Source organism: Rhodopirellula sp. UBA1907, assembly GCF_002337565.1.
Taxonomy (GTDB): domain Bacteria; phylum Planctomycetota; class Planctomycetia; order Pirellulales; family Pirellulaceae; genus Rhodopirellula; species Rhodopirellula europaea.
This window is the reverse complement of record NZ_DDGH01000071.1, coordinates 5,690-48,174: the sequence shown is the minus strand read 5'-3', so window position 1 is coordinate 48,174 and position 42,485 is coordinate 5,690. Positions and strand designations below refer to the sequence as shown.

32 protein-coding genes are annotated in these 42,485 nt (G+C 56.3%); 16 read left to right on the top strand and 16 right to left on the bottom strand.

The genetic code is table 11. From position 1 onward, the window contains the following. Nucleotides 1-609, bottom strand: a 609-nt coding sequence (gene ribB / locus B2R17_RS15265; protein ID WP_286764663.1) for a 3,4-dihydroxy-2-butanone-4-phosphate synthase, incomplete at its 3' end; no start/stop codon positions are given. A gap of 200 nt (nt 610-809) precedes the next feature. Here ribB and B2R17_RS15260 point away from each other — a divergent pair. After that, nucleotides 810-1,853, top strand: coding sequence for an alpha/beta hydrolase (locus B2R17_RS15260; protein ID WP_286764662.1), 1,044 nt, complete (start codon nt 810-812; stop codon nt 1,851-1,853). A gap of 41 nt (nt 1,854-1,894) precedes the next feature. Here B2R17_RS15260 and B2R17_RS15255 read toward each other — a convergent pair whose 3' ends face one another. After that, nucleotides 1,895-2,779 (bottom strand): DMT family transporter, encoded by an 885-nt coding sequence (locus tag B2R17_RS15255; RefSeq protein ID WP_286764661.1) that lies wholly within the window; start codon nt 2,777-2,779, stop codon nt 1,895-1,897. Nucleotides 2,780-3,091: 312 nt separating this feature from the next. Between B2R17_RS15255 and B2R17_RS15250 the strand changes: the two genes are divergently transcribed. Next, nucleotides 3,092-4,567, top strand: coding sequence for a serine/threonine-protein kinase (locus B2R17_RS15250; RefSeq protein WP_286764660.1), 1,476 nt, complete (start codon nt 3,092-3,094; stop codon nt 4,565-4,567). Here B2R17_RS15250 and B2R17_RS15245 read toward each other — a convergent pair. Beyond that, nucleotides 4,557-6,413: a hypothetical protein gene (locus B2R17_RS15245; protein ID WP_286764659.1), complete on the bottom strand. Its 1,857-nt coding sequence runs from the start codon at nt 6,411-6,413 to the stop codon at nt 4,557-4,559. The two genes, B2R17_RS15250 and B2R17_RS15245, sit on opposite strands and share 11 nt — an antisense overlap. Before the next feature lie 330 nt (nt 6,414-6,743). On the opposite strand from B2R17_RS15245, the gene B2R17_RS15240 reads away from it, so the two are divergent. Continuing rightward, the gene (locus tag B2R17_RS15240; RefSeq protein WP_286764658.1) at nt 6,744-7,751 is read left to right on the top strand and encodes a DUF1573 domain-containing protein; all 1,008 of its coding nucleotides are present in this window, start codon (nt 6,744-6,746) and stop codon (nt 7,749-7,751) included. Between the two features lie 130 nt (nt 7,752-7,881). On the opposite strand, the gene B2R17_RS15235 is transcribed toward B2R17_RS15240, so the two are convergent. The 7 genes from B2R17_RS15235 to B2R17_RS15205 form a co-directional block, all read right to left on the bottom strand. Next, nucleotides 7,882-10,032: an FAD-dependent oxidoreductase gene (locus tag B2R17_RS15235; protein ID WP_286764657.1), complete on the bottom strand. Its 2,151-nt coding sequence runs from the start codon at nt 10,030-10,032 to the stop codon at nt 7,882-7,884. 326 nt (nt 10,033-10,358) lie between these two features. After that, nucleotides 10,359-12,035: a flagellar hook-length control protein FliK gene (locus B2R17_RS15230; RefSeq protein ID WP_286764656.1), complete on the bottom strand. Its 1,677-nt coding sequence runs from the start codon at nt 12,033-12,035 to the stop codon at nt 10,359-10,361. A 54-nt stretch (nt 12,036-12,089) separates the two neighbouring features. After that, complete coding sequence (locus tag B2R17_RS15225; protein ID WP_286764655.1) at nt 12,090-12,740, bottom strand: hypothetical protein; 651 nt, start codon at nt 12,738-12,740, stop codon at nt 12,090-12,092. Beyond that, complete coding sequence (fliJ, locus tag B2R17_RS15220; protein ID WP_081611081.1) at nt 12,737-13,219, bottom strand: flagellar export protein FliJ; 483 nt, start codon at nt 13,217-13,219, stop codon at nt 12,737-12,739. Before fliJ ends, B2R17_RS15225 begins: the two co-directional genes overlap by 4 nt. A 41-nt stretch (nt 13,220-13,260) precedes the next feature. After that, complete coding sequence (locus tag B2R17_RS15215; protein ID WP_008660892.1) at nt 13,261-14,664, bottom strand: FliI/YscN family ATPase; 1,404 nt, start codon at nt 14,662-14,664, stop codon at nt 13,261-13,263. Next, nucleotides 14,661-15,533, bottom strand: a complete 873-nt coding sequence (locus B2R17_RS15210) for a FliH/SctL family protein (RefSeq protein WP_286764654.1) — start codon at nt 15,531-15,533, stop codon at nt 14,661-14,663. Before B2R17_RS15210 ends, B2R17_RS15215 begins: the two co-directional genes overlap by 4 nt. Before the next feature lies 1 nt (nt 15,534). Further along, entirely contained in the window at nt 15,535-16,818 is a 1,284-nt protein-coding gene (locus tag B2R17_RS15205; RefSeq protein ID WP_286764653.1) for a FliG C-terminal domain-containing protein, read from the bottom strand. 286 nt (nt 16,819-17,104) lie between these two features. Here B2R17_RS15205 and B2R17_RS15200 point away from each other — a divergent pair, with 286 nt between their 5' ends. Both B2R17_RS15200 and B2R17_RS15195 read left to right on the top strand, forming a co-directional pair. Beyond that, the gene (locus B2R17_RS15200) at nt 17,105-17,479 is read left to right on the top strand and encodes an STAS domain-containing protein (protein WP_007324404.1); all 375 of its coding nucleotides are present in this window, start codon (nt 17,105-17,107) and stop codon (nt 17,477-17,479) included. Continuing rightward, nucleotides 17,476-18,186 carry a sensor histidine kinase gene (locus B2R17_RS15195; protein ID WP_286764652.1) on the top strand — a complete coding sequence of 237 codons (711 nt, stop codon included), beginning with the start codon at nt 17,476-17,478 and terminating at the stop codon, nt 18,184-18,186. The genes B2R17_RS15200 and B2R17_RS15195 overlap by 4 nt, the downstream gene beginning before the upstream one ends. 52 nt (nt 18,187-18,238) lie before the next feature. Here B2R17_RS15195 and B2R17_RS15190 read toward each other — a convergent pair whose 3' ends face one another. The 4 genes from B2R17_RS15190 to B2R17_RS15175 form a co-directional block, all read right to left on the bottom strand. Continuing rightward, complete coding sequence (locus B2R17_RS15190; protein ID WP_286764651.1) at nt 18,239-19,291, bottom strand: 3-deoxy-7-phosphoheptulonate synthase; 1,053 nt, start codon at nt 19,289-19,291, stop codon at nt 18,239-18,241. A 157-nt stretch (nt 19,292-19,448) separates the two neighbouring features. Beyond that, nucleotides 19,449-20,450, bottom strand: a complete 1,002-nt coding sequence (locus tag B2R17_RS15185; RefSeq protein WP_286764650.1) for an antibiotic resistance protein VanZ — start codon at nt 20,448-20,450, stop codon at nt 19,449-19,451. 145 nt (nt 20,451-20,595) lie between these two features. Then, nucleotides 20,596-23,031: a flagellar hook-basal body complex protein gene (locus B2R17_RS15180; protein ID WP_286764649.1), complete on the bottom strand. Its 2,436-nt coding sequence runs from the start codon at nt 23,029-23,031 to the stop codon at nt 20,596-20,598. Nucleotides 23,032-23,111: 80 nt separating this feature from the next. Further along, on the bottom strand, nt 23,112-23,573 hold the full coding sequence (locus B2R17_RS15175; RefSeq protein WP_008660911.1) for a flagellar hook assembly protein FlgD: 462 nt from the start codon (nt 23,571-23,573) through the stop codon (nt 23,112-23,114). 223 nt (nt 23,574-23,796) lie between these two features. On the opposite strand from B2R17_RS15175, the gene B2R17_RS15170 reads away from it, so the two are divergent. The 10 genes from B2R17_RS15170 to B2R17_RS15125 all read left to right on the top strand — a co-directional run bounded on the left by B2R17_RS15170 (nt 23,797) and on the right by B2R17_RS15125 (nt 38,138). Next, nucleotides 23,797-25,044 carry a peptidase MA family metallohydrolase gene (locus B2R17_RS15170; RefSeq protein ID WP_286764648.1) on the top strand — a complete coding sequence of 416 codons (1,248 nt, stop codon included), beginning with the start codon at nt 23,797-23,799 and terminating at the stop codon, nt 25,042-25,044. Between the two features lie 132 nt (nt 25,045-25,176). Beyond that, entirely contained in the window at nt 25,177-27,255 is a 2,079-nt protein-coding gene (locus B2R17_RS15165) for an HlyD family efflux transporter periplasmic adaptor subunit (protein ID WP_339887261.1), read from the top strand. Further along, complete coding sequence (locus B2R17_RS15160) at nt 27,255-28,319, top strand: HlyD family secretion protein (RefSeq protein ID WP_414707335.1); 1,065 nt, start codon at nt 27,255-27,257, stop codon at nt 28,317-28,319. The genes B2R17_RS15165 and B2R17_RS15160 overlap by 1 nt, the downstream gene beginning before the upstream one ends. Nucleotides 28,320-28,339: 20 nt before the next feature. After that, nucleotides 28,340-30,448, top strand: a complete 2,109-nt coding sequence (locus B2R17_RS15155) for a peptidase M50 (RefSeq protein ID WP_286764646.1) — start codon at nt 28,340-28,342, stop codon at nt 30,446-30,448. Between the two features lie 96 nt (nt 30,449-30,544). Next, nucleotides 30,545-31,114 carry a peptide chain release factor-like protein gene (locus B2R17_RS15150; RefSeq protein ID WP_339887258.1) on the top strand — a complete coding sequence of 190 codons (570 nt, stop codon included), beginning with the start codon at nt 30,545-30,547 and terminating at the stop codon, nt 31,112-31,114. Nucleotides 31,115-31,121: 7 nt separating this feature from the next. Next, the gene (locus tag B2R17_RS15145) at nt 31,122-31,892 is read left to right on the top strand and encodes a rhomboid family intramembrane serine protease (RefSeq protein WP_007332907.1); all 771 of its coding nucleotides are present in this window, start codon (nt 31,122-31,124) and stop codon (nt 31,890-31,892) included. A gap of 131 nt (nt 31,893-32,023) precedes the next feature. Continuing rightward, nucleotides 32,024-32,935: a hypothetical protein gene (locus tag B2R17_RS15140; protein WP_286764644.1), complete on the top strand. Its 912-nt coding sequence runs from the start codon at nt 32,024-32,026 to the stop codon at nt 32,933-32,935. Nucleotides 32,936-33,077: 142 nt separating this feature from the next. Then, on the top strand, nt 33,078-34,238 hold the full coding sequence (locus B2R17_RS15135; protein WP_339887256.1) for a metallophosphoesterase family protein: 1,161 nt from the start codon (nt 33,078-33,080) through the stop codon (nt 34,236-34,238). Nucleotides 34,239-34,308: 70 nt separating this feature from the next. After that, nucleotides 34,309-35,604, top strand: coding sequence for a DUF1552 domain-containing protein (locus B2R17_RS15130; protein ID WP_286764642.1), 1,296 nt, complete (start codon nt 34,309-34,311; stop codon nt 35,602-35,604). Nucleotides 35,605-35,606: 2 nt separating this feature from the next. Further along, complete coding sequence (locus B2R17_RS15125) at nt 35,607-38,138, top strand: DUF1592 domain-containing protein (protein ID WP_339887235.1); 2,532 nt, start codon at nt 35,607-35,609, stop codon at nt 38,136-38,138. 24 nt (nt 38,139-38,162) lie between these two features. Here the strand turns inward: B2R17_RS15125 and B2R17_RS15120 are convergent, their stop codons facing one another. Next, entirely contained in the window at nt 38,163-39,917 is a 1,755-nt protein-coding gene (locus B2R17_RS15120) for a hypothetical protein (RefSeq protein ID WP_286764640.1), read from the bottom strand. Further along, entirely contained in the window at nt 39,914-40,597 is a 684-nt protein-coding gene (locus B2R17_RS15115; protein WP_286764639.1) for a hypothetical protein, read from the bottom strand. The genes B2R17_RS15120 and B2R17_RS15115 overlap by 4 nt, the downstream gene beginning before the upstream one ends. A 282-nt stretch (nt 40,598-40,879) precedes the next feature. Between B2R17_RS15115 and B2R17_RS15110 the strand changes: the two genes are divergently transcribed. Then, on the top strand, nt 40,880-42,355 hold the full coding sequence (locus B2R17_RS15110) for a TlpA disulfide reductase family protein (protein WP_286764638.1): 1,476 nt from the start codon (nt 40,880-40,882) through the stop codon (nt 42,353-42,355). Nucleotides 42,356-42,485: the final 130 nt, after the last annotated feature.

Here is a 42,485-nt window from a genome sequence, read left to right as displayed (position 1 = left end):
CACGCGTCGATGTGCGATCAAGTGTTCGATGCTGATGATCTTCAGATCGTGTTGTTTGGCCAGTCGAGCCAAGTCGTCGCGGGTGGCGCGGTCGCCGGTTTCGTTCAGCACCTCGCACAGAACACCAACGGGAGCCAGCCCGGCCATGCGAGAGAGGTCGATCGCGGCTTCGGTGTGTCCGGCGCGACGCAGCACGCCGCCTTCTTTGGCCAGCAACGGGTACACGTGACCGGGACGAACGAAGTCTTCTTGGGTGGCTTCTGAGTCGGTCAAACGACGGATGGTCTCGCTGCGTTCCGCCGCCGTGATTCCCGTTTTCGCAGTTGCGATGTCGATCGGCGTCATGAAAGCTGTCTGCAGCGGGGCGTTGTTTTGCGGCACGACTGGCGTCAATTCCAAGCGTTTGCAGACTTCCGGCAGGACCGAAACACACAACTGTCCACGCCCACCGAGGATGAAATTGATTAACTCCGGCGTGGCTTTTTCGCCCGCGCAAATGAAGTCACCTTCGTTTTCACGGTCTTCCGCGTCGATCACGATGATGACTTCGCCTCGCGCAATGGCTTCGACGGCTTCGGGAATCGTGTTCAACTCAATCGAGGATGACATATTGGGCAGATCAGGTCGGCGATGGGGGGAAGGTGGAAGCCACTGCGTCGAAATGGCAATGACTCGGCAATGGACCTAGCTCTATTATACGTGTTGTGCAAACCTCGCCTACGGACCCAAACATGACGCAGATGACTTCTTCGACCCGTCGCTCGACCTCATTGGTGCATATACAGGGGGCCGTCCCACGGAAGTGCTCGATGCGGAAATTTCTGCTGGCTCAAGTGGGTGGCTTGGTTGCCTGGGGATTGGTTCTGGTATCCACTCCGGCTTGGTCTGCGGATGGTGGAAATGCGGATCCCGTGGCTGAAGCCGCCACCGAAAAGAACACGACCGACCCGGTACCCGCCGTTCAAGCCAGCGACGCAGTGGAAGACCCGAGCCAGTCCGTCGAGGTGCGGCAATTTCTCGATCTCCGATACAGCGAGTCAGACGGCACCGCCGGATTGTTTGACTTGCACATTCCGGTATCTGACCTTCATACGATCACGACCAACGATGCCGGTGAAGTCATCGTGGAAGGTGAGCCTCGACCGGCGGTGTTGATGATTCACGGTGGCGGTTGGGCGATCGGTGACAAGTGGACTCTGCGAGCGTATTGCGATCGGCTGGCCCAGTTGGGCTTTATCGTGGTCAACATGAATTATCGATTGGCACCACAGCACCAATTCCCTCGACAGGTCGACGATGTTCGGCAGGTCCTGCTGCAATTGGTGGAGCATGCCGACGATTGGAAAATCGATTTGAGCCGCGTTGGCATGTTTGGCTACTCCGCGGGAGGCCACCTGTCGGCGTTGATTGGAGTGTTGGGAAACGAAGAACGCTCCACGCAAATGCTGGCCAGCGAGTGGCCACGCGACGACCCACGCTGGGAACTCTTGCCGCCCATCGCCGCGGTGTGTGCCGGTGGTCCTCCGTGTGACTTCCGAATCGTTCCCAATGACAACGCGGGGTTGAGTTACTTTTTGGGTGGCACACCGCGGGAAGTCCCCAACAACTACGTGGCAGCTTCGCCGACCGCGCACGTGTCACCGGGCGATCCGCCGACGCAGTTGATTCACGGCGAAAAGGATTTGTTGGTGCCGATTGAGAACAGCGAAAAATTCGCGGCCGCGTTGATGGAAGCTGGCGTCGCGGTCTCGCTGACTGTGGTCGAAAACCAAGGGCACATGATGACGTTGTTTCATCCGAAGACGAAACAACACATCAAAGACTTCTTCACCAAACAGCTTCTGCAGCGGTAGTTTGCCAATCGGCAAAGTTGCCTTATCCGAGTTGGTTGTGATCAGCCCAAGACGGCCAAGGCAACGGCCAGGGTCAGCAACGCCGCGCCGGACAAACGCATCAGTAGGAGTTTGCCGCTGAGGTTGGCTTCGTCACCGCCCCAAATTTTCGCGGCCGCATAAGCGAGCAGCACACCCCATAGCCCACGAAGCGAATAGACAACGTTGAGTCGCGCCGCATCGCCGAACAGCGAGACCGCGATGGTGATGCAGAACGCTTGGCTGGCCAGCAAAATGACGGCCGGAACCATCAGCTTCCAGTTGCCGTTGGAAACGACCGGTTTCCAACGAACCCAAGGCAAAGCCAGCAACGACAAACCCGCGACGATCACGAACACGGCAGGCAGGAACCGTGTTGATCCCCAATCGGGAGACCAGCGTTGGACCAAGATGTCAAACGTGGCGTAGCAGCACGCCGCCGAAAGAGCGAGCAGAATCGTCAGTCCGATTCGCCTTGGGTGATGTTGTCCCGTCCACTGGATCAGAGCGATGCCGGTCGCGGCCAGCAATGCCGCACCCCAAATCGCACTGGGGACTCCGTTGGCCGATGACAATGCAAGCAGACAGGTGACAAAGACGACCTTCACGCCGAACACCGGCGTTGCGATCGACACGTCCCCGACTTCCACGGCGGTGAACGTCAACAATAACCCCATCATGAACAGCACTGCCACGATGGCGGGTTGCCACCAATTCAGCCAATACGTCTCCGGTCCGTCGAACAACCACAGCAAGGACATCAAACCGGCGCTGCCCATGTTCATGCAGAACAACAACGCGACTTGTCCCACGCCATCGGGGCGGACGTCGGACCGGCTGACTCGTTTGACAAAAATCAGGCCGCACACGAAAAGAACGCTGGCCAACAAAGGAAGTAGGAGATGCATGGCTGAAACGATACCGCTCGTCGCCCCGACGCGATAGTTGAAGCGCGGGGCTGAGCTCTTGATTCGATTGCATGGATATGGCAGGTCACCATATCGCTGACCTTCAGTTTCAAGTGCGTCCTGTTTGGGCGAAATTTGCCGGCGTTCTTGTGCTGTCGAGATTCCCGACGAGAATTCAGGGGGGGATGGTATCCGCTCCTGTGATATTGGCCTAAGAATCGCACGGTGTTAATCATTGGCCGCGAAGCGAATTGCAGGTATTCCCTGACTTGCTGCGACTTCCTAATTTTTCGTTCTGCTCAAACACTTCGCATGGAAAAGAACACCGACCTGACCAGCGACGATCAACGCACCCGGGATGACACCGGTGCGGATTCGGAAGCGACCGTTGTGGTCGGGGAGTCATCGTTTTTGCTCAGTGCAATCGACGCACCCCAAATCTGGTCCGCTCGTCAGATTCAGGGGCATGTTGGCGGCTACGAATTGGTGCGAGAGATTGGCCGCGGCGGGTTTGGAATCGTTTACCTCGCGCATGATCAGAAACTCAAACGTGATGTGGCGATCAAAATTGCTCGTCCCGAAGTTGTCCGTGACAAGGTTGCGGTTCGGCGATTTCAGGAGGAAGCTCAATCTGCCGCCCGCTTGGATCATCCCGGCATCATTTCGATCTACGACTGCGGTGTACAAGACGATTTGCACTACTACGTGATGCCCTATCTGACCGGGCAACACTTGGGCGATTGGTTGGCTGGGCTATCTGCTCCGATGTCTGAATCGCAAGCGGCCGAGTTGATGATTCAGATTGCAAACGCCGTTCAGTATGGTCATGAGTCGGGGATCATCCATCGAGATCTCAAGCCGCAGAACATCCTGATGCAGCAAACCTCCAGCGGCGAATTGCGAAAGCCAGTGGTGTTAGATTTTGGGTTGTGTGCACACACGGATTCGACCGTCGCCACAACGACTCGAATCGCGGGCACGCCTCGCTACATTGCGCCTGAACAAGCCATGTTTGGCAATCGTCAAATCACACCGAAGAGCGATATCTATTCGCTCGGCGTGATGCTGTATCAGATGCTGACGGGGACCACGCCTTTAGCACCGGAAAGTTTTGCCGAAGCGGTCCTGATGCTGCATCACACTTCAATCGAAGGTCCGCAAAAACATCGACCGAATTTGTCCAATGCGATGCAGGCGATCTGTTTGAAGTGTCTGAGACGTGATCCGGATCTGCGTTATGAATCAGCCTCAGCTTTAGCCGCAGATTTACAACGTTTGATCGATGGTGAACCCATTGAGGCGAAGAGTCCCGGACTGATGGAACGTTTTGGTTACGAGCTGTACCATGGATCCCTGGCGAAGGTTTTTGGTTGGGCCGTCATCGGCATCAACTTCTTTATTTGGGCTTGGGCCGCGATCGGCGCGATCTTCGTTTGGCAGCGACATTTGGATGTCCCCGGTCTGGCGGAGTCGCTGCCGGAGTTCATCTTCTTTGTCGTGTTGGTGGTCATGCCTTTCCACCTGCTGGGTGCTCACGCCGGATACATGATGATTTGCAACACCAAAAACTATCGATGGTTGGCATTCATGAGCGCCATCTCGTTGGTTTGGTCCATAGTTCAGGCGACCAACTTGTTCAGCGACGGGACCACGCTGAGACTCTACGAGGGGAGAGTGGTGGCGACGACCCTCGTGTTTCTGGTGATTGCGCCCGCGTTCTTTGCTCAAAGCTGCATGCTCGCTGCGGGAGCCTGGACCGCTTGGCGTCGAAATCGAGCTAGCGTTTGATGGCAAACTCGATTTCGTTCTGGCCATACTTCTTGCCGTGAACGTCCTCCATCGTCAAACGCAACCGATAGCTTCCCGGTTCCAAAGACTCAGGCAAGTACATCTGGTAGGCAATGAAGTAGTCACGCAGTTTGTTCTTCGAAAGCTGTTTGTCGACGGGCAACGATTGGCTAGCGACTCTGCGTCCTGAATCATCAAGCAGATCGTAGCTGCCCTGCAACATGGTTTCGAAGCCTTCTTTGCCGGCATCGCTGATTCGCTTGGCCACAAAGTTCTCAATCTCGCAGTACAAGATGACTTGCTGACCGGGATCAAACTGCCGTTTCGGAAATGGTTTGACTTGGCCGTACGCTTCGATCTCGGTGCAGAATTCCAAGGCGCGAACATCAAGTGAATCGGTTGCCGCCGCGAGGAACTCGGTCGCTTGACGAATTTGCGGAAGTGCGGAGCTGAAGCGTCGCGATGAAACGGGGTGCCCATTCGGATCGATGATGGTCCAAAGGCCGAGCAATTGATGACGCAGGTACTCTTGTTCTTGCGTGGTCAAACCTTCCAGTTTGTCGACCGCACGATCTGGGTCACCGGACAGAACCATCAAGTGACGCTTGATGATTTGGCGGCGTTGTTTCTGAGCCTCTGATTCGTTTGGTTCGGCTTGTCCCAGTCGCTTCAGCAGAGCGTCATAAAGTTCGGAGTCGCTGAGCGATTCAATGTTTACCGCTGGAGCAACCGCGGACGATGCTGGCGTCTTGGGCAGTTCGGTTGCCGAGACTTGTTGGACTTTGACGACGTTGCCATTGTCGGTCGTTGTTTCAATGTGGTCCGACAGAGTGTGTGTGGCTTCCGGTGTGGCAGCGGTCTTGTCAGAGAAGTTCCACGATGCGGGTGCCTCGGACTGTGACGATGAGTGGTCGGAATCGTTCATGCTGAACGACTCTTCGTCGAAGACGTCTTCGAGAACTTGATCGGTGAAGTTGAACTCAGAGATTGGCTGAGCTGCCTGGGCTACGTTGTTGGTCGCAGATTCCAATGGTGATGGGGGTGCATCGGGTTCGTTTGCTGCGATTGTGTCGGTCGCTGGCTCGACGGAAGTCTTGGGATGGTACTCCGCCGCGATCCGTTGTGGTGTCAGGCCTCGGTCGACCACTTCGTCGGGAAGTGCTGGCAGCGAATCCAATGACGCTTTCAAAATGTCATCGATGCTGGCGGGTTGGTTGGTTGGTTTTGCCTTCTTGTAAGACATCGCCATCAGACGGCGGATCGCTTCACGCTGCACTTCAGGAGGGTGATTCTTCAGCGCGTCTTGGATCATGCTGACGTCGACGCCCGCATAAGTGTCCGGTGAGCTGGCTTCTTTCGCCGCGGGTTGGTTCTTCGGTTGAGCGGCTCCGTTCGCGTTTGCGATTGACGGTGAATCGCTGACGTAGCTGACCTGCCTAGTCGCAGCGCCGAGTTGATTTGACGACATGTCGTCTGAACCTGGTGCCGGGGCGGTCGCCTGCCTGGACTCAGGTTGCGCAGTGTTTGCATTGGACGCGGATGTCGATCCCGAATCTTTTCGTGTGATCGGAGTCTTCGCGGTTGCGAGTCGTTGCGGGACTTCTTCCAGGAGCGTCTCGGGTGTCGCGTCTTCGCCCGAGATGAAAATGTCCGATGGTCCCTGATTGGCGTGCCTTTCGAGACTGGACCTGCCGTTCAGCGGTGAGAACAATCGCGAACGATGGCATCCCAGGCTGGTGAGTCCGGCGGCCAACAAGGCAACAGCCAATCCCGAGCGTGTCAGCGACGATGGTCGCAAGGACCATTCGGTGAACGTGTGCGGGAGGAGGAGACGTGGCGAGGACATGACGAACCTGGCATCGGAGACGGGGGACAATCGACCGGCCAGACGCTACGAAATGAATGCCGTCGGGAACAACGTCAATTTGAATGAGCAATTCTTCAAGGATTCCTTGAAAATCCAGCGATTCCCTGAATTCTCCCCCCAATCGAGCTTGTCCATTTGAAGCATGTCGGTAGGATTCAGCGAAGATCGTTGATCGATTGTGGACGCACCCGACCCTCGCGTTGTTGCTAGCAAATGGTCAACGTCGGAGCCTATGCCGACGGATGGGCATGATGGATGAGCATTTCACGTGAACATGTTTCCTTGCTGCTCCCCTCAGGAGGGGATCGAATGAACAGTCGAGTGTTGTTGGTAACGTTTGTCTTTTTGGGTGCAGCCCTTGGTTCGTCTGCGAAAGCGGATTGGACTCAGACTGTATTTCCAGTGAAAAAGCACGACTTCGGGACCGTCGCGGTAGCGTCGAAGACGGAATTTCGATTCCCGGTCGTCAACACGTTCACGTCGGATCTTCACATCCGGTCTGTCCGCGAGAGCTGTGGTTGCACCACGGCGATCATTGAAACCGCGACGATTGCTCCCGGCCAATCGGGTTCCATCTTGGCTCGGTTCAACACCCCCACGTTTCGCGGCAAAAAAGGCGCGACGTTGACGGTCGTGATCGACAAACCTTTCTACAGCGAAATCCAATTGCGAGTGGATGGTTACATCCGCAGCGACATGGTGTTCCATCCCGGTGCAATTGAATTGGGAACGATCAACCAAGGCGAACCGAAATCGGGATCGACCAAGTTGTTCTACGCCGGCCGAAGCGATTGGCAGGTTGTTGACGTCCGATCGAACACACCTTGGTTGGTTCCATCCTTCAAACAAACCGAACGCGGTGCCGGCAAAGCCAACTACGAATTGTCTGTCCAAGTTCGCGAAGACGCTCCCGAAGGCTACTTCCAAGACGAGCTGATCGTTCAAACCAACGACCGCAGCATGCCGAACGTTCCTTTGCGTGTGATCGGCACCGTCGAATCGGCTCTGTCGATCGCCCCGCAATCCATCGCCGTCGGAACAATCAAACAGGGAGACAGTGTCTCGCAACGTTTGGCTATCCGAGGTCGCAAGCCATTCGCGATCGAGTCGATCGAATGCGAAGGTTGGAAAGTGGAATTCTCGGCCAGCGGAGATGAGCGAATGATCCACATGGTCGACCTGACATTGACCGCTGACTCCGCTCGAGGCAATCAACGAGTTCCCATGGTGATTCGCACTCGTGGCGAAAACGCCGTGACCGCGAAAGCCATCGTGACGGCGAACATCGCCGCAGAACAAGTCGCTCAGGCTCAGTAACAGCTTAAGCTCGAGAAATCTCGGGCCCGTCAGCTGCGAAGCAGAACACAAAAAGCCTGCGATCGAAAAGTCTCGATCGCAGGCTTTTCTTATGCGCTCGACAAACGTCTTGCCAAGAACCGTCCGCGAGTCATCTCTCCGTTATTGCACCGGTTTCAACGGGCAACAGTTGCACGGCGTCCAGGATTACGAACCCGGACGTGTCAGCATTCGTGATACGGATGATGGTCTCGGTCTCGGCCGATAGAGCAACGGTGCCGATGGAGCGGAAGTGTTTTCCGGATGGCATCGGGATGGTCTGGTCCACGTGGAAGGACACTTGTTCTTCACCGCTGGAGATCGTGAGAGGAACGTTATTTGATCGGCTCTCGTGAGCCGAGTATGCCATCAACACTTGATACCGTCCTGACTTGGGGACTCTGAAGTCAAAGGTGGCGGTCGTGTTCCCCTCGCCCTTCGCTCGAGAGTCTTTCTCGCCGCAATAGAGATAGCCCGTTCCGATGTGAGGTTTGAAGTTTGTCGAGCGCGACCAGTGGCCGGTTCGTTTCGCTTGCGAATCATCGAGCACGATTCCCGGCAACGAATTTTTGTCGATTGACTCGCTCTGAGTCGCGGGTTCTGGCACTTCTGGAAGTTGCAAAACCTGACCTTGTTCGATGAGACGCTTGCGAAGCTTTTTGTAAGCCAGATCCTGGACAGGCAAATCCGCATCCGCCGCTAGCGCCGCGGCGACACCGGCGCCTTGGCCGATTGCCATCCAAGCTCCTTCGATTCGCAATGATGAGATCCCGACGTGCGTGCAAGATAGCGCGACCGGCACCAACAGGTTGTCGCACTGTTCCTTACGCGGCAGGATCGATCGGTAGGGAACATGATAGGCGTAGCCTTGTTTGGGATTCGTTCTACGGACGGGAAAGATTGTCCCTTCATTGACCACGCCACCGCCCGGAAGTGCAATCCGTTGGCAATCGTGCGAGTCGATTGGAAACGACGAGATCGCGATCGGATCCTCTTTCTCAGGAGTTTCGAGGATGTCCTTTTGGCTAATGACATATTGCCCCTTCATTCTGCGAGATTCGCGGACGTAGAGGGCCGGTGAGAAGTGGTCGTGACTGGCGAATTCGTCTTTGCATAGTCCGAGCTTCGCGTATCGTTCCCGCATCGACTTTGGTACGGCAGGGTCGGTGGTCAGAAAGTGATAGAACTCAAGCGTGTACTGTTTATGTGCTTCCCAGATCTCTTTTCGTCCAGCTTCATCGGCGGCGTGCCAGTCGTTTCCACCGCCAATCAAACCGATGGAAAATTGACCGCCGATTGAGTTGTTTCCGTCGAGTTTGTTCCCGGGCAGCGGATACAGGTCGAAGCCGATACGAGTTTCACCAGCTTGGATCGCCCGACGGACAATCTCGAACCTGGCCGGGTCGTAGTTGGTGGGTTTGGGCATCGGAACCCGGTTATCAGCTTCCTTGGTCAGGCACAGCCGAAAGCTGTAGGTCATGACATTCTTGTCACCGACGTTTTCATCACCGATATCAGTCGCGGTGATCAGCGGAAGCGGTTTGCCTTGATCGTCGAAGCCGTTGATGTTCATTCTCGGCTTTGGCGTTTGTTTGCCTGCTAAAGACTCGCCGTATTCCTCGCGTCCTTCTCTGCCGATGGTCCAATCGACTCCCGCGGCGGCCATCAGATCGCCTTCGTAGGTGCCGTCCACGAAGACCTTGGCAGTGAAGACTTCATTCGCCGTGCTCAATGAAGTGATGCGTGGCCCATCCTTCGTGACCGATTGCAGAGCACGTTTTGTCTGGACCGTGACCCCGGCTTCGTCCAGCATTTGCATGGTCACGCGCATGGCCACATGTGGTTCGAACGTCCACCGCGATTGGTCTTTCTTGGCCGGGTTGTACGGAGCCGGCAGACCACGGTCGGTGTAATCCTTCACGATGCGTGTGTGCCACTCATCAAACAACCCCATCAGCGTGCTGCGAACCATTTGGTTGGAGTCGCAGTGACTCAAGCCACCCGTGTTCAACCCGCCAACATGATCGGTCGGTTCGAGCAAGATGACCGAGGCTCCCTCGCGAGCGGCAGCGATCGCGGCACAGAATCCGCCGGGAGTCGAGCCGTAGACGATCACATCTGCCGACGCTTCATGCGAAGGTTTGCCGTTGGTTTCCGGCTTGGCTGCGTGGGCGGGAAACGTTGCGAGGAGCGTTTGGAAGGCAATCGCAGCGACAGCGAGGAAAATTCGGAAATCAGGGCGCGGATCTGGGCGGTTTGACATGGGGCTTTCCTTGGGGCAGGCTCGCATCGAGCTGGTCCCAGGACTTTGTGCTCGGTTCGGAATGGATCCAGAGCCGAATTCCTGGGGAACACGCGTGACCAGTCACGGAGCGACGGTAGGTGCGGTTCATGAACTGTAGCACCGGATGGAGCCGTTGGTGGCACGCGTCGGGTATTCAATTCGACGGGCTTGGAAGCCCATCGTACGGCGAGCACGAGCACGAGCACGAGCTAGAAGCTAGAAGCTAGAAGCTAGAAGCTAGAAGCTAGAAGCTAGAAGCTAGGAGCTAGGAGCTAGGAGCTAGGAGCTAGGAGCTAGGCCGCTGTTCAGACCTGTAGGTCGACTCCGGTTGCCGGTGTCATCCAGGACGCAGCGGTTGCTGCTGAGATGGATGGGCTGTCCGGTTTTGCGTCGATCGGTCGAGTGGCGCTGGTGTTGTCGCGGTTGCGATATCGTTCCTGGTCGGATCTCGCATCCCGGTCGGAGTGGTCGCGATCGCCAAGAGCGTTTTGAGTTTGATCAAACTCCGATGCACCGTTGGGATCGGTTGTGATTTCAATCGACTCCAACCGCATGCCTTGCGACTCCAGTTGCGATCGCAACTGAGGCAGATGTTCTCGCAACAATTGGCTGGCCGCTTCCGATTCGGTCACCATTCGTCCGCGAAGATTGTTTTCTTGGATGTGGACTTCCAATTGAACCGAACCCAGTTCGACGGGCGAGAGACGCATGCGAATGTGTCCGCCATTGGGACCGAGCGTTTGAAAGCCACGGCTGACGCGCTGCACCAATTTGGCTCGTGCAACTGCCGAGGTTTGATCGACACCGGATGCTTGCAAACCCGCTTTGGCTTTGCTCTCGGCCTTTTCAGCCGATGGCGAGGCGTTGTTGATCGGGGTCGTGGGATCGTTGTTGCCGGACGTCGATGATGCCGCGGAGTTCGACGAACTGATCGCGTTTGTTCCACCGGCTGCTGATTTGGCTGCGTTTGTGGCGGCAGCCGTCATCGCGGTCACCGGTGCCACCGTCGCGGCGGGCGTCGATGTTTTTGCCGCAGCTTGCTCGGCCAATTGGTTCAGTTGTGTTTCGCTGACTTCGGAGTCTGCACCCGATGCTGTCAGCGACGGATCGATTTCGATCCCGCCTTCGGCCGAGCTGGCGCCGGCGGACGCTGTGGCCGTGCCTTGAGTGTTGCCACCTTCTTCGCGGGAATAGCGACGACGTTCGGTTCGTCGCGAGTCGTGCGACGCTCGGCCGTTTGATTGTTGGTCACTCAGAGAAGACTCGTTGGTCTCGCTGGTTCCGTGATCTTTGCCAGTCGTTTCCTCCGACGCATCCACCTGATCGGTTTTCAGGGTCGTCTCTTCTGCGGAAGCGTCCGACGCCTGTTCGCTGGAACGCCGCTTTGGATCGCTGTTTACCGAGACCGCCACTTCTTCGGACAGGACGCCTTCGGTGGAGGATTCTTCCAAATCCTTTTCCGCGTTGGGATCGACGAGGGTCTCTATCTCGTCAGTCGCCTGTTCGGTTCCGATCGCCTCACCTTCTTCGGATGAGTCCGTCTTCTGAGCCCAGGCAACGTCGTCGGGACGTTCCGACGACTCGTCTTCTTCGTTCGATGTGGCGACGGCCTTTTCGGCGGATTCAGTTTCCGATGTTTCTTCGGCCAAATGGTTGGTCGTCGTCACAGCAGCGGCGGGCGCTGTGTCATCGCTCGCTTCGACGTCGTCTTCGCTTGAGTCGTCGCGATCTTCGGTTTCGGTCGCAAGCGATTCTTGCGGCGCAGGAGCTGGTTCCGATGGACTGACGGTTTCCGATGTCGCGATCCTCGCGAAGATTTCGGCGAACGGATCGCCCAATCCCGAGGTCGGTTCGATCAAACCTGCCGCACGAGCGGACGCGGAATTGCCCAACGCGGCGAACGCATTTTCGGCGCGTTTGTTGGTTGTAGACGTTGAGACCGTGGTCTCGGTCCTTGATTGGACTGGTTTCGTCGTTGTCATCGCGGTCCCCCCACCGTGATCATCGGGATCCTGGTGGGAATACCTTGACCTCAATCACCCACCACGAGCATCGTCGATGAGTCCGGTCGTCGGCATGCCCTCGCCAATGCGGCGTAGGATCTCGTAGAGCTTGTCCATTTCATCCGGCGTTGCAAACTCTGCCAAGATATCTTTTCGTTTATCGATGGGCATGGCTTGAATGATACTGACAACGTCGTCGATTTCTTCGTCATCGTACATGCGCAAAAGCTGCTCTTTTGCCTGTTCTGCCTCAAGTGCCTGGAGTGTGCGTTGCACTTCCTGCAGTCCTTCGTCTTGAGCTCCTTTGCGAATTTCTTCCAAACTGCGATCAAACGATGTTCGGCGTTCATCAAACCGTTCGCGTTGCAATTTCAATTCGGCCATTTGAAGAGCGATGTCGTTTTTGGCTTCTTTCAGACTTCGCATGCGGATGTCACTGTCCAAACCGTCACGCCGCCGAGCATCGAGGATTTCGTCGAAGTCCGGTTGTTCGCGGTCTTCGCTTTCCTGCATGATTTGACGCAGTTGATTGCCGGTGATATCGATCCCATTGAAAAGAGCGATGACTTTGGTCAACGTGGCCATGTTGAGCGTTCCTCGCGAGGCGAAGTAACCCAGCAAAATGACGATGGTCAAACAGGTCGCGGTACTAATCATCGCGACGGATCGCATCAAGAATCTCATCGTCGAGTCTCCTTGGATTGAGCTGCCATGGCACGACGTCGCATCAGGACGCGAGCGGACGTCAGGTCATCGGCTTCGGCTTGTTCTTGTTTGGCTTCCATCGAGCGATGTTCGGCCAGCTGTGTTTCACGCAATCGCTCGAGGCGTTTCACTTCCGCTTCCGCGCTAACCAATTTTTCGCGTCGTCTTTCGAGTTCTTGGTTCAGCTGTCCAAGCGTTTGTTGCAGCGAAATTTGGTCGGCGTGCAACTGAACGTCGTAGCGACCCTGGTGCAGCATCTGGTCGACCGAGACGCTGGCTTGTTGCAATGTCTGGGCTTGCGCCGTGCGAATCGATTCGCGTTGGGAGTCGATCTCTTGGATCTGCTCGTTGATCCGCTGGATCGCCTCGAGAGCCTTCCCGACCTCGGCGCCCGCTTCATCTCGCTCGCGGCCACGCAAGTCCATCAGAGAATCGAATCGGAAGCGGAAGGGAGGCATGGGGAGTTATTGAGTGCAGTGATTGGAGTGCGAAGTGATCATCAGGCAGGTTTGGGCGCAGGTGCCTGCGGTTGATTCAGTTGTGCCAGTGCGGCCGAGGCGGCTTGATGTAGCTTTTGAACGCGAGCTTGCGAATCAGCGATGGGCGTGATTTCGTTGGCATCTTGTCTCAACAAGTCGTTGATCGGATCTCGCATCGCGATGGCGGTGTCGACTCGAGGATCGCTGCCGCTGCGGTAGGCACCGATGGAGATCAGGTCCTCGCTGCTTTGGTACTGAACCATGTGCTCGCGAATTCCCAAGGTGGCCTGATAGGTCTCCGGAGTCACCAAATGGTTCGCAACCCGGCTGATGCTTTCGGGAATATCAATCGGTGGGTAGTGACCGCGGTGGGCGAGCTTTCGGTTCAAGACGATGTGGCCGTCCAGAAGACCTCGGACGGTGTCCGAGATTGGTTCGTTGTTGTCGTCGCCTTCCACCAGCACGGTGTAAAACGCGGTGATCGAACCCTTCGTGGTTCGGCCGGCACGTTCGACCAATTGCGGCAACATGTTGAAGACGCTGGGCGGATAGCCGCGTGTGGTTGGCGGTTCGCCGGCGGCCAATCCCAGTTCGCGTTGGGCCATCGCGAAACGCGTGACGCTGTCGACCAGCAGAAGAACTCGGTGCCCTTCGTCGCGAAATTGTTCGGCGATCGCGGTTGCGGTCCAAGCGGCAGAAAGTCGTTGAGCGGCGGGCTTGTCACTGGTTGCGACCACGACAACGCTGCGTTTCAGACCCGCGGCACCGAGAGCCCTTTGCATGAACTCTTGAACTTCGCGGCCTCGTTCACCCACCATTGCGATCACGATTCGATCCGCGGTTGTTCCGCGAGTCAGCATGCCAAGCAGCGTGCTCTTGCCGACGCCGGAGCCGGCAAAGATACCGAGCCGTTGACCGACGCCGCACGTCAGCATCGCATCGATGGCTCGAACACCCGTTTGAAGCGGTTCATCAATCGGTGGTCGGTCCAATGAATCCGGCGCCGCACGCGAGGCGCTGACGCGAATCAGGTCATCACTGAGTGGTTTGCCATCGATGGGGCGACCAAAGGCGTCAATGACTCGTCCGCAAAGTGAGTCACCGACCCGAAGTGTCAGCGATCGCGAAACCAGGCGAACTCGATCGCCGGCGGCCAGCGCTGAGATGGCTTCCATCGGTGCGAGAATCGGTCGCGTGTCATCAAAGCCGATGACTCGCGCGAGAGTTGGCTTGGCGTCTGGCGGCATCAGTTCGCAAATGGCGCCCAGCGGAGCGGTCATTCCTTGTACCGTCACCGCGTCGCCGGTCACCGAAGCGACACGACCACGAATTTGAGAAAGGACCAACGAGCCGAGTGATTGCCGAATCGTTTCCGGATTGGGCAAACGCGGCGGATGCAACTGAGGAACCGCTGGGAGGTTCATAGAATCTCCTCACGCAACCGTTCCAGTTGAGATTGCAGTCCGGCTCGGATCTCACCACCTTCTTGTCGGACAACGACCTCGCCAACGGGAAGTGTTTCATCCGGGATCACGCAGGATTCTTCCGGCAGATCGGGGCTGGCAAGTAGCTCGTCAAACCGTTGTCCGAGTTCTGCCAACATGTCTGGATGAACGGCCAAAACCAATCGTCCAGCTGAGCGAGTGCTGTGCAACGCTTCGCTGGCCCAACGAACCAAGAGATGCTGTTGATGAGGACTTTCGTTGTAGCCGGCTTCGGCGAGGGACGCTGGAACGGGCAGCTCGTTCAAGTTGGCCCGTACCATTCGTTCGGTCGCAGCGATCGCGGTTTCAGTCAGCACTTCGGCGTACTGCTGCATCCACTGGTCATACTGGGCGTGCATCTTGGTGCTGGCCAGTTGAAGTGCCTGCAGTTGTGATTTGGTCTTGGCTTCCGCCAATTGCGTGATCTTCTTTTCGATGTCTTCGGACGCTTTTTTGACGCCGTCTTCGTATCCGCGAGCCTCGGCGGCCTGCTTCATTTCGGCCGCTTGCTTTTCGGCATCGGCCAAAAGCTGAGCCGCTTGCTCGCGTGCCTGACGAAGTTCCTCACGGCCTTTTTCTGCCAGGTCGCTGAGGTTGAATCCTGCCAAACCGGACATGCCGCCGGGTTGTTTGCCGACCAGGTCCGCGCTGGTCACTTGGACTCGGTCGACTTGATCCGCGGGGACTCGCGTGGAGACACCGGCCCGTGTGACAGGTTGTGAATCGGTTGCGGCCAGATTCGACAAGTCAGGGCGGGCAGCGGAGGTGTCTTTCTTTGAATCAGCGTTGTGTTTCAGAATCCAAGCCATGCTATGCCGCCATCATTGTGCTGGACTGTTCGGTCGAAGCGACCAAGACCGCTTCTTTGGCTTCGTCAATTTCTCGCAGTTCCATGGAACCAACGTTGGCCAGTTGATTGCGAACCTGGTTGGCTTGTTGTCGCGGCAGAACGCTGATGGCGGAGTCTGCCGTTTTGTTAGGCAATCCGCATAAACATAACATCGCGGTGCGAGTCGGCACGCGTCCGAGTGCTTCACACAGCAGTCGCGGTTTCATCTTGATGAGCCGCTGATGAATCTCGTCGGTGGCGAGGCCTGATGCGGGAGAGGCCGCGGTGGTGTTCGGACGATCGTGACCTGCGACCGGCGAAGTTTCATCCGGTGAATGGACCCGAAGCGTCGGTGCCGGGCCAGCAACAACCGGCGAGTTCTCCGGACGAGCATTCGGGTTTGCCGGTGTTGGCGGAAGCGAATGATTGCCGGTGTGGGAATGGGGGCCAGCGTTAGGCGAAGACGCTTCGTGCGTGGGTGTCATCTCGGAAAGGATGGCTTTCAATCGAGGCGACACTGCGGCGGCTTCGGTTGGTACATGGCGAGCCGCTTGTGCCGGATCCCAGCCTTCGGTGGGGGCATACGCGTCGATCAAGTCTTGCAGTGGATTGGTTTGCGAACGAGCGATCAGGGCTTCGGCTTTGGTTCGAAACGTGCTCGCCAAATCTTCGATCATCGAGTCCGGGAACTCTTGCAGGCGACCGATTCGGCTGAGGATGTCCTGTCGTTGTCGTGGTGGAAATTGAGGCAGAATCGCCGCAGCTTTTCGCGGATCGATCGATGCCATCACGACCGCAATCGTTTGAGGGTGCTCGCTCTGTAGCAGGCCTCGGACGTCGTCGTTGGACAGTGTGTCCATGAATTCGAATGATTGGTTCGTCGAACCCGAGGGCGATGCGTGCGACGGTCCCATCGACGGGCTTTCGGCCGCCGAACGCGATGGCGTTCGATTGGTTTGATCCGTCGCGGTTCGACTGAACACGATCTCGTCGACCGGATTGCCGGCGTTTCCACGATTGGTGGCGGACGTTCGGCTTTGTCGCATCGAGCCAGCGAAGGATTCCAGGGCTCGTTTGTGTTCGAGAGGGTCAATTTCGTCGAGCGAGGCGACTTCGTATTGCAGGCGTTGCTGCGATTCGACCGGTAATTCGCCCAATAATTTCGCGGCGACCGGTCGTGGCAAATTTTTCAGAACGATTGCCACACGTCGCAATGAAGCGGCGCGTCGAGCGTCATCGTCATAGCGAGGAGAAGCGGCAGTCACGAGGACACCTGAATTGCGGGTGAAAAAAGTGGGCAGAAAATGTGCGAGCGATGGATGCGATCCTGCCCAGTTCGGTCATAGTGAAACACGGGGTCCCAAGTGAAGCCCGAATTGTCTCGATCCCCCCAGCCCGCTAAACTTGCACCCGTCGACCAACCCTGCTCAACGATTCGTATCGAGTCGGAACTCCCATCGCGGGTGTTGGCGATGCCCCAGACACCAAGTGGGGGGCAACCGTTGCCCAAACGCTTCCTGTATTTCCTCCTGTCGTTCTGAGCAAACTCACATGTCAGCCATCACCGAGCAAATGCAGGGTGAAGTATTGATCGTCGGATTCACCGACAATGCCCTCCGCGACGCCCAACGGATTGAGGTTGTGGGCCGCGAAATGCAAGAGATCGTGCCACAAGCGATCCACAAAAAAATGCTGATCGATTTCTCCGGGCTGGCATTCATGTCGTCGGCGATGATCAACAAATTGATTTTGCTGAACAAGAGCTGCAAAGCCCAAGGCGTCGCGCTGAAGTTTTGCAACGTGTCGCCGTTGGTGATGGAAGTCTTCCGCATTGTGAACCTGGGCAAATTGATCGACATCCAAGGCGATCAAGAAGTTGCCGTGGCGAGCTTTGACAAAAAGGGCTGGTTCGGCGGCAAGAAATGACGCCCGACGGCGAATCCGCGTTCGATCAGGCTCCGGACCAACCCGGAGCAGAGCCCGATGATTCCCAGCGGATGCGGGCGTTCGAGGCTGAACGCCAAACGATGGTTGGCGAATTGCACGATGATTTGTTGCCGTATCTCTTTGCCGCGGCGGGATCGCTCGCATCGCTTCAACGGCAACATCCCGAGCTGAAATCAAAGCTTGATCAGCCGGCTCAATGGATCGACCAAGCCCGCGAGATCGCTCGTCGGATCATGAGCGGTGCCGCCTTACCGAGTGATTTTTCGTCAGGCCCGTTGGTCGCCGCGAAAGAGTTTCTTGAATCGGTGGTGCTGACGTCCAACGATGCCAAATCGTTGTCGGTGCAATGGATGCATCTGGATGCCAGTGCACAACTGAACTGGCAGGAGACACATTCAATCGCGGTCTACCGGATTGTTTGTGAAGCGGTTCGCAACGTGGTGCGACACGCGGATGCGACCGAGTTGGTCGTAAGCTGGCAGGCGAACGAGAATGGTTGGACCGTTTCCATCCGAGACAACGGTGTTGGGCTGGATGGGCAATCCGTGTCGAAATCATCACATGGGATCACGCTGATGCGCGAGCGTGCGAATGCCGCGGGATTGCGTCTGACGATCGGTGCCGGTCAGACCGCGGGCACCGAAGTGACCGTGACGCCGTGGACCATCACGGCCCAACCTGAGTGAACCAATTCAACAGGTCGGAACCGTCATTCGAGTGGAGCTGGTTTGGCGTTGATCAGCCGACTTTGCGACGTGCGGCGACGGATTGACTCAGGTCGCTGAAGAGTTGCTCGGTGGTTTCCCAACCGATGCACGCGTCGGTGACGCTTAGGCCTTTGACCAATGGCGAAGCGCTGAGCTTTTGGTTGCCTTCGAGCAAATTGCTCTCGATCATCACGCCCATGATGCGTTGGTCGCCATCGGACACCTGAGCACAAATGTCGCGACAAACGTACGATTGACGCTTGAAAATTTTGCGACTGTTGGCGTGGCTGCAATCGATCATGATTCGCGCTGGCAGGTCTGCTTTTTCGAGCAAGCCCGATGCCATGTCGATGCTGGCGGCATCGTAATTGGTGTGTTTTCCGCCACGCAAAATGATGTGGCAGTCCGGGTTTCCGGTCGTCGCGAAGATTGCCGAGGTGCCTTCTTTCGTGACGGATAGGAAGTGGTGTGGACGCCGAGCGGAGCAAATCGCATCGACAGCGATCTGAACATTGCCACTGGTTCCATTTTTGAATCCGACCGGGCAAGACAGCCCCGACGCTAATTCGCGGTGCCCTTGGCTCTCGGTCGTGCGTGCTCCGATGGCACCCCAGCCCACCAAATCAGCCACATACTGCGGGCTGATCAAATCCAAGAACTCGGTCCCCGTCGGCAGGCCCATCGCGTTGATGTCGCTGAGCAAACGCCGAGCGGTTCGCAATCCGTGATTGATTTCGAAGCTGTCGTCGAGTTTGGGGTCGTTGATCAGACCCTTCCAACCGACCGTTGTTCGGGGCTTTTCGAAGTAAACCCGCATGACGATCAACAGCTCACCGGCGTGCTTTTTTTGCTCGACCGCCAATTTCTCGGCGTACTGCCGAGCGGAATCCGGATCGTGAATGGAGCACGGTCCGACAACGACGAGCAAACGGTCGTCCTTCTGCTGAAGCACGTTTTGGATCGCCGTTCGACCGTCCGCGACCGTTTGTGAAATCGCATCGCTGGCAGGAATTTCGGACAGCAATTCACTGGGGGACATCAGATTTTTGATGGCGCCGATACGAAGGTCATCGGTGCGGATCATGAGCTTGCGGTGGGTTCAGAAGGAAAATGCGGGGATAGCGTATCGTAGTTCAATTCCAAAAGATTGGAACGAGCCATCCATTCGGCCACCACCCATTCACAAGGACGGGCACAAGGACGGGTGGTCGGCCGAAGACGGGTTCCGATCTGATGTGGTTTTATGGTGTTGGTGGGTCACCGGATGGCTTCAAGGTCGCGTGCAGGTGATCCACATTGAGTTCGATCCCAGGCCCGGGCTCGGAGATCAACAGACTCACCATCTTGATACGCGTCATGTCCAGTTTGCGATCTTTCGGTCCGTCGATCATGGATTGACGAGGGAATATCACGTGTTGAGGTTCGCCCGATCGGAGCGTCACATAGTGTTTCGCGACGTCGTGGTGGTAGTCATTGTGGTCTTCATCGATGACTTTGACGATCACTTCCCAAGTTCGATCGGGTGTCGTCGCACTTGGGGTGACTGGATTTGAAATTGCCGGGGTCGAGGTCCCTGGCTCGGACTTCACGGAATCGTCTGAGCTTGCATCCGATGCCACCGGATCGGAGCTCACTGCCTGACTCGCATCAGCCGCACCCTTTTTCGCGATCAGGACAATATCCAGTTCCAACGTTTCGACATCGGACCAATCCGAGGCAACCTCCAATAACGTCATCGCGGGATGAGGTGCGTCTTTCGGCGACCACCTCAATGCGAACTCACCATCGGTCACGTTCGACGTGGTGCGTCCTCGACGTCCGCGATTGAAATGCCAACGAGTGATCTCGATCGGCGTTTCGAATGACGCAATGCGAGGGAAGTCGGATTCGACTTTTAGGCAGTCGCGAATGATCTCGATCGGGCCCCACCATGTCAGCCCGATGAAGATGGCACCCAACAATTGCAGCGATCGTCTCCCAACAGTGGATGACAATCCACCGGCCACGAACCAAGCCGACGCGGCCAAGATGCCAAGCCCGTTGGCGATGGCGTCGTGAACCGAAGCAGACCGGCCGATCATGCCCTGCAGCATTTCGACCAAGATTCCCGCGACAAACAATGTGGCGGCGACCAGGAGCAATCTCTTGATCCACGTTGATGAACCAAACGGTTGCGGCCGCATGGTTTGCAGCAGGACCAGCGTCAACATGGTCAGCCCCGCGAAAAGTGGGGCGTGGGCCATGTTGCCGATCGACCCAGCCATGCGACCCGAAACGGGCATGGGAACCAGCAACCCAACCAGTGCGACCGAGAAACATCCCGGCAGCGCCAGCCAAATCAAACGAGAGGATCGGCTTTGAGTCACGATGGTCGTTGGCTCTCGATCACTATCGTCGCAGGTTGAGCAGTTCGTCGATGAGCTGCTGGGTGGTCGTGATCACTCGGCTGTTTCCTCGGTACTGTGTACTGGCCAGAACGAGCTCGACCAAGTCCTTGCCGATGTCCGTGTTGGACAATTCCAAGGCACCACCGATCACCGTGCCGATGCCGTTTTCACCAGGCTGACCGGTGACGGGCAGACCCGTGTTAACGCCTTCGGCATACAGGTTCAAACCTCGAGCTTCCAAACCGGCGGGGTTGGCGAAACGAGCCAATTGCAATTGACCCAAGTCACGCGAAATACCGTTGCTGAAGACACCGCGAATCGTGCCGTCTTCACCGACGATGAAGCTGTTCAACACCCCGGGTTCACTACCGTCCTGCTGAGTCGCTGCCAAGGTTGCTTCATCAGTCGCCAGACCCGAAACGAGCGAGAAGTCCATCTCGAACTGCATCGGCGATACGCTGGGCAGACCCTGACGGTTGATCGAAATCGTTTCTTCGGTCGCGGTCACGAAGTTGCCGTTGCCGTCGAACTGAATCAAACCTGTTCCCACCGTGATGTCGGTGCTGCCTGAGACTGAGTTGTCAGGGCTGTCCGCATACCAGCGATAGATTGTGGCTTGGTCGGTGCGGCTTTCCAGCGTCGCTGAAACACGAACGTTGATTGGTACACCAAGCGAATCGTAAACGACGAAGTCACTCGATGCACTTTGCCCGATCGCTTCTTGCAACGTTCCAAAGGCCAAGTTGGGAGTTGAAATCTGACCCAGTTCGTCCGTCAAGCGGAACGCCGAGAGTTCGATATCGACCGCGTTGGCTTCGCCGTTGTTGGACACCAATCGGATCTTGCCGTCTTGGATATACGCACCCGCAACCAAGTCGCCGGACTCGCCCGTGATGTTGTTTTCAGAACGAGGAATCGGGTTGGACGAGTCGACTTGCAGGGTCTGAATCCCCGAAGCATCCGAAATGAAGTCCAGCAGGTCCTGCATGGTGCTGGTTGAGGTGATCTCCAGCTCTTTCGTCCCCAGGTTGGCACCACCCTTGCGACCGGTGTAGCTCAGTGTGCCTTCGCTGAAGACTTGTTCGTATGTCATTCCATCGCGACGCAGCACATCGGTCAGCAATGTGTTGGAGTTGACGGCGGGGCCATCCATGTCCAGCAATTGGTTGCCAGGATCGCCCAGGTCCGAAATTTGTTCGTCCGTTGCCGAGTCGGTGAAGGTATCACCGGGAGCAACCTCGCCGACGAGATAGAAGTTGTTTTGGTCACCGGCAAGGTTGCGATAGATTCGAATCGAATCGTAAGCGGGAAAGCCACCACCAGCCGGAGGTGTCGGAGGCGTTGGGAAATCGCTGAGCGTGATGCGACCATCGACAACACTCTTGGGACCCAGGAACGAACTCGGACGACTTTCAGGGTCGCCCGAACTGTAGTAGGTCACCATGTAGGTGTAGTTGCCCGTCAGCGTGTCTTCGTTGATTGGTGTGCCAGACAGAGCCGTTGAGCCATCGTCGTTGAACGTGCCACCGGCAGCTGCGGAAGCGAGATATTCAAACTCGGTTCCGTTAGGGCCTGTGCGGTAAATGTTGACCGTTGGGAAATCGCCACCCAACGGATCCTGCGGCAGGTTGCCCAGATCGACGTTGCCGTTGGCACCAACGGTGAACGCTCGCGCGGCACTTGGTGCGGATTCGTTGCCGCTCGCATCAACCAAAGCAAACTTGTATTGATACGTTCCCGCAGTCAGCGACCCGGCGCCGACGGTTCCCGTGACCGACGTATGATCGGCGATTGGAGACGATTCAATCGAGACACCACTGGCGTCAGGACGTGGGACTTGGCTGTCACCCAAGTGAAGGCTTTCGATGACCTGTCCGGCGGTCGCGACATCGCCTTCGGGAGTCAACGTGCCTTCGAAGGAAACGTTCTCGGTCGCCTTGGCAACGGTTTTGGTTCCCAGCGGAACAGACAATGGAACGAGCGAATCGGTTTGCAAACGGAATTGTTCGTCAATGCCGTAGCCGAGCAATCGCTGCCCCGTCGCGTTGACGAGTTCGGCGTCACTGTTGAGTTTGAAGATACCGTTGCGTGTGTACAGCTTTTCGCCGTCGGCGGCCTGCACTTGGAAGAATCCATCGCCTTGGATCGCGAGGTCGCTGCTGCTGCTGCTGATCTCGATCGTGCCCTGGTTGTGGTTGGCCGCGATTTCAGCGACTTGAACACCCAAACCAATTTGTCGAGGGTTGGTACCACCGTTGTTGGCCGAAGGACCCGCACCAAGTGACAACGTTTGAAGAAACTGAGTGGCGAAGACCGCGTCGGACGATTTGAAACCGACCGTTTGCGCGTTGGCCAAGTTGTTGCCGATCACATCGATCTGTGTTTCAGCAGCACTCAGTCCGGTCAGGGCAGTCGTCAGGGCTGATTGAAGTCCCATCGGCGAACGTCTCCACGGTTTTCAGTAGGTCTTACAACGCAAACTCAAAACTGAAGATCGGCCGATCTAATCGGTAAACTTTACTCAGTTTGAATTTGACGGATATTCTCTATCTCCATCGTCTTCTGACCCACGTGAACTTTGACCGAACGTGCTTGGTTGTCTTCATTTGTTTCAACCGTGATCTTGTCGACCACACCCGTTGTGTTGGATTGATCGTCCGCCAGCCCAGAAACGGTGCGTCCGATCAGCCCGCTGGCGGTCACCAGTTGTTGGCTGTTGGACAGATCGCTCAGAGTATTGGTCAATTGATCCGTCGCCCCGATCTCGCGAATCTGGCCGATTTGCTGGACCATTTGGGCGTTGTCGACCGGATCCAACGGGTCCTGGTTCTGCAATTCGTTAATCAACAATTTCAAGAAACTGTCGACGTCCAACGAGTTGTAGCCCTCGTTGGCACTTTCACTGATTTGGGCGGACCGTTCGCTGGATGTGAAACCCGCGGCGGCGGAGGTGCTGGTACCGGTACTAGCAGCAGACATATTCGCGTTTCCAAGATGGGAAGATCCACCCACGCGAAATCAGCGCGGCGGAGATCGTTTGCATAGCAATTCAGGGGATTCTGACGCGAGTCCATTTTTTTGGGCTCGTCCATTTCTGCCTATCGGCGAACTGACCGCTTCCCCTAAACTCGCCCGAACGCGACCGAGAATGATTCGAGGTCCGCCCTTTTGACGCACAGCCACCGGAACGGAGTCCTTCGGCATGGAAGCCAAAAACATCCGCCAATTCGTATCTGCACGTCTCGATGTTCAGAGATGGCTGAGCACCGTTGTGGTCTGTTTCGCGGTCTTGGCGGGATTGGCCGACCAAGCCGACGCGGCCAACTATCGGACCCGCAACTTCATCGTCGATGCCCCCTCCCAGCAGCTAGCAAAAGCCGTTGGTGATGCCGCGGAAAAGTACCGCGACGACCTGGCGAGCTACTGGACCGGCCAACCCTTGCCTCCGTGGCCAACCCCCTGCCCCGTTCGCGTTGTGGCTGGCAACTTGCCCGCTCAAGGTGTGACCACATACAACCCCGCTCCCGTTCGCGACTTTCAAATGGAAGTCGTGGGAACTCCCGAGCGAATTCTCGACAGCGTGTTGCCTCACGAAGTCACCCACACGGTTTTGGCGACTCACTTTGGTCGTCCGTTGCCACGTTGGGCCGACGAAGGCATCTGCACCACGGTCGAACACGATTCAGAAAAAGCCAAACACGAAGCCAAGCTGCGTGAGTTCCTCTCAACGCGTCGCGGCATCGCGATGAATCAGTTGTTCTTGTTGACCGAGTACCCATCGGATGTGTTGCCGATGTACGCCCAAGGTTACTCGGTGTGCCGATTTTTGATCGAGCAACAAGGCCCTGAAACGTTCATCGATTTCTTGGGCGAATACATGCAACGCGGATCGTGGACCAACAACGTTCAAAAGCACTACGGTTACGATTCGTTGGCCGAACTTCAAGATTATTGGTTGGCTTGGGTCGAAGCCGGCAGCGGTCCCGTTGCTCAATTTGCCAAACGCACTCCTCGCGGAAGCCAACCTGGTTCGACCGGCGACATTGCTTTGGCGAGTGCCACCGGGCCAACGAACTCGGCAGCTCAATCGCAAGTTGCACCTGCCACCGCCCTTGCCGCAGTCGGCACGATGCAACGCGACTCGGCTCGTTCTTCGTCGGGTTGGAACGCGACCGGACAAGTTGCAGTGACCGGTCCATCACCGGCGGCAAACAATGGATCGTCCTCGTGGTATGTCCGCCAACTCAATCGCGAAGAAGATCGCTCGAACGTGGAGCCGATTCCTGCTGGCGATTCCACGCCGATCGCACGAGTCAATCCAGAACGTATGAACGAGGACGCATCGAAGCCTCGTTGGATGCCGCCTTCGGTTAAGTCCAGCGGTCGCTATTCGGTGTCGACTCCGCAAGGCGAAAGCAGTGGATCGTTTGGTGGCAACCGTTGGCGTTGATCCATCCATTGAAATCACGCATCTCATGGGAAATTGATGACGTCGACCGCGTCCAGCGAGCCGTTTGTCTTTGCACCCAGTGGGTCCGCACCATCTGGATCTGCTGGAAACGGCTCTTCCACGCGCGGTCCCATGAACGCGGGGGCCGGCAATCCATCGGCTCAATCGCTGGTCGACCAAGCCCGACAGGAAATCACACAGATTGTTCGCGAGGTCGCTGCGGCGTCGCACGAACCTCGCAAACGGGCCGAGTACTTTCGGTTTCTTGCCGACCGCGTTCTGCGTGCAATGGCAGGTCATGGCGTGGTCATTTGGACGCGTCCTCTGCAAGGCGACTCCACCGCCAAGGATTATGTCGTCGAGCATCGTCTCGGCCGTGTGACTGATTCCGCGCTGGTGGATGAGGCTGAACTGGTCCATCAATGCTTGCTGGCAGAAGTTGCGACCGACGGGATTCCCGTCGTGGTGCCGCCCACACCGGGTGCGGACCAGATCGACGTTCCCGCCAATCCAATGCCTTACCCTGCGGCGATTGTGCCGATTCGTATCGACCCGTCGACGTCGTTGCCGGAAGGGTTGATCGAAGTCTTCCTGGACGAAGGCGGAACCGCGGCGAGCCAACGCGGTGCTCTTCGCTTCCTCGCTCAAATGTCGGATCTCGCGGGCGAGTTCCTGCGGATGCGTCGGCTGAAAAAGCTCAGTCAATTGCTTGAGGCGACCGATCGTGTCGATGCCGCCGTGGAGCGTTTGCATCGAATGACGTCGACGGCGATGATCCAGGCCGCTTGGGTCGACGCCGCGGCTGAGTTGTTGCGACTGCCTCGTGTTGCATTGTGCCGAGTGGATACGACGCAGCCACGAATCGTCGCGGTCAGCCATGTTGATCGCATCGACCAACACAGTGAAGCTGCCAAGGCGATCCGATCGGCAACGGAGTCCAGCCTGCAACCGCAACATGGTTTGTGGTTCGCAGATTGCCACGAAGTAGCCTCGCCGTCAGGTTCTGATGAAACCGAATCTGCTCCGACCGAATCGGTACCGACGCGTTCCACCAGCGAACCCTCCTGGGTCGTTGCGGCGCATCCCGATTCGCATTGGCGGCTGGTTGGATTCACGTCGGATGAAGCGGAGCACTTGTCCGAAGAAGTTTACTGGGGCACGTTGAACCGATTGCTCGTCGGAGGAGCCTCCGCGTGGACGGCCGCGCGCCGCATCGAATCGGTTCCGGGCGGTCGTTGGTTTTCGCGTTTGCTCGTCGAACCTGATTCAGCCTCCACCGATGCGGTTCAAAATACCAGCGTCTCGTATCGCGCTCGGCGTTTGCGAGCAAATCGTTCTCGCGTCCGAAAGGCCGCCACTTGGTTTGCCGCGATGGTTGTCATCGCCATTTTGGTTTGTTTGCCGATGCCGAGCTTGGTGCCGGTCACCGGAGTGATTCGCCCGGTCGAGCTGGACACGTATCACGCCGCCAGCGACGCGGTTGTGGATTCGTTGCATGTGAATCATGGACAAATGGTGCGGCGAGGCGATCTTTTGGCGACGCTTACGTCGTCGGACTTGCAAGAGCAGGAAACCAGTTTGCTCGGCCGGCAAGCCGTGCTGCTGCGACAGCAAGAACAAGTCAACCAAACTTTGATGTCACGTCCGTCCGCTCAATCCAATTCAGAATCGATTCATGACGGACGTGAAGTCGAAGAAGAAATCGAATCCATCCGCCGGCAACTCGAAATCATTCGAGAATCGAAGGACCGGCTGGTCTTGAGAGCCCTGCGTGATGGGCGTGTCGATGCTTGGCGATTGCAGGAACGTTTGGCCAACCGTCCGCTGCGTCGCGGAGATGATGTCCTGAGTGTGATCGCGGAAGACTCGGCCTGGGTCGTCGATGCTCGCGTTCCGCAAACTCGATTGCAGACCGTCGACAAGGCATTGCAATCCGAAACATTGACCGCTGACGTCGGGACGGCTTGGTCCAGTGAGATGGATCTGGTTGCCGCAGCGGAGCGGTTTGGTCCCATCGTGCCCGACCCAACAGATGGAACACCATCGGTGGTGATGCGATTGAGTTTGGACCAACCGCCCACGCTCGGTGATCAACCGCTCGCCGAAATGCCCGCTCGTGTCACGCTGCATTGTGGACACACTCCGGTGGGTTGGTTCTTAGTTCAGGACGTTGTGCATTGGTGCCAAGTCCAATGGGGAGGCTATTTCTGATGTGCCATGCAATAAAAAGATGTCACGCATTGAAAGCCATCGTGTGCTTGCTTGCGATCACTGGTTGGGGAGTCGCATCGGTTCATGCCGCCGAACCAGCTGAAAAACGTCAGGTTGAAACCAATGTTGTCGAAGTTCGTGATGTCGTCGTTGACTTCAAACAACAAATCGACGTGCCGGCTCTACAAAGCGGTGCGGTTGCTGAAACCAGCGTGCGTCCAAACCAGTTTGTTCGGCAAAAGGATGTGTTGGGCAAACTGGATTCGCAGTCGCTGATCATTCGGCGTCGAGCGGCATCGCTGCAATACGAGTCGGCCAAGCTGATCACCAGTGACAACCTTGAAATGCAATTCGCGGAAACGTCGCTCGCCGAAGCCGAGGCGGAACTCGACGCCAGCAACGCGACCGAGCAAAAGTTCAACGGGGCGGTGTCGTCCAATCAGTTGAGACGGATGCGATTGGCGGTCGAACGCGCTCGTTTGGAAGTCGCTCGGACAAAAAAACAAATTCGTCAAGCCGAGATCGACACGCAACTTGCCGCTGCTGATTTGGCATTGATCGATGACGAACTGGCACAACTCGAATGTGTCAGTCCGATTGACGGAGTCGTTTTGACGGTGCATCGCGAAACGGGGGAATGGATCGCGAAGGGACAACCTTGGGTTACCGTTGCCACCGCAGGTGAGCTGACGTTGCATGCTCTGGTGGGTGCAGATGAACTTTCGCCGGCAACCTGCGTCGGATTGGACGTCAGTGTGCATTGGGGCAACGAAGTCGATGGGACCGCGAAAATGTTGGCGGGTAAAATCACATCGGTCGATCCGACTCGTTTGCCCGGGAACCGTTTCCGCCTGCACGCGGAAGTTCAAAACCGCCGGCAAACGCATGATGGTTCGATTCCTCCGCGAACCGCCATCGTTCCTGGTTCAGGGCACAGCGTTGACCAGCATTGGCAATTGTTGCCGGGGGCCCAAGTCACCATGCGAATCTATCGTTCACGCGATGAAATGGCGTGGCGGATGAACCTCGATCAGCCTCAAACCTTTCGCGGGAAAACGCGGTGATGGGCGGTTCGGAATCCACCATGAATTCCGGCCGCGAATCATCGGCTCTGCGTCAGGACTTGCACGCGTTGCCTTTGCCCGATGGTCGCGGATTGGTCATCGTCGATGACATTGGCGGCCGCTTCGCTCGCACGACCAAACGCATTTGGCAATCACTTGTAGGATCCACGTCCCAAGGACACGGGCAAACATCGCCAACCGAAGCGACGTATTGGGCACAGGCCAAAGCGGCGGGCTGGCTGAAACGTGGCAGCACCGAAACGATCAATGTCCGGTCGCGGTGGCTTCAGTCGCCTCTGTCGTTTCGCATTCCGCTGGCATCCATTGATCCGGTGGCTCGACGCTTGGTTCCGATCAGCGGGTTGCTGTTTTCGCCGCTGGCCATTTTTCTGTTCAGCATTGCTGGAATGGTTTCGCTGTTGTTTTGGATGGTGCGATGGCAGCAGTGGGCTGGAGCGGTGCCTTCGCTGCATGGCTACCTGACATCGCTGCAGCCACTCACCATTGCGGCAACGTTCGTGTTGACCAAGACCGCTCATGAGTTAGGCCACGCGGTTCTTTGCCGGCGATTCGGATCACGCTGTGGTGTGATTGGAATTTGGTGGTTGTGCTTCATGCCGTGTCCCTATGTCGATGTCACGGATGTTTGGCGACAACCCAACGCCACCAGACGCGGTGCGGTGATGGCCGCGGGGATTTGGGTCGAGTGGATCATTGCGATGGTGGCGTTGTGGGTTTGGTGGTTGGCGCCGTCTCATGACGTTCGCATGACCGCGATGAACGTGGTTTTGGTTTGTGGGATCAGCACCGTCTTGTTCAACGCGAATCCGCTGATGCGATACGACGGCTATTTCATTCTCAGTGACTTGTTGGACACCGCAAATTTACGAGAGGAAGCTCGACGCGGATTGCGATTGATCCTCGTCTCGCCGCTCGCTCGGTGGACTCGATTTGGCAAACGGGTCTGGGCGATGGCCGGTTATCACTTGGCGTCCAAGCTGTACCGGATCTCAATCAGCATCGCGATTGCAACCTTCGTCTTGCAGTGGGCCGCCGGATGGGGACTTTGGCGAATCGCCATGGTCATCGTTGCGTTCGGTGCGGTTCGCTATGCGATGTCCGGTGTTCAGTCGCTTTTTCGCATGGTTCACGGAAGCGGTGGTTGGACGGGAGTTCCCGGTGGACGACGAGTCGGATTGGCAATCTGTTTTTGTATCGTCGGGATTTCGATTCTGATGGTTCCCTTCCCGCGATATCGACACATCACAGGTGTCGTTCGTGTTCGAGATGCCGCGTCGGTCTATTTGCCTCGAGGCGGTGTGATCCAAACGGTCGACGTTCGTGTGGGTGATCGGGTGGAAGTCGGTCAGCGGTTGGCGGAGATTTACGATCCCGCGTTGGCATTGAAATTCGAAAAGACACGCGGGCAACAATCCGTGATTCAGGAACGTGTGCATTCCACGCGATTGGCTTCGCTGCGAACCGGAACATCGACGAGAGACTGGCAAACGTTGGAGGCGGCATCGGCCTCGTTGGCATCGAATCAAATGCAGCTCCAGAAGAGGCTCGACGCGCTGCGTTTGTTAAGTCCCAAACCTGGTTTAATTCTTCCCCCTTCGAAATCGACCGCCGCGGCCGCAGAGAAACGTGACTGGAGAATGGATGATCCGTTCACTCTTCGTCCGACCGTTGGGCAAACCACGGAAGACCGTATCGAATGGTGTCGCGTCGCGTCGCAGGCGCGACTGGAAGTCGTGTTGAAGATTGACGCGATGGATCGAGAACGCATCGCGAAAGGTTCACCGGTGCGATTGACATCGCCGACGATGCCGGGAAGCAGACTGTCAACAAGCGTTCGAAGTGTGTCGCCGATGGAACTGGCCAGCGATTCTCTTTCCGCACCCAAAGCACAGGAAGAGCGTTCTTATGAGGCGGTGTGCGACTTTCCCATCGAAAGCATGAGCGAGGCCACCGGCAAACAAATGATCCGCGAACCGTCGACCACTGATCGAGACCTGGACGTGTTGCTACGCTGGGACGGAGCCATTTGCCAAGCGGTGCTGCGATTGCCGCCTCAACCATTGTGGAAAGATGCAAAGCATACAATCGAACGGTTGATGGGCATCTGAGCCCGCCGTTCAAACCGATTTGTTGCCTTCGCTGTGTCTGATTCTTCCAAGCCATCCCCCGATTCCAAGCCATCGTGGCCGTCGCTTGGCGAACGGATGTCGCTTCCGATCGCGGATGGTGTTCATCCTTGTTTCTGGACGGTGGAAGAGTTAGAGAAACGCTGCCAACTACGCACACAGTCTCGCAGTGGTCCGGGCGGACAACATCGAAACCGAACCGCCTCGGGAGCGTTTCTGACATTTGATTCAGGAGTCGCTGAAATTGGTGCGATCACCGCGGAAGCGACGGAGCAGCGACAGCAAGGACGAAACCGCTCGACGGCTCTGGCCCGAATGCGGTATCTGCTGGCGGTCACGCTGCGTTCTCAGTCGCCTTTGGTTCCAAAACTGAACGACGACGATGTTGTGTTCTCAGAAACGGAACTGGATTTGCGTGATCGCTATCGCGGTTCACCGATGAAGCTGAACGAAGACAATGTTGCGAAACCCGGTGTGTTGACGTTGGTGTTGAATGATCTCTGGTGTGCGGGCGGTCAACCAAGTTTGATTGCACCTCACTGGAAGACATCGACCAGCAAGCTCGTCAATCTCGTCCGATCGCATGCTCCAGCGTTTCGTTTGGTCAATCAAATTCGACAACATCACTCACGACCACCTTTGCGGTGACTTTTCTATGATTCCTCTCCGCGATGACATTCCCAGTCGCACCACGCCGGTGATCAACTATTTGGTGATCGGCTTGTGCGCACTGGCGTTTTTGGCACAAAAAGCTTCGTCGGACCAAAGCGAAGGAATCGTCAGCGGATTCGCAATGGTGCCGCTGCGATTGACCGACCCGGATGCGACCCCGGTCATGCAGCATCGAGTCGCGGTGCAAACTCCTCGCGGTGTCGAGATCCAGGAGATCCGCCAAGAGATCGGTCCTCCCGCGGTGCCCGCTTGGGCGACCTTGATCACGTGCATGTTTCTGCACGGGGGATGGATGCATTTCCTGGGCAATATGTGGTTCTTGTATATTTTCGGTGACAACGTCGAAGACCGACTGGGGCACTTTGGGTATGCACTGCTTTATATTGGGACGGGCGTTTTGGCTGGGCTGGCTCATTTGCTCAGTGATCCGGCCAGTCCCGTGCCGACACTCGGCGCCAGTGGTGCGATTGCCGGTGTGATGGGAGCGTATGCCTTTCTCTATCCTCATGCTCGAGTGTTGGCCGTCTTGCCATTGATGTTTGTCTTTCCGACGTTCGTCTTGCCCGGCCCGGTTTTCCTCGGAATTTGGTTTGTGATTCAGCTGGTCAACAGTCTGGGTTCGCTCGCCGGTGGCGAAGCGGGGGGAGTCGCATGGTGGGCTCACGCGGGCGGATTCATTGCGGGCGCGGTGGCGGCGCTGCTGATCGGCCGTTCGCCGTTGGGACACGAAGCGATCAAAGAACGGCGATTCTGAGTTCGCCAAGACTTTTTTGCCGGCGGCGAATTGGTGATGACCAGCATCACATGAATTGAAAGCTGAGAAAGCATCCGAGGGCAATGGCCACCACGACACGTTCGCGTTCCCCGGAGTATCATGCTCCGCCCATGAACACTCCCACCTCGCCTCCACCCACCTCAACTGACGACACCTCCATCGGGGAAGCACCCGAGGATCGAGCATCGCATTCCTTTGCGATGGCCGTGTGCTTGCGCGTCGTTGTCGTTGTGCAGTGTTTTGGTTTGGGAGCCCGCTATCTGTTTTCTTCGTTGGAAACTGAAAGCGATGTTTATGGATGGCTGTATTTCGATCGCGATTGGCCGGAATCAATCGCCCTTTCGATCGACAACATGGGTGCTTTGACGACTTTGTTTGCCGGCGGGATTTTGTGTCTGAATGGTTTGTTGATACGAAAGTCGTCGGGGGAATCTTCTTGGACTCGTATCGCAGGTTGGATGGATCGGGCGGCAGCGGTTTGGATCGCGATTTGGATGCTGTTGATCGCTGCAGCTCACATGATGCGAGCAGCGGTCTTCGCGGAATTGTCGCTTTTTGAACATGCGGTCCGATACATCGCTTCGTTGGCGTTGGCTGTTTGCGGCGGAATGGGCGTTGCGTCGTGCGTGTCCCCAGCCCGGACCCGAATCGCGGTGATCCTATTGGCCGTCGCCGCCTCGCTCACCTTCGCGGCACATGGGTACAAGGCCTACGAGTGTTATGCTCCTTTCATTGACCTGATTTTGTTGTCCGACATGCAGTGGACGGAGGCGGGAATCACTCAAGCGACCGCGGAGAAACTGTTGGTTGCGATCGGAATTGCTGATATCCTTGTCGCCTTGGTTTTGCTGGTTTTCCGCTCCCGATTCGCGGCGTTTTACATGGTCGTTTGGGGTTTGGTGACCGCAGCGAGTAGAATGACCGCTCTCGGGTTGGAGGCTTGGCCCGAGACGCTGATCCGGATCGCAAACGGTGGTGTTCCGATTGTTATCTTGATCCACTGGACGGTGAAGCGAAAATAGCCTCGACTCCCACCACCCCAACTCCCACCGCGTTTGCCGTCCCACACGGCATCTGACGCACCCCACCCACCTTCGAATTGACTCGCTGATGAGATCCAGGAAACGTACGCGCTCGCCGATTCTCGGCATTCTTTGCTGTCTGATGTTGGGCGGCGGCACCGCACAAGCTGACGCTCCTTTGATAGGAACACAGCCGGCCCAGTGGCGAGTCGTTTGGACCGCGGACCCGGCGACCAGGGCCACCATTTCTTGGAGCACCAAGGAAGCGGGAGGTTCGCATTCGGTTCGTTTTCGAATCAAAGGCAGTGGCGAGACTTTGGCCGAACAGTTGGCTGAGTCCGGACGCTACACCGGCGGCGAGTTCGAGTCGTACTATCACCATGCTCGTTTGACCGATCTGCAGCCCGGAACGGCTTATGAAGTGCAAATGGTCAGTGACGCGAATGAGTCACCGGTCTTCTACTTTGTGACCGCACCGGGGACCGACCGCGACTTCAGTATTTTGCACGGGGGCGATTCTCGGTCGGATCAAGATGCACGTCGACAGATCAACAAGATGATCGCGACGTTGGTCGAGTCTTCCTACGACAACGACGATTTGTCTGATGACATATTGGCACTCGCCCACGGTGGAGATTACATCGTCACCGGAAAGAAGATGGAGCTTTGGTCGATGTGGCTATCCGACCACGAGTTGACGACCGCTTCAGATGGCCGTTTATTGCCAATCATTCCCGCTCGAGGCAATCACGACAAAGGTAAACCGTTCAACGAAGTGTTTGGTTTTCCTGAAGGTGATTTGAACTACTACGGGATCAATCTCAGTCCTCAGGTCCGCTTCACGACTTTGAATTCAGAAACCAGCACGGCTGGCGATCAAGCACAATGGTTGAAGGCGGAACTCAAAGCGTCTCGCAATTCCAATCGTTGGTTGCTCACTCAGTACCATCGGCCGGTTTATCCAGCGGTCAAAACACCTGGGGCTGGTTTGGTGAGCTGGGTTCCGCTGTTTGAAAAATACAACGTGGATTTGGTCTGCGAAGCAGACGGTCACAACATCAAACGCACCGTGCCGATCCGTGATGGCAAATCGGATGAAACCGGCGTGGTCTACATCGGTGAGGGTGGTTTAGGTGTGCCGCAGCGAACTCCCAAGACCGACCGATGGTTTTTGGAGTCACCCGGCATGGCTGACCAGGGCCATCACGTGTTTGTCTTGAAATTCACCAAGGAAGCATTGCATGGGACTTGTCTGCTATTGGACGGAACCATCCGCGACCAGTTCACACGCCCCGTTCGCTAGTAGCCAGACCCGTTCCTGGTTGACCAGATCGCCCTACCGAAACAGATCGCCTTTCCGTAACGAGTAGAATATGAGCATGTCCAAACCAAAGAATCCCGGTCGTCGTCGCTTTGTTCTTCGTTCTCTCGCCGGGTCGCTGGCGTTGCCTGGTTTGCCGTCTTTGATGGCCGACACGGTTGATCACAATTCACCGGTCCAGTCGACTCGCGGTGCGGGGACGGGGGCTCGTCGATTCGTTGCGGTTGGCAACTTGCTCGGCTTCCAACAAAAGCACTTTTTCCCGGAAACGCCCGGTCGCGAATTTGAAGAAACAACGCTGCTGAAACCGTTGGCTGAAAACCGCGAACACATCAACGTCTATCGTGGTTTGGATCATGGAATTCGCGGTGGGCACTTCGCCGTGCACACGTTTCTATCAGGTGTGCTGCATCATGAATCGAAGAACCGGCGCGATGGCAACGTGACGATCGACCAATTTCTCGCGGATGAAATTGGCAAGCAAACTCGGTTTGCATCGTTAACGGTTGGATCAGAAGGAGGCATTCACGGCGGTTGCCAAATGTCGTGGACCAAGTCGGGTGTCCGCGTGCCTCCGATCACGGGACCAGCCGAATTGTTCGACCGGTTGTTCATGACGGAGTCGGAGCAACGGCGATCTCAAATGATCAACGAGAATGCGTTGCAGGCATCGATCCTGGATTCGATCACGGAAGAAGCAGGTTCGCTTTCGAAACGAGTCAATCAAGAAGACCAATCCAAGCTGGATGAGTACTTCAGCTCGATTCGCGAAGTGGAAAAGCAACTCGAAGTACGTCGTCGGTGGGCGGATCAACCAAAACCGGAAGCCCCGTTCGAGAAGCCAGCGAACACGAACACGGTCGACGACCTGCCGATGTTGTATGAGCTGATTGCGTTGGCTCTGCAAACGGACTCGACGCGAATCGCAACGTTGGAAATTGGGGGCAGTTTCCTGCCTCAGAATCTGGGAATCGACAAGTCCTATCACAGCCTTTCGCATCACGGCAACGACGAGGAAACGATCGCACATCTGCTCACGCTGGAAACTTACCAATTGGAGCAATTTGGAAAGTTCCTGACGCGACTGGCGGCAATTCAGGATGGTGAGCAGTCATTGCTGGATTCAACCGCGGTGCTGTTCGGCAGCGGAATGGGCAACGGCAGTTCGCACACGAATTCAGACTTGCCAATCGTGCTGGCAGGTGGCGGCTACGGTCGCGGTGAATTCAAGAAAGTGGGTTCCGGCAACCGTAATAAAGTTCCGCTGTGCAACCTGTATGTCGACATCGCTCAAAAAATGGGCGTGCAAACGGAGTCGTTTGGCACCAGCACCGGGAGCTTCTCATAACCGTGGGCCAGATACTTCCGAGTCGATCGTTTCTGTCAAACTTGCGTTTCGCGATCTTGGTCGTGCTGTGTCTGTTGCACTTGCCTGAATCCTTCGCGGAGGAAACTGACTCGACGACAGACGATGACGCTTCATCGGTGGTCGCGGACTTTCTAGGGAAGTATTGCTTGGAATGTCACGACAACGCCTCGGCGGAGGGCGAGCGAGAATTCGAGTCGTTCAAGCTTCCGATCTCGTCCGAGCAGCAACTGATCGCGACGGATGAGATCATCGATCAGGTAACGCTGAAGACGATGCCACCGGAGGATTCCGAACAACCAACCGACGAGGAACGTTTGGCTTTGCTTCAAGAGTTGCGAAGCAGCGTTGCCGAAGCTCGCGGTCAATTCGAAGGCTCCACTGGCCGTACCGTGATGCGTCGACTTTCCAACCGTGAATACGAGGTGACTTTGGCGGCGCTGTTTGGCCGTCGTGTCGACACGTTGGGACTGACCGCTGACTTTCCGAAGGAAAAGACGAGTCACCACATCGACACGATTGGCGAATCGTTGGTCACTTCGGGATTTTTGCTGGACCAATATTTCCAAGCTGCCTCGCGATTGGTGGAAACGCGACTTGGCAAACCTTCAACGGAACCCAAGTCGTGGCACTTCACCGACAACTTTCAACAGTACGAAGAATTGTCGGGGGCACACCGAACTGTTTTCAATTTTGAATACTTGTGTTTGTACGAGCAACCCAACACCGACACACGACAAGGCGGCTACGGACACATCGAAGACTTCCTCGAAGGTGTCCCCGTGTCGGGGCTTTACGACATCGAGGTGAACGCCCAAGCGATGCATCGGGACACACACTACGATCCCAAGATTTTCCGCATCGATTTCTCGGAACCGTTTCAAATCGCGGTGGTTCCCGGCGATGCCACGAAGGGGCACATTCACTACCCGCAGGCGATCGAGCCGATTCTGGCAACTGCCATCGTTCCTGACGAGCAGCCTGAATGGTTGTCGTTTCGCGTTTGGCTCGAAGCGGGGCAGACACCTCGATTCATTTTTCCGAACGGCCCGTATGAGTCACGGGCTTCGGTGATCGAAACCAATCGCCGGTACAAGGACGAGTTCAAGAATCCCAAAGTCGGTGTCAGCCGAACATCGCTTCTTCGCCAAGGGAAATTGCCGCACATTCGCATCGGTGAGATCAAGGTGCGTGGTCCGGTGGAGGAGCCCAACGGCAGCGAAGAGGAGCGTGCCGTTTTTGGAAACGACGGGTTCCAGGAAGACCACGCTTTGGACCAATTGTTCGCGTTTGGCCAACGTGCCTATCGCCGCACGCTCGAACAAGCGGACCGCGATCGGATCGAGTCGATCTACAACAAAAGGTTGTCGGAAGACGCGACCCCGCGACAAGCTGCACTCGATACGTTGAAGATGATTCTGTGCTCGCCGTCGTTTCTCTACCTCAGCGAGATCACGCCGGAAGACGAGACGTTGCTGCGGCCGTTCGACTTGGCGTCGCGTCTTTCTTATGCGTTGTGGGCTGCACCGCCGGACGAAGAGCTCTTTGAGGAAGCCAAATCAGGCAGACTGACCGAGTCAGACGTTTTGACGGAGCAAATCGAGCGAATGCTTCAATCAGATCGCTCCAACGAATTCGTGAACGGCTTTCTCGATAGTTGGTTGAACCTTCGTGACATTGGGAATCTGCCACCGCCGCGTAAGGCGGTACCCGATTACTATGCCGAGAATCTTCCGGAGTCGATGAAGCAGGAGACGCGTTTGTTCTTTCGGCATTTGTTGGATGAGAACGGACCGGTGACGGATCTGCTGGACGCGGACTATTCGTTCGTGGATAAGAAGCTGGCGAAGCTCTACAGGTTGCCTGAGAAGGACACGATGCGTTTGGCCGATGGATTTCAACGTGTCAGCCTGGACGAGAACCGCCAGCGCGGTGGTGTGTTGGGCATGGCCGGTGTGTTGACCGTCAGTGCGAATGGTGTCGACACGTCGCCTGTGACTCGCGGTGTTTGGGTGCTCGAGAACATTCTCGGAACTCCGCCGCCTCCGCCGCCGGATGAGGTGCCGAGCATCGATGCCAACGTCAGTGGATCAACGACGATTCGGGGAAGGTTGTCAAAACACAGCCAAGACAAAACCTGTGCCGTGTGTCATCGCAGCATTGACCCGCTCGGGTATGCACTGGAAACGTTTGACCCAATCGGGCGTTGGCGAGACAAATATCCGAAGGCCAAGGGGAAAGGCAAAGCGGCCAAGATCGACGCGATGGGCAAGTTCCCTTCCGGCGAAGAGTTCACGAATTTCGGCGATTTCAAACAGAAGCTACTAGAAAGCCGCCGCGAGCAATTCACTCGGAGTCTGATCGAAAAGCTGCTGGCCTACTCGACTGGCCGGCACATGGAGCGTGCTGATCAATTTGAGATCGACGACATCTTGGTGCGCGTCCAAGCGGACGGCGGCGGGCTGCGGACGATGGTGACCGAGGTACTGACCAGCAATCTGTTTCGATCTCGCTGAACTTGTCATCGGTTCGCAATTGTTTCATTCGTCGTCCGGTTTTGGCTCGGCAGATATCTCCAGCCACACTGGATCTGTTGCGGGCATCGGAACGGTGATCCGAACATTTTGTACGACCGGGCCTCCTGGAACGAGGTGCTGTGTAGTTGGGAAGAACGATCCACCTCGCACTTCAACCGAAATTTCTTGGTCGCTGTTTGGATCAGTTTTGGGAAGCCACCAGGTTTGGAGATTGGGTATGCCTTCGTAACGCCACTTGCGATGCAGACCCCACGGGTATACCAAACTCGTTACATCGGGGACGTCGGTCGTGAGAGTCAAACGATTCATTTCGGCGGCAGAGTCGTGCATCGTCGCGAGTGGCAATCTGGATTTTGCAATCTTACGCCACGGAAAGGGAGCGACGCTATCAGGAGTCGGAGCGATCGGCTTCGCAAAGTCGATCTTGGGATAAAGTGAAGCAAGCGGCCGACGATGTGGTTGGTTTGATCCTTCGGGAGAGGCGTTATCGACCATCTCAATCTCACGCCAAAGGAATTGGGAATCGAAACGAGTGACGAATTGACAGGCTTTCATTGGAAGGCTGTCGGGCGAGGCGTGCGGCAGAAAACCGACTCGGTTGGGGTGAGAGGCATCAAAGAGAATTTCGATGATTGGTTTCGCTCCTGACGCACACGGCTGGTAGTGAGCAAAGACACGCATTCTCGTATCGTCATCATTGATGGATGCCTCCGTGACCTGTTCGTTCTTAAAACGAACTCCGTCACGTCTGATTGGTTCCAACGTGTCGTTCAGCGATTGGGGGACAGCAAACGGTGCGGCTTCTGACTTGTCCAACGCTTGGGGCTGCGGCTGTTCATCGAGGATAGGCCGGATCGATACACCAAGTGGAAAGTAAGGATGCGTAAATCGATTGTCACCAAGTGTTGCGCCGAAGGAAGGCGAGATGCCAATGACGTCGCGCAGTTCGGTTTGGTTGGACACAACAACTTTGATGCCCTGGCGATGGCCAATTCCTTCGTTTGCATTGTCGTTCAGTGGGAAATGAAAGACGGGGGCTCGATCGGGAACCACTGACGTGGGTGAGATCCAAAGGCAATTGCCTTTGCTGTCGTAATCCTCGGGAATCTGCAGCGAGTTGTATTGCTTGAGTGGATGGCTGATGGAATGCCTTTGCAACTTGAGCTTCAATGGCTGATCCAATGGATACGCGGAGGATTGATCGGAAGCGTCACTGGAGCTTGAGCTGCCAGATGAGTCAGTCCATGATTTGGGGTGGTGATATTGCAAAATGACTTCATCGTCGAGGAAAACGATGGAGTGATAACCTTCGCTATCGTTGGTCGTTTTCAAATGAATCGAGTGTTCCCCAGTTGGCAACGCAGTGGCTCGGTAGTTGGACGGCAACGTTGTCGGATTGATGGACTCGGTCGCCAGTCGCAATTCAAGGTCTGCTTCAGCTGGTGCGCTGTACTTCCAACTGTCGATGCTGTGCCAAATGCTAGGCAATGATCGGACATTGAGTTGTTGGTCATCGGCGACGACAAGTTGCGTGGTTGCGAATCGCATGCTTTCGATCTCCGCCTCGAGCACCGGAATCTCACGATTCGCGAGATACACGGGCAGCCAAACGGCAACGACTGTCATTAGCAACAGAAGTTCCAGCAGGCCGAATTGAATTCGTTTGCTCTGGGATCTGGAGGACACCGCTGCCTTAGGCAAGGGATCATTTGATGAAACAGTTTGTTTTGGTTCGCTGGTGTCGCCGTCGTCGCTCATGGAGTCGTCTCCTGCATGGACGTGGTATCGCCTCTGGCCCACGCGTCAAAAGCTGCTCTGTGTTTATCGCCGTACACGTACAGGTGGAAGCCGCGATACAGGTCATTCTCAGTTTCGCCATTTCGTTTCTTGGCAAGATTTTTCTCTCGCAAACGGATCAAGCAAATCGCTTCGTCTGTTTCGAATGAGCGGGATTTGTCTCCTAGAGCCACTGGAGTTTCGATGACCAAGTCATCTAGGCTTTCCAGATCGAAATCGTCTGGCAGGCTAATTGTGCTAGAGCTACCTCCGGTGTCTCGGCAGCATATCCATTTGCCGTCGCTTTTGACCAAGGCGATCGTTGTCAGCAACTCTTCTGGCGTCTTATTCGGATTGCCCCAGCTGCTACTCGAACCCCCACGCCCCTGAGGAGAGTTTGCGGCCACGAGTCCGCCTTGTGTCGAAAATGATGCCCCGTAGTTGGCAGGGAAGTGAATGCGATACCTCCACACGTGAGCCTGCTCCACTCCGGGTGGCACAACATCGTTGGGAGTGGGGACTGCCACCATCGTGACCTGTGTCGGGTCTTCGACTTCCAGCAATCCAATTTCGTCTCGAAGGTCAGCGTGTATTCGTCGTAGCGTCGAAAGTTCCAGGTTGGAGTGAATCAATAACCCAATCCCAACGAGCAAAAGCATCATCAACAAGATGCGAGGGATTCGAAGCGGTAGTGAATTTGGCTTGGGCAATTGGCACTCCGATCCGACGATCAAAGTTGATGGAATGAGCGAAATGACTGTTCTCAATCAGTTCCTCAAGTCTAGCAGAGACTTGTTACGGGCTTGGAAACTACCGTCGGTGCCTGGATTCGGGCGGATAGGCTTTCGGATGCTGATCGCCAGCAACAGCTCGCTGGAGAGACCGGTTAGGATCGGCCGCAGGCGGAAACCATCGGTTCGATCAATTTCCAAGGAAAACATTTGATGCGTTTGCAAAAGTTTCTGGCCTTTGCCTTGCTTGCGGCACCGTTGAGCTTCGTGCTCGCCTTCCCAACCACGTCTTGCGGGCAAGATCAGTCGGCCGAATCAAAAGAGGTTGACGAGGAACCAGTCGAGGTGGATGCCGAAATACTCTCTCTTCCCGATCGAATTCTTCAATTGGTGAAAGAGGGAAAGCCGGCTGAGGCAGCGAAGATTCTTGAGACGGCAATGGAGTCAGATGTGGTCGCGGAACCGCTCAAGGCGTTTCATCAAACGATCGCGACCGGGTTTGTTCGTGCACGCAAGTACGACAAAGCAATGGAGCAATTTGGAGCCGCGGTTGAGTTTGAACTCGCTCGGACCGATTCGCCTTCCGCCGCGGTACAGCTCTGCAGTTTGATTCAACAGGTCAACATCTATGGTCTTCACGCTGTCGAACCTGAGATGGTTTCTGATTGGTCTGATCAAGCCATTGAGAAGGTTCGAGCGTTGGAAGCGGAGTACCCGATTGAGATCCAAACCGCACTGTCGAGTTTGATCCGAACGCGTGCCTCGATGTTGGCACGCGAAGACGAGGATTCGGCCAAGGAGATGCTTGCGAAACAGGTGGCAGCGCTGGAGGCTATCGTCGATACCGACGAACGATCGGAGGATGTGTACGTTGCCCTGATCAGTCTGCTGACCACTCAAGCGAGAATGTTCGAGGATGCCGATGGACAAGACCGCGTGGCGGTCACGGTCGAACAAGCATTGGCGGCGTATCCAGATTCCCAGGCGGTGTTGAGTTTGTACGCGAGCAACGAATACTCGGTGATCAGCGGGCTTGCTCGAGTCGACCCCGACGAAGCGAGCGAACGAATGGAGGCGGCAATCGCCAAGTTGACGCCGTTTGAGGAAATGAAACGGGTTGAACGAACACTCCGGCGAATCAAGTCTTTGGCGAGTCGTATTGAGTCGACACGCAAGCAATTGGAGATGATTGGAAAGCCAGCTCCCGCATTGGACATCGATGGGTGGGCGAACGCAGACGGAATGAGTTTGGAGGACTTGGATGGCAAGGTTGTCCTGTACGACTTCTGGGCGATTTGGTGTGGCCCTTGCATCGCAACGTTCCCTCATCTGCGAGAGTTCCGCGAAGAGTTCGGTGACCAAGGATTCGAAGTCGTGGGGATCACTCGCTACTACGGCTATGTCTGGGACGAAGAGGCTGAAAAGGCGGTCAACGGATCCGACGACGTCGAGCCGGAAGAGGAGCGAGACGCGATCGGAAAGTTCTTGCAATCCAAGGACATGAAGCACCCCACCATCATTTCGCCCAAGGTCACTGACATGCAGTCCAACTTTGGTGTGACCGGGATTCCTCATGCGGTGCTGGTCGATCGCGAAGGCAACGTCCAGATGATCAAGGTCGGCAGTGGTCAAGCCAACGCCGACGCACTGCACGCCAAGATCAAAGAACTGTTGGGTGAAGCTTCCTGAGTGCGCAATGCGACCGTTGAGTGATCGTGTTTGCCGCAAAGGCCAACGCGGCACGCGGCGTGAGGATCAGCGTGGTGTCGGTTCGCTAAGCACGTGAGCAGGAGTCCTTGGGCTTTATCACGTAGCGGCG

Excerpts from the sequence above, each read along its gene's own strand:
- B2R17_RS15250 (WP_286764660.1), top strand. The coding sequence starts at position 3,092 with ATGGAAAAGAACACCGACCTGACCAGCGACGATCAACGCACCCGGGAT.
- B2R17_RS15110 (WP_286764638.1), top strand. The coding sequence starts at position 40,880 with ATGCGTTTGCAAAAGTTTCTGGCCTTTGCCTTGCTTGCGGCACCGTTG.
- B2R17_RS15140 (WP_286764644.1), top strand. The coding sequence starts at position 32,024 with ATGAACACTCCCACCTCGCCTCCACCCACCTCAACTGACGACACCTCC.
- B2R17_RS15130 (WP_286764642.1), top strand. The coding sequence starts at position 34,309 with ATGAGCATGTCCAAACCAAAGAATCCCGGTCGTCGTCGCTTTGTTCTT.
- B2R17_RS15170 (WP_286764648.1), top strand. The coding sequence starts at position 23,797 with ATGGAAGCCAAAAACATCCGCCAATTCGTATCTGCACGTCTCGATGTT.
- B2R17_RS15155 (WP_286764646.1), top strand. The coding sequence starts at position 28,340 with ATGAATTCCGGCCGCGAATCATCGGCTCTGCGTCAGGACTTGCACGCG.
- B2R17_RS15255 (WP_286764661.1), bottom strand. The coding sequence starts at position 2,779 with ATGCATCTCCTACTTCCTTTGTTGGCCAGCGTTCTTTTCGTGTGCGGC.
- B2R17_RS15230 (WP_286764656.1), bottom strand. The coding sequence starts at position 12,035 with ATGACAACGACGAAACCAGTCCAATCAAGGACCGAGACCACGGTCTCA.
- B2R17_RS15185 (WP_286764650.1), bottom strand. The coding sequence starts at position 20,450 with ATGGCCCACGCCCCACTTTTCGCGGGGCTGACCATGTTGACGCTGGTC.
- B2R17_RS15245 (WP_286764659.1), bottom strand. The coding sequence starts at position 6,413 with ATGTCCTCGCCACGTCTCCTCCTCCCGCACACGTTCACCGAATGGTCC.
- B2R17_RS15260 (WP_286764662.1), top strand. The coding sequence starts at position 810 with ATGCGGAAATTTCTGCTGGCTCAAGTGGGTGGCTTGGTTGCCTGGGGA.
- B2R17_RS15120 (WP_286764640.1), bottom strand. The coding sequence starts at position 39,917 with ATGAGCGACGACGGCGACACCAGCGAACCAAAACAAACTGTTTCATCA.
- B2R17_RS15175 (WP_008660911.1), bottom strand. The coding sequence starts at position 23,573 with ATGTCTGCTGCTAGTACCGGTACCAGCACCTCCGCCGCCGCGGGTTTC.
- B2R17_RS15225 (WP_286764655.1), bottom strand. The coding sequence starts at position 12,740 with ATGAGATTCTTGATGCGATCCGTCGCGATGATTAGTACCGCGACCTGT.
- B2R17_RS15115 (WP_286764639.1), bottom strand. The coding sequence starts at position 40,597 with ATGATGCTTTTGCTCGTTGGGATTGGGTTATTGATTCACTCCAACCTG.
- B2R17_RS15180 (WP_286764649.1), bottom strand. The coding sequence starts at position 23,031 with ATGGGACTTCAATCAGCCCTGACGACTGCCCTGACCGGACTGAGTGCT.
- B2R17_RS15195 (WP_286764652.1), top strand. The coding sequence starts at position 17,476 with ATGACGCCCGACGGCGAATCCGCGTTCGATCAGGCTCCGGACCAACCC.
- fliJ (WP_081611081.1), bottom strand. The coding sequence starts at position 13,219 with ATGCCTCCCTTCCGCTTCCGATTCGATTCTCTGATGGACTTGCGTGGC.
- B2R17_RS15135 (WP_339887256.1), top strand. The coding sequence starts at position 33,078 with ATGTTGGGCGGCGGCACCGCACAAGCTGACGCTCCTTTGATAGGAACA.
- B2R17_RS15210 (WP_286764654.1), bottom strand. The coding sequence starts at position 15,533 with ATGGCTTGGATTCTGAAACACAACGCTGATTCAAAGAAAGACACCTCC.
- B2R17_RS15145 (WP_007332907.1), top strand. The coding sequence starts at position 31,122 with ATGATTCCTCTCCGCGATGACATTCCCAGTCGCACCACGCCGGTGATC.
- B2R17_RS15165 (WP_339887261.1), top strand. The coding sequence starts at position 25,177 with ATGAACGCGGGGGCCGGCAATCCATCGGCTCAATCGCTGGTCGACCAA.
- B2R17_RS15235 (WP_286764657.1), bottom strand. The coding sequence starts at position 10,032 with ATGTCAAACCGCCCAGATCCGCGCCCTGATTTCCGAATTTTCCTCGCT.
- B2R17_RS15150 (WP_339887258.1), top strand. The coding sequence starts at position 30,545 with ATGTCGCTTCCGATCGCGGATGGTGTTCATCCTTGTTTCTGGACGGTG.
- B2R17_RS15190 (WP_286764651.1), bottom strand. The coding sequence starts at position 19,291 with ATGATCCGCACCGATGACCTTCGTATCGGCGCCATCAAAAATCTGATG.
- B2R17_RS15215 (WP_008660892.1), bottom strand. The coding sequence starts at position 14,664 with ATGAACCTCCCAGCGGTTCCTCAGTTGCATCCGCCGCGTTTGCCCAAT.
- B2R17_RS15160 (WP_414707335.1), top strand. The coding sequence starts at position 27,255 with ATGTGCCATGCAATAAAAAGATGTCACGCATTGAAAGCCATCGTGTGC.
- B2R17_RS15200 (WP_007324404.1), top strand. The coding sequence starts at position 17,105 with ATGTCAGCCATCACCGAGCAAATGCAGGGTGAAGTATTGATCGTCGGA.
- B2R17_RS15240 (WP_286764658.1), top strand. The coding sequence starts at position 6,744 with ATGAACAGTCGAGTGTTGTTGGTAACGTTTGTCTTTTTGGGTGCAGCC.